This is a genomic window from Hyphomicrobium sp. (assembly GCF_051860585.1).
Lineage (GTDB): Bacteria > Pseudomonadota > Alphaproteobacteria > Rhizobiales > Hyphomicrobiaceae > Hyphomicrobium_C.
Genome location: NZ_JBHYDS010000001.1, coordinates 227,187 through 283,518 on the forward strand (window position 1 = coordinate 227,187; position 56,332 = coordinate 283,518).

General features: G+C 64.2%; 51 protein-coding genes, 1 tRNA gene and 1 other RNA gene (2 of these 53 only partly in view). 28 read left to right on the top strand and 25 right to left on the bottom strand.

What is annotated here, in order from left to right:
- The 8 genes from nuoK to ACTIFK_RS01050 form a co-directional block, all read right to left on the bottom strand.
- Positions 1 to 217, bottom strand: the 5' portion of a protein-coding gene (gene nuoK / locus ACTIFK_RS01015; RefSeq protein ID WP_439541174.1) for an NADH-quinone oxidoreductase subunit NuoK. 92 nt of this gene lie to the left of the window's left edge; only the first 217 of its 309 coding nucleotides appear in the window; the start codon lies at positions 215 to 217; its stop codon lies off the left edge, out of view.
- 23 nt (positions 218 to 240) lie between these two features.
- Positions 241 to 870, bottom strand: coding sequence for an NADH-quinone oxidoreductase subunit J (locus ACTIFK_RS01020; protein WP_439541175.1), 630 nt, complete (start codon positions 868 to 870; stop codon positions 241 to 243).
- A 144-nt stretch (positions 871 to 1,014) separates the two neighbouring features.
- A complete protein-coding gene (gene nuoI / locus ACTIFK_RS01025; RefSeq protein ID WP_439541176.1) occupies positions 1,015 to 1,503 on the bottom strand; it encodes an NADH-quinone oxidoreductase subunit NuoI in 489 nt (162 codons plus the stop codon).
- Positions 1,504 to 1,516: 13 nt separating this feature from the next.
- Positions 1,517 to 2,569, bottom strand: coding sequence for an NADH-quinone oxidoreductase subunit NuoH (gene nuoH / locus ACTIFK_RS01030; RefSeq protein WP_439541544.1), 1,053 nt, complete (start codon positions 2,567 to 2,569; stop codon positions 1,517 to 1,519).
- Between the two features lie 28 nt (positions 2,570 to 2,597).
- A complete protein-coding gene (gene nuoG / locus ACTIFK_RS01035) occupies positions 2,598 to 4,715 on the bottom strand; it encodes an NADH-quinone oxidoreductase subunit NuoG (protein WP_439541177.1) in 2,118 nt (705 codons plus the stop codon).
- A gap of 275 nt (positions 4,716 to 4,990) precedes the next feature.
- Positions 4,991 to 6,274: an NADH-quinone oxidoreductase subunit NuoF gene (gene nuoF, locus ACTIFK_RS01040; RefSeq protein ID WP_439541545.1), complete on the bottom strand. Its 1,284-nt coding sequence runs from the start codon at positions 6,272 to 6,274 to the stop codon at positions 4,991 to 4,993.
- Between the two features lie 9 nt (positions 6,275 to 6,283).
- On the bottom strand, positions 6,284 to 6,991 hold the full coding sequence (nuoE, locus tag ACTIFK_RS01045) for an NADH-quinone oxidoreductase subunit NuoE (RefSeq protein ID WP_439541178.1): 708 nt from the start codon (positions 6,989 to 6,991) through the stop codon (positions 6,284 to 6,286).
- Between the two features lie 253 nt (positions 6,992 to 7,244).
- Positions 7,245 to 7,589, bottom strand: a complete 345-nt coding sequence (locus ACTIFK_RS01050) for a hypothetical protein (protein ID WP_439541179.1) — start codon at positions 7,587 to 7,589, stop codon at positions 7,245 to 7,247.
- A gap of 202 nt (positions 7,590 to 7,791) precedes the next feature.
- Here ACTIFK_RS01050 and ffs point away from each other — a divergent pair.
- Together ffs and ACTIFK_RS01060 are read left to right on the top strand one after the other, a co-directional pair.
- An RNA gene (ffs, locus tag ACTIFK_RS01055) (signal recognition particle sRNA small type) lies at positions 7,792 to 7,891 on the top strand.
- 131 nt (positions 7,892 to 8,022) lie between these two features.
- Positions 8,023 to 9,912, top strand: coding sequence for a DNA polymerase III subunit gamma/tau (locus ACTIFK_RS01060; protein WP_439541180.1), 1,890 nt, complete (start codon positions 8,023 to 8,025; stop codon positions 9,910 to 9,912).
- A 207-nt stretch (positions 9,913 to 10,119) separates the two neighbouring features.
- Here ACTIFK_RS01060 and ACTIFK_RS01065 read toward each other — a convergent pair whose 3' ends face one another.
- Positions 10,120 to 10,560 (bottom strand): DUF7282 domain-containing protein, encoded by a 441-nt coding sequence (locus ACTIFK_RS01065; protein ID WP_439541181.1) that lies wholly within the window; start codon positions 10,558 to 10,560, stop codon positions 10,120 to 10,122.
- A gap of 370 nt (positions 10,561 to 10,930) precedes the next feature.
- Between ACTIFK_RS01065 and ACTIFK_RS01070 the strand changes: the two genes are divergently transcribed.
- From ACTIFK_RS01070 to ACTIFK_RS01115, 10 genes are all read left to right on the top strand, one after another.
- Positions 10,931 to 11,185, top strand: coding sequence for a hypothetical protein (locus tag ACTIFK_RS01070; RefSeq protein ID WP_439541182.1), 255 nt, complete (start codon positions 10,931 to 10,933; stop codon positions 11,183 to 11,185).
- 133 nt (positions 11,186 to 11,318) lie between these two features.
- Positions 11,319 to 11,684, top strand: coding sequence for a DUF1810 domain-containing protein (locus tag ACTIFK_RS01075; protein ID WP_439541183.1), 366 nt, complete (start codon positions 11,319 to 11,321; stop codon positions 11,682 to 11,684).
- Positions 11,685 to 11,730: 46 nt separating this feature from the next.
- Positions 11,731 to 12,051 carry a YbaB/EbfC family nucleoid-associated protein gene (locus ACTIFK_RS01080; RefSeq protein WP_439541184.1) on the top strand — a complete coding sequence of 107 codons (321 nt, stop codon included), beginning with the start codon at positions 11,731 to 11,733 and terminating at the stop codon, positions 12,049 to 12,051.
- A 208-nt stretch (positions 12,052 to 12,259) separates the two neighbouring features.
- A complete protein-coding gene (locus ACTIFK_RS01085) occupies positions 12,260 to 13,474 on the top strand; it encodes a saccharopine dehydrogenase family protein (RefSeq protein WP_439541185.1) in 1,215 nt (404 codons plus the stop codon).
- A gap of 134 nt (positions 13,475 to 13,608) precedes the next feature.
- Positions 13,609 to 14,949 (top strand): hypothetical protein, encoded by a 1,341-nt coding sequence (locus tag ACTIFK_RS01090; RefSeq protein ID WP_439541186.1) that lies wholly within the window; start codon positions 13,609 to 13,611, stop codon positions 14,947 to 14,949.
- Positions 14,950 to 15,202: 253 nt separating this feature from the next.
- Positions 15,203 to 15,577 (top strand): hypothetical protein, encoded by a 375-nt coding sequence (locus tag ACTIFK_RS01095; RefSeq protein ID WP_439541187.1) that lies wholly within the window; start codon positions 15,203 to 15,205, stop codon positions 15,575 to 15,577.
- A 74-nt stretch (positions 15,578 to 15,651) separates the two neighbouring features.
- A complete protein-coding gene (locus tag ACTIFK_RS01100) occupies positions 15,652 to 16,080 on the top strand; it encodes a hypothetical protein (RefSeq protein ID WP_439541188.1) in 429 nt (142 codons plus the stop codon).
- A 65-nt stretch (positions 16,081 to 16,145) separates the two neighbouring features.
- On the top strand, positions 16,146 to 17,294 hold the full coding sequence (locus ACTIFK_RS01105; protein ID WP_439541189.1) for a carboxynorspermidine decarboxylase: 1,149 nt from the start codon (positions 16,146 to 16,148) through the stop codon (positions 17,292 to 17,294).
- Between the two features lie 159 nt (positions 17,295 to 17,453).
- Positions 17,454 to 17,987, top strand: coding sequence for a hypothetical protein (locus ACTIFK_RS01110; RefSeq protein WP_439541190.1), 534 nt, complete (start codon positions 17,454 to 17,456; stop codon positions 17,985 to 17,987).
- Positions 17,988 to 18,246: 259 nt separating this feature from the next.
- Positions 18,247 to 20,820 carry a beta strand repeat-containing protein gene (locus ACTIFK_RS01115; protein WP_439541191.1) on the top strand — a complete coding sequence of 858 codons (2,574 nt, stop codon included), beginning with the start codon at positions 18,247 to 18,249 and terminating at the stop codon, positions 20,818 to 20,820.
- Between the two features lie 45 nt (positions 20,821 to 20,865).
- Here ACTIFK_RS01115 and ACTIFK_RS01120 read toward each other — a convergent pair whose 3' ends face one another.
- From ACTIFK_RS01120 to ACTIFK_RS01130, 3 genes are all read right to left on the bottom strand, one after another.
- Complete coding sequence (locus tag ACTIFK_RS01120) at positions 20,866 to 21,066, bottom strand: hypothetical protein (RefSeq protein ID WP_439541192.1); 201 nt, start codon at positions 21,064 to 21,066, stop codon at positions 20,866 to 20,868.
- Positions 21,067 to 21,340: 274 nt separating this feature from the next.
- Complete coding sequence (locus tag ACTIFK_RS01125; RefSeq protein WP_439541193.1) at positions 21,341 to 22,723, bottom strand: glutamate--cysteine ligase; 1,383 nt, start codon at positions 22,721 to 22,723, stop codon at positions 21,341 to 21,343.
- A gap of 164 nt (positions 22,724 to 22,887) precedes the next feature.
- Positions 22,888 to 23,277 carry a hypothetical protein gene (locus tag ACTIFK_RS01130; protein ID WP_439541194.1) on the bottom strand — a complete coding sequence of 130 codons (390 nt, stop codon included), beginning with the start codon at positions 23,275 to 23,277 and terminating at the stop codon, positions 22,888 to 22,890.
- 131 nt (positions 23,278 to 23,408) lie between these two features.
- On the opposite strand from ACTIFK_RS01130, the gene ACTIFK_RS01135 reads away from it, so the two are divergent.
- A complete protein-coding gene (locus ACTIFK_RS01135; RefSeq protein WP_439541195.1) occupies positions 23,409 to 23,735 on the top strand; it encodes a hypothetical protein in 327 nt (108 codons plus the stop codon).
- A 105-nt stretch (positions 23,736 to 23,840) separates the two neighbouring features.
- Here ACTIFK_RS01135 and ACTIFK_RS01140 read toward each other — a convergent pair whose 3' ends face one another.
- Positions 23,841 to 24,776, bottom strand: coding sequence for a bifunctional riboflavin kinase/FAD synthetase (locus tag ACTIFK_RS01140; RefSeq protein WP_439541196.1), 936 nt, complete (start codon positions 24,774 to 24,776; stop codon positions 23,841 to 23,843).
- Between the two features lie 48 nt (positions 24,777 to 24,824).
- Positions 24,825 to 25,259 carry a MaoC family dehydratase gene (locus tag ACTIFK_RS01145; protein ID WP_439541197.1) on the bottom strand — a complete coding sequence of 145 codons (435 nt, stop codon included), beginning with the start codon at positions 25,257 to 25,259 and terminating at the stop codon, positions 24,825 to 24,827.
- 214 nt (positions 25,260 to 25,473) lie between these two features.
- Between ACTIFK_RS01145 and ACTIFK_RS01150 the strand changes: the two genes are divergently transcribed.
- A complete protein-coding gene (locus tag ACTIFK_RS01150; protein WP_439541198.1) occupies positions 25,474 to 26,280 on the top strand; it encodes a DUF1013 domain-containing protein in 807 nt (268 codons plus the stop codon).
- A gap of 68 nt (positions 26,281 to 26,348) precedes the next feature.
- On the opposite strand, the gene ubiA is transcribed toward ACTIFK_RS01150, so the two are convergent.
- Entirely contained in the window at positions 26,349 to 27,326 is a 978-nt protein-coding gene (gene ubiA, locus ACTIFK_RS01155; protein ID WP_439541546.1) for a 4-hydroxybenzoate octaprenyltransferase, read from the bottom strand.
- Between the two features lie 65 nt (positions 27,327 to 27,391).
- The gene (locus ACTIFK_RS01160; RefSeq protein ID WP_439541199.1) at positions 27,392 to 29,062 is read right to left on the bottom strand and encodes an ankyrin repeat domain-containing protein; all 1,671 of its coding nucleotides are present in this window, start codon (positions 29,060 to 29,062) and stop codon (positions 27,392 to 27,394) included.
- 201 nt (positions 29,063 to 29,263) lie between these two features.
- On the opposite strand from ACTIFK_RS01160, the gene ACTIFK_RS01165 reads away from it, so the two are divergent.
- From ACTIFK_RS01165 to ACTIFK_RS01200, 8 genes are all read left to right on the top strand, one after another.
- Positions 29,264 to 30,004, top strand: coding sequence for a 16S rRNA (uracil(1498)-N(3))-methyltransferase (locus tag ACTIFK_RS01165; RefSeq protein WP_439541200.1), 741 nt, complete (start codon positions 29,264 to 29,266; stop codon positions 30,002 to 30,004).
- A gap of 16 nt (positions 30,005 to 30,020) precedes the next feature.
- On the top strand, positions 30,021 to 30,626 hold the full coding sequence (locus ACTIFK_RS01170; protein ID WP_439541201.1) for a glutathione S-transferase family protein: 606 nt from the start codon (positions 30,021 to 30,023) through the stop codon (positions 30,624 to 30,626).
- A 305-nt stretch (positions 30,627 to 30,931) separates the two neighbouring features.
- Positions 30,932 to 34,024: an isoleucine--tRNA ligase gene (gene ileS / locus ACTIFK_RS01175; RefSeq protein ID WP_439541202.1), complete on the top strand. Its 3,093-nt coding sequence runs from the start codon at positions 30,932 to 30,934 to the stop codon at positions 34,022 to 34,024.
- Positions 34,021 to 34,551, top strand: coding sequence for a signal peptidase II (lspA, locus tag ACTIFK_RS01180; protein ID WP_439541203.1), 531 nt, complete (start codon positions 34,021 to 34,023; stop codon positions 34,549 to 34,551). Before ileS ends, lspA begins: the two co-directional genes overlap by 4 nt.
- Positions 34,552 to 34,607: 56 nt before the next feature.
- Positions 34,608 to 35,078 carry a hypothetical protein gene (locus ACTIFK_RS01185; protein ID WP_439541204.1) on the top strand — a complete coding sequence of 157 codons (471 nt, stop codon included), beginning with the start codon at positions 34,608 to 34,610 and terminating at the stop codon, positions 35,076 to 35,078.
- Between the two features lie 208 nt (positions 35,079 to 35,286).
- Positions 35,287 to 36,681 (top strand): M16 family metallopeptidase, encoded by a 1,395-nt coding sequence (locus ACTIFK_RS01190; protein WP_439541205.1) that lies wholly within the window; start codon positions 35,287 to 35,289, stop codon positions 36,679 to 36,681.
- A gap of 86 nt (positions 36,682 to 36,767) precedes the next feature.
- A complete protein-coding gene (locus tag ACTIFK_RS01195; RefSeq protein WP_439541206.1) occupies positions 36,768 to 38,177 on the top strand; it encodes a M16 family metallopeptidase in 1,410 nt (469 codons plus the stop codon).
- 188 nt (positions 38,178 to 38,365) lie between these two features.
- Entirely contained in the window at positions 38,366 to 39,730 is a 1,365-nt protein-coding gene (locus ACTIFK_RS01200) for a glucose-6-phosphate isomerase (protein WP_439541207.1), read from the top strand.
- 34 nt (positions 39,731 to 39,764) lie between these two features.
- Here the strand turns inward: ACTIFK_RS01200 and ACTIFK_RS01205 are convergent, their stop codons facing one another.
- From ACTIFK_RS01205 to ACTIFK_RS01225, 5 genes are all read right to left on the bottom strand, one after another.
- On the bottom strand, positions 39,765 to 40,382 hold the full coding sequence (locus ACTIFK_RS01205) for a response regulator (protein WP_439541208.1): 618 nt from the start codon (positions 40,380 to 40,382) through the stop codon (positions 39,765 to 39,767).
- Positions 40,382 to 41,788: an ATP-binding protein gene (locus ACTIFK_RS01210; protein ID WP_439541209.1), complete on the bottom strand. Its 1,407-nt coding sequence runs from the start codon at positions 41,786 to 41,788 to the stop codon at positions 40,382 to 40,384. The genes ACTIFK_RS01205 and ACTIFK_RS01210 overlap by 1 nt, the downstream gene beginning before the upstream one ends.
- A gap of 247 nt (positions 41,789 to 42,035) precedes the next feature.
- Complete coding sequence (locus tag ACTIFK_RS01215) at positions 42,036 to 42,422, bottom strand: hypothetical protein (RefSeq protein ID WP_439541210.1); 387 nt, start codon at positions 42,420 to 42,422, stop codon at positions 42,036 to 42,038.
- A 134-nt stretch (positions 42,423 to 42,556) separates the two neighbouring features.
- Positions 42,557 to 43,576, bottom strand: coding sequence for an alpha/beta hydrolase family protein (locus tag ACTIFK_RS01220; protein ID WP_439541211.1), 1,020 nt, complete (start codon positions 43,574 to 43,576; stop codon positions 42,557 to 42,559).
- 205 nt (positions 43,577 to 43,781) lie between these two features.
- Positions 43,782 to 43,958 (bottom strand): hypothetical protein, encoded by a 177-nt coding sequence (locus ACTIFK_RS01225; protein WP_439541212.1) that lies wholly within the window; start codon positions 43,956 to 43,958, stop codon positions 43,782 to 43,784.
- A gap of 320 nt (positions 43,959 to 44,278) precedes the next feature.
- Between ACTIFK_RS01225 and ACTIFK_RS01230 the strand changes: the two genes are divergently transcribed.
- Both ACTIFK_RS01230 and ACTIFK_RS01235 read left to right on the top strand, forming a co-directional pair.
- Positions 44,279 to 44,644, top strand: coding sequence for a PRC-barrel domain-containing protein (locus ACTIFK_RS01230; protein WP_439541213.1), 366 nt, complete (start codon positions 44,279 to 44,281; stop codon positions 44,642 to 44,644).
- Positions 44,645 to 44,800: 156 nt separating this feature from the next.
- Positions 44,801 to 46,132, top strand: coding sequence for a PQQ-dependent sugar dehydrogenase (locus ACTIFK_RS01235; RefSeq protein ID WP_439541214.1), 1,332 nt, complete (start codon positions 44,801 to 44,803; stop codon positions 46,130 to 46,132).
- Positions 46,133 to 46,250: 118 nt separating this feature from the next.
- Here ACTIFK_RS01235 and ACTIFK_RS01240 read toward each other — a convergent pair whose 3' ends face one another.
- Positions 46,251 to 47,438: a hypothetical protein gene (locus ACTIFK_RS01240; RefSeq protein WP_439541215.1), complete on the bottom strand. Its 1,188-nt coding sequence runs from the start codon at positions 47,436 to 47,438 to the stop codon at positions 46,251 to 46,253.
- Positions 47,439 to 47,601: 163 nt separating this feature from the next.
- Positions 47,602 to 47,676, bottom strand: a tRNA-Gly gene (locus ACTIFK_RS01245).
- Positions 47,677 to 47,953: 277 nt separating this feature from the next.
- On the opposite strand from ACTIFK_RS01245, the gene ACTIFK_RS01250 reads away from it, so the two are divergent.
- Complete coding sequence (locus ACTIFK_RS01250) at positions 47,954 to 48,967, top strand: agmatine deiminase family protein (protein ID WP_439541216.1); 1,014 nt, start codon at positions 47,954 to 47,956, stop codon at positions 48,965 to 48,967.
- Positions 48,967 to 49,827 carry an N-carbamoylputrescine amidase gene (gene aguB / locus ACTIFK_RS01255; RefSeq protein WP_439541217.1) on the top strand — a complete coding sequence of 287 codons (861 nt, stop codon included), beginning with the start codon at positions 48,967 to 48,969 and terminating at the stop codon, positions 49,825 to 49,827. The genes ACTIFK_RS01250 and aguB overlap by 1 nt, the downstream gene beginning before the upstream one ends.
- 157 nt (positions 49,828 to 49,984) lie before the next feature.
- Here aguB and ACTIFK_RS01260 read toward each other — a convergent pair whose 3' ends face one another.
- Positions 49,985 to 51,049 (bottom strand): hypothetical protein, encoded by a 1,065-nt coding sequence (locus tag ACTIFK_RS01260; RefSeq protein WP_439541218.1) that lies wholly within the window; start codon positions 51,047 to 51,049, stop codon positions 49,985 to 49,987.
- A 443-nt stretch (positions 51,050 to 51,492) separates the two neighbouring features.
- Here ACTIFK_RS01260 and proB point away from each other — a divergent pair, with 443 nt between their 5' ends.
- Positions 51,493 to 52,650: a glutamate 5-kinase gene (gene proB, locus ACTIFK_RS01265; protein WP_439541219.1), complete on the top strand. Its 1,158-nt coding sequence runs from the start codon at positions 51,493 to 51,495 to the stop codon at positions 52,648 to 52,650.
- Between the two features lie 52 nt (positions 52,651 to 52,702).
- Complete coding sequence (locus ACTIFK_RS01270) at positions 52,703 to 53,992, top strand: glutamate-5-semialdehyde dehydrogenase (RefSeq protein ID WP_439541220.1); 1,290 nt, start codon at positions 52,703 to 52,705, stop codon at positions 53,990 to 53,992.
- Between the two features lie 165 nt (positions 53,993 to 54,157).
- Here ACTIFK_RS01270 and ACTIFK_RS01275 read toward each other — a convergent pair whose 3' ends face one another.
- Positions 54,158 to 56,332: the 3' portion of a hypothetical protein gene (locus tag ACTIFK_RS01275; protein ID WP_439541221.1), read on the bottom strand. Its footprint extends 78 nt past the window's final position; only the last 2,175 of its 2,253 coding nucleotides appear in the window; the start codon falls outside the window, past its right edge; its stop codon occupies positions 54,158 to 54,160.

The following is a 56,332-nucleotide window of genomic DNA, read 5'->3' on the forward strand; positions in this document are numbered from 1 at the left end:
CCGCCGCGACGGTCAGGATGAACAGCGAAAAGACCTGGCCGACGAGGTCGCCGTGGAAATGCGAGAAGGCGACGAAGTTGATGTTGACGGCCAGCAGCATCATCTCGACCGACATCAAGATGATGATCACGTTCTTGCGGTTCAGGAAGATGCCGAACATGCCGAGCGTGAACAAACACGCGGCGACCGTCAGATAATGTCCGAGCCCGATTTCCATAGCTGGCTTGCCCTCTCCGGCTCTTATCGCTTGGGCGCGTCGGGAATGACGCTGCCGCCGGACGTCACCTTGACCATTCGCACCGCCGTCGCCGGCCCGCGCGCGACCTGGTCCGCAATCGACTGGCGCTTGACGCCGGTCTTGTGGCGCAGCGTCAGCACGATGGCGCCGATCATGGCGACGAGAAGCACGAGGCCAGCGCCCTGAAAGAAGTAGACGTATTTCGTATAGAGGATCTGGCCGAGGGCCTCGGTGTTGCTGGCACCTTGCGGAATGGGCGTGCCCGCGACCGCGTTCGTGGGCGGCGCAATCGCGCGGGCCCAGAACAGCGCCAACAGCTCAGCCAGCACCACGCCGCCGACGATCAGCCCCACGGGCGCGTTCTTGATGAAGCCGGCCCGCAGCTCGGCGAAATCGACGTCGAGCATCATGACGACGAACAGGAACAGCACCGCGACCGCGCCGACGTAGACGATGATCAGCAGCATGGCCAGGAACTCGGCGCCGAGAAGGATGAACAGGCCGGCCGCGTTGAAGAACGTGAGGATGAGGAACAGCACGGCGTGAACCGGGTTCCTGGCGACGATCACCATCGCGCCCGACGCGAGCGCCAGGGTTGCGAAGAGATAGAAGAAGATCGCAGTCAGTCCCATTTCCCCTCCAAGTCCCCTCCCCCGTTTGCTACGGGACGAGGGCTAGGGTGAGGGGCAGCCGCTTGTGCTGCGGCGTGCTGCTGCCCCTCACCCAAACCCTCTCCCCATCGCAAGTGCAGCGCGATGGGGAGAGGGAGTAATTGATCACCGATACGGCGCGTCGAGCGCGAGGTTCTTCGCAATCTCGCGTTCCCAGCGGTCGCCGTTCGCGAGCAGGCGCTCCTTGCTGTAGTAGAGTTCCTCGCGCGTCTCGGTCGCAAATTCGAAGTTCGGGCCCTCGACAATGGCGTCGACCGGGCAGGCCTCCTGGCAGAGGCCGCAATAGATGCATTTCACCATGTCGATGTCGTAGCGCGTCGTGCGGCGGGTGCCGTCATTGCGGCGCGGACCGGCCTCGATGGTGATGGCCTGCGCGGGGCAGATCGCCTCGCACAGCTTGCAGGCGATGCAGCGCTCCTCGCCGTTCGGATAGCGGCGCAAGGCGTGCTCGCCGCGGAAGCGGGGCGACAGCGGGCCCTTCTCGAACGGATAGTTCAACGTCTTCTTCGGCGCGAAGAAATAGCGCATGGCGAGGAAGAACGCCGAAACGAACTCCACCAGAAACAGCGATTTCAGCCCCTGGGCTGCCCGCATGGCCAAACGTCTCCTATGCCGATCTCAAGAGCTGCAGAATGCCGGCGACGACAACGACCATCGCCAGCGACAGCGGGAGGAAAACCTTCCAGCCGAGACGCATGAGCTGGTCGTAGCGATAGCGCGGCACCATGGCTTTGGCCATGGCGAACATGAAGAACATGAACACCACTTTGGCCGCGAACCAGAAGATGCCGGGAACCGCGTTCAGCGGCCAGATATCGACCGGCGGCAGCCAGCCGCCGAGAAACAGGATGGTGGCCATCGCGCACATGGTGGTGATGGCCACGTATTCGCCGAGCATAAACAGGAGGTAGGGCGTGGACGAATACTCGACCATGAAGCCCGCGACCAGCTCGCTTTCCGCTTCGACCAGATCGAACGGCGGACGGTTGGTCTCGGCCAGCGACGAGATGAAGAACATGACGAACATCGGCAGCAGCGGCAGCCAATACCAATCGAGCGCCGAAGCCGGCAGGCCGAGCCAGGCGCCGACGCCCGACGTCTGCGCCATGACGATGGCGGAGAGATTGAGCGAGCCCACGATCAGCAGCACGGTGATGATGACGAAGCCGAGCGAGACCTCATAGGAGATCATCTGCGCGGCCGAGCGCAGCGCGCCCATGAACGGGTACTTCGAGTTGGACGCCCAGCCGCCCATGATGACGCCGTAGACGCCGAGCGAGGAAATGGCGAGCAGGTAGAGCATGCCGACGTCGAGGTCGGCGATGACCCACGTGCCCCAGCCGTCCTTGCTCATCGGGATGACGGCCCAGGCGGCCAGCGCGCAGGTGGCGGTCGCAAGCGGGGCCAGCAGGAAGACGGCCTTGTCTGCACCGGCCGGAATGATCGGTTCTTTAAATACGAATTTCAGCAGGTCGGCGAAGGATTGGAACAGGCCGAACGGCCCGACGACGTTCGGTCCGCGGCGCTGCTGCACGGCCGCCCACACCTTGCGGTCCATGAGCAGCAGAAACGCGACGCAGAGCAGCAGGCCTACGATGACCAGGAGGGACGCGCCCACGGCCGTCACCAGCCAGAGCCCGTAGTCCCAGAACATCGTCATCGTTTCGGTCGACATGCGCCGCTCGCTCCTATTCGGCCGCGGACAGGCCGGCCTTGGCCTTGCCTGCCGCCGCCTTCAGCGCGCTCATCTCGGCCATGACGGCGGAGGCGCGCGCAATCGGGTTCGTGAGATAGAAGTCCTTCACGGACGAACGGAAGGCCTCGTCCTTGACGGCGCCCTTGCCGCCCGCGAGCACAGCAATCACGTCGCCCGGCGCGGGCGTGACGCGATCCAGCGCGGCAAGCTGGGGCGCCTGCTTGTACATCGCCGCACGCAAGGCCGGCAGGCTGTCATAGGGCAGCGTCTGGCCGACGAGCGGAGAGAGCGCGCGAATGATGGTCCAGTCCTCGCGCGCCTCGCCCGGCGGGAACGCGGCGCGGGCCGTCATCTGGGCGCGGCCTTCGGTGTTGACGTAGGTCGCGCTCTTTTCCGGGTAGGCCGCGGCCGGGAAGATCACGTCGGCCCGATGCGCGCCGGCATCGCCGTGGCTGCCCTGGTAGACGACGAAGGCCTTGCCGAGGCGGGCCGTATCGATGTCGTCGGAGCCGAGCAGGAACAGCACGTCCAGCTCGCCATTTTCAGCCGACGAGACGATGTTCGCGACGCCGGCGGTGGCGGGCTTCTTCGGCACGAAGCCGAGGTCGAGACCGGCGACGCGCGACGCCGCCGTCTGCAACACGTTGAACGACTGCAAGGACGCGTCTTTTCCGGCGGAGGCGGTGTTGGCGATTCGGGCAGCCGCAGCGAGGACGGCGCGTCCGTCGGCGCGGGCCAAGGCCGCTGCGCCGACGATGACGAGGGGAGCCTTGGCGGCTGCAAGCTTTTCGGCGAAGGGGTGCTTGCCGTCGGCCAGCTCGCGCAGTGTCTGGCCGCCCGCTCCGAGATAGTCGTAGGGATAGCCGATGTCGGCCTGCTCGCCGATCACGCCGACGGTGAGCCCGCCTTGGCGCCAGCGCTTGCGGATGCGCACGTTGAGGACGGCCGCTTCGATGCGCGGGTTGGTGCCGATCAGCAGGATAGCGTCGGCGCGCTCGATGCCCTCAATGGTGGCGTTGAACAGATAGCTGGCGCGGCCGAGGCCGGGATCGATCTTGGCGCCGTCGTCGCGGCAGTCGACGTTGGTTGCGCCGAGACGGGCGAAGAGATCCTTGAGCGCGAACATCTCCTCGGCGCCCGCCAGCGGGCCGGCGATCGCGGCCATGCGTTCGGGCGTGGTGGCGCTGATGCGGTCCGCCACGGCGGCGAGCGCTTCCGGCCACGTCGCGGGGACGAGGCGTCCGTCCTTGCGGACGTAGGGCTGATCGAGGCGTTGCGTGCGCAGGCCGTCGGCGACGTGGCGCGTCTTGTCGGAGATCCACTCCTCGTTCACGGCGTCGTTGTTGCGCGGCAGGATCCGCATGACCTCGCGGCCGCGGCAGTCGATGCGAATGGCGGAGCCGACCGCGTCCATGACGTCGACGCTCTCGGTCTTGCGCAGCTCCCACGGGCGCGCGTTGTGCGCCCACGGGCGATGCGTGAGCGCGCCGACCGGGCAGAGGTCGTTTACGTTGGCGCTCATCTCGGAGAGGATGCCGCGCTCGAGGTAGGTCGTGATTTCCATGTCCTCGCCGCGGCCGATGGCGCCGAGTTCCTCGACGCCGGCGATCTCGGTCATGAAGCGGACGCACCGCGTGCAGTGGATGCAGCGGTTCATGGACGTCTTGATGAGGGGGCCGAGGTATTTGTCCTCGACGGCGCGCTTGTTCTCGGCATAGCGCGAGCCGCCCGCGCCGTAGCCCATCGCCTGATCCTGCAGGTCGCACTCGCCGCCCTGGTCGCAGATCGGGCAATCGAGCGGGTGGTTGATGAGCAGGAATTCCATCACGCCTTCGCGCGCCTTCTTCACGGTGGCGCTGCGGGTCGAGATGACCTTCGGGGAATTGTCGCGGTTGGGCGGCAGGTCGTTGACGCCCATGGCGCAGGAGGCGACCGGCTTCGGGCTGCCCTGCACCTCGACGAGGCACATGCGGCAGTTGCCGGCGATCGACAGGCGCTCGTGATAGCAGAAGCGCGGGATCTCGGCGCCGGCCAGCTCGCACGCCTGCAACAGCGTGATGCCGTCCTCGACCTCGATCTCCTTGCCGTCGATGATGAGTTGCTTCGGCATGACTTAGGGCCCGCTGATTCGCCTCTCCCCTTGGGGAGAGGCCGGCGCTTGCGCCGGGTGAGGGGGGATGCTCGCTGCACGCCGGTTGAGAGCCCCCTCACCCCGACCCTCTCCCCAAGGGGAGAGGGGGAAGGGGGCTGCGGTGACGCCATGCGTCGCGTGGACGTCAAGGATCCAGCCGTTGAGGCGTGACGTGGGTCCCGGCCGTCCAAGCGGAGCTTGGCTTCGCCAAGACGCTCGGCATGACGTCAACGGGGTCGCCATCGTGCAGCCAATCATTGAGCGGCCTCCCTGTGGGCTGCCTTATACGAGTCGATGCGGGCTTCGATCTCCGGACGGAAGTGGCGGATGAGGCCCTGCACCGGCCAAGCGGCCGCGTCACCCAGCGCGCAGATGGTGTGCCCTTCGATCTGCTTCGAGACGTCGAACAGCTTGTCGATCTCGCTCTTTTCCGCTTCGCCGCGCGCCATGCGTTCGAGCACGCGCCACATCCAGCCGGTGCCTTCGCGGCAGGGCGTGCACTGGCCGCAGCTCTCGTGCTTGTAGAAATAGGCGATGCGGGCGATGGCCTTGACGACGTCGGCCGACTTGTCGAGCACGATGACCGCGGCCGTGCCCATGCCGGACTTCAACTTGGTCAGGCTGTCGAAGTCCATGGTCAGCGTTTCACACAGGTCGGCCGGAATGAGCGGCATGGACGAGCCGCCGGGAATGACCGCCATCAGGTTGTTCCAGCCGCCGCGCACGCCGCCGCAATGCTCGTCGATGAGCTGGCGCAACGGAATGCCCATCTCCTCCTCGACGACGCAGGGACGGTTCACGTGGCCGGAAATCTGGAACAGCTTGGTGCCGGTGTTGTTCGGCAGGCCGAGGGCTGCGAACCAGTGTCCGCCGCGGCGCAGAATGTCGCCCACGACGGCGATGCTCTCGACGTTATTGATCGTGGTCGGCGCACCGTAGAGGCCGACGTTGGCGGGAAACGGCGGCTTCAAGCGCGGCTGGCCCTTGCGGCCCTCCAGGCTTTCGAGCAGCGCGGTTTCCTCGCCGCAGATGTAGGCGCCGGCGCCGTGCGCCAGATAGAGATCGAAATCCCAGCCGTGAATGTTGTTCTTGCCGATCAGCTTGGCGGCATAGGCTTCGTCGATGGCGCGCTGGAGGCGTTCGCGCTCGCGGATGAACTCGCCGCGGATATAGATGTAACTCGTGTGCGCGCGCATGGCGAAGCCCGCGAGCAGCGCGCCTTCGATCAACAGGTGGGGATCATTGCGCATGATCTCCCGGTCCTTGCAGGAACCCGGCTCGCTCTCGTCGGCGTTGATGACCAGATACGAGGGGCGCGCGTCGGCCTTCGGCATGAAGCTCCACTTGAGCCCCGTGGGAAAGCCCGCGCCGCCACGCCCGCGCAGGCCCGACGTCTTGACCTCGTGGATGATCCAGTCGTGGCCCTTGTCGATGAAGAACTTGGTGCCGTCCCAGGAGCCGCGATTGCGCGCACCCTTGAGCCCCGAGTCGTGGAGCCCGTAGATGTTGCGGAAGATGCGATCCTTGTCCTCGAGCAGCATTGCGATCTAACCCTTGGATTTGTCGGGCGAGGCCGGCGCGTCTGCCGATGCGCCTTCCTGCAGCTCGGGAAAACGCGCCCGCCACGAGCCGACCGTCGATCCGTCGTAGAGCTTGGGGTCAACGAGACTGGTCAGCGGGCCTTCGGGCGACGAGGTTTTGCGGCCGATCTGCGAGCCGACTTTCGGCGCCGAGCCGCGCGCGATCGCGCCCAGGATTTTGTCGAACGATTCCGGCGTCAGGTCTTCGTAGGTGTCCTTGAAAATCTGGACCATCGGCGCGTTTGCGCAGCAGCCCAGGCACTCCACCTCTTCCCAGGAAAACTGTCCGTCGTCCGAGAGCGTGTGCGGATGCTCGGAGATGCGCCGCTTGCACACGTCGATCAGCCCCTCAGCGCCGCGGAGCTGGCACGGCGTCGTGCCGCAGACCTGCACGTGGGCTTTCGTGCCGACGGGGGAAAGCTGGAACATCGTGTAGAACGTCGCGACCTCATAGGCGCGGATATAGGCAACGCCGAGCATGTCAGCAACGTAGCGCAGCGCCGGCTCGGACAGCCAGTTGTTCGCCTGTTCCTGCGCGCGCCAGAGTAACGGAATGAGGGCGGAGGCTTGCTTGCCAGGTGGGTACTTGGCGATCGTCTCGTTGGCCCACGCGAGGTTTTCCGGCGTGAACGAGAAATCGTGAGGCTGATCGGGATGAAGGCGGCGGACGGCCATGCTGGCTCCCCAGTGCGGATCACCCGCGGGATGGAGGCCGCACGGGCCGCTGCAGGGTCTCGATGACCTCTGGCTTCACGGCCTCTGCGTGCGCTCACCCCCGCAGCAGTGTTAACCGTTCCAGTACGTCTATCGCAGCGCGAAAGCAAGGGCGCACGCATGTGCAGCCCCGCCCCAACCATATGATTTCGGATGCAGACTTTGGTCGCGGCCGCCGCGAAAGGCGAGCCCTGTCGTCAGGGATGACGCGCGGTCAGCTGAGCGGGATGCTGAGCCAGCCCGTGATCAGCAGCACGGTGGCGACCGGAGCGAGGAACAGCGAGATCTGCGAGCCAACGCGCAGGAAGCCAGTCCAGAAAATCGCGAGGAGGATGCCGAACAGGACGATCACCCAGCCGCCCGCTTCCGGACCCCGGGCAACGGCGAACCAGACCGACACGGCGATAGCGATCAGTCCGAGGAGGACCGGAATGGCGGGAAAATCCATCTGCAGGGCGCCCATCGGCCACTGATGGCGCACCGCGAAAATGCTGTAGGTCGCGAGCGACAGTCCCCAGCCCAGGGCCGCGACCGCCAACAGAAAAAGGTTGTCCATCATTGTCCTACGCGCCCCCAAATTTTGCAGGGAATTCTGCCAGTTTCCCGGGCCCTTCGCCACAGTCAGTTGAGAAGCCGGTTAAGGACGGCGGCGCCGGCCATGGCGGCTTGCGGTCTCGCTCCACGCCGGCCTGCGTCGAACTGAGGGCCTTGAGCGGCCCGCAAGAGGCTTGCCTCGCCCGCGGGTAGACTCCATATTCGGCTTCGAGGCTGGCGGCGGACGAGACCATCGCCAACCGGGTCAGGTCCGGAAGGAAGCAGCCCTAACGACAGGTGCACGGGTCGTTCGTCAGCCTCTCTTTATTTGCTCGCGCCCGCGAGGCGGGCTCCGCAAGGGGCGGCGCCGTCCATGCGAAGCATGGCTTCGCCATGACCGCCGGGTCGCCTTGCTCCCGGGCCCTGCGGGCCAATCGGTCGAGCGTTTGGGCGGGTGAATGGCTAAAAAGCAATCGGATAAAGATGTGACGACGGGTGTTGGCGGCGCTGGTGCGCCGGCCAAGCCTTATGTCGTGCTGGCGCGCAAATACCGGCCGCAGACATTCGACGACCTGATCGGCCAGGAAACGATGGTGCAGACGTTGCGCAACGCGTTCGCGTCCGGGCGCATCGCGCATGGCTTCATGTTGACCGGCGTGCGCGGCGTCGGCAAGACCACGACCGCCCGCATCCTGGCGCGCGCGCTCAACTACGAGACCGACACGATCCACCAGCCCACGATCGATATGCCGGTGCTTGGCCGCAACTGCCGCGAGATCATGGAAAGCCGGCACCCCGACGTGATCGAGATGGACGCGGCCTCGAACACCGGCGTCGACAACATCCGCGAGATCATCGAGAGCGCGCGCTACCGGCCGCTTTCTGCCCGCACCAAGGTGTTCATCATCGACGAAGTGCACATGCTCTCGAAGGGCGCGTTCAACGCGCTCCTCAAGACGCTCGAAGAACCGCCGGGACACGTGAAGTTCATTTTCGCGACGACCGAGGTCCGCAAGGTGCCCGTGACGGTGCTGTCGCGCTGCCAGCGCTTCGACCTCAGGCGCGTCGACGTTCCGCGTCTCGCGCAGCACCTCAAAAACATCGTCGCCAACGAGGGCGCTTCGGCCGACGACGACGCGTTGACGCTCATTTCGCGCGCGGCGGAGGGCTCGGTGCGCGACGCGCTTTCGATCCTCGATCAGGCGATCTCAACGTCTTTCGGCGCGGATCGCACTCTTGGCACGGATGGCCGTGGCGGCAGCGCGGTCACAGCCGCCGACGTGCGGGCCATGCTCGGGCTTGCCGACCGCGGACGCATTTTCGATCTGCTCGAGCAGCTTGTCGCGGGCGACATCGGGCCCGCGCTGCAAGCGCTCGACCGCCTGCACCATGATGGCGCGGATGCAGCGCAAGTTCTTGCCGATCTTGCCGAGGCGACGCACATCACCGCGCGCATCAAAGCCGTTGGCGCCGACGCCGCGGGCGAAGGGCTCGCTCTCGACGAAAAGCGCCGTGCGGGTGGTTTGGGGGATCGCCTCTCGATGGCGCTGCTGGCGCGCCTCTGGCAGATGCTGCTCAAGGGTCTCGAAGAGGCCGGCAAGGCGCCGAATCCATTGTCGGCAGCCGAGATGGTGCTGATCCGGATCGCACACACGTCGGACCTGCCGCCGCCGGACGAGATCATTCGCGCACTCGGCGGCGCGCCGATTGCCCGGAGGTCCGGCGACCGGCCTTCGGCTCCCGACCGCAACGGCGCGGGTGCACATGCCTCGTCCGATGCTGCACCGGTCGCGCGCCGCGCCGGCACTGACGCGACCTCAGACGACGACGCCGCCAACGAAGTCGACTCGGAGAACCCCGGAGATTTCGACTTTCCCTCCGACGGCGGGATCGAAGATGAGGCGGATGACGACAGCGCGCCCGCCGTGAAGGCGTCTGGCACGTCGCTCCGGCCGCTGTTGCGATTTGCGGACGTCGTCGCGCTTGCCGGTGACCGGCGCGACGTGAAGCTGCGTATCGCGCTCGAAGAGCAGGTCAGCCTGGTACGCTACGACGGGACGGCCGGCGCTATCGACTTGTTCCTGCTGCCGGGCGCGAACGCCGACGTCGCCAACGATCTGCGCGAAAAGCTCAACAAGTGGACGGGCCGCCGCTGGATCGTGGCGCTGTCGAAGGTGCCCGGCGAGCGGCCCATCGGAGAAGTCCGGCGCGAGCGCGAGGCCCGCGATCTCGCCACGCTCAAGCAGCACCCGGCCGTGGCCGCCGTGCTGGAGGCCTTCCCCGACGCCGAAGTGACTCCGGTGCGCCCCGTGCAGCGCGACCGGGATGACGACAGCAAGACGGGGTGAGATTGGGCAGCAGGCAGCAGGCAGCAGGCAGCAGGCAGCAGGCAGCAGGCAGCAGGCAGTAGGCAGTAGGCAGTAGGCAGTAGGCAGTAGGCAGTAGGCAGTAGGCAGTAGGCAGTATCAAAACGGCATTTGGCCGCGGTGAGCGCAACAACGGCCGCCCGATTTTCACGGGCGGCCGCTTTATTTTGAGCTTTTCGTCCCTATTCGTCAAAGTACGCTGAAGCGATTTTCGAGCGGCTTTCCATCCGGCCAGAATGCCGTGTCCTTGCCTTTATCCAGCTTTTTGTCTCCGTCCACGTCCTGATAAAGCGATCCCCACAGTATCATTCCGCTCGTGAGTTCTTTTCCGAGGTCGACGCTGACATTGCGGTGATCGCCGGCGGGAAGCGGAGCGTAGCCGAGCACGTCGCCCTTCGCCTTGCCTTCGGCGTCGCTGCCGTACACCGCGACGTAACCGTCTGTCGGCAGGTAAACGTAGCTGAAGCTGACGGCCTTGCTCCCGCTGCGCTGATCAAAAACGATTACCGACGGATCGGTGAGCGCCTCTCCCGCAGCCTGGGCCTTTGGCGCTTGCGGTGCCGCAAACGCATTCATGACGAACAGCGGTGCGCACAGAAGGGCGGCTGCGCCAAGACCAGAGCGATACATTTTCATAAGCGTTCCTCATCACATTTCTCGCCGAAACCATTTCGGCGTTCCTGCGAATTCAACGCGCGCGGCGACAGTTCGCTCCTTCACATCGGATAACGTCTATTTCAGCCAAATTGATTTTTCGGCCGGCGTAATTTGCGTTATTGCCGCCCCTTATGGAAACAGGCTTACGTGGTTTTGCGTGGTTTCAAATGTCGGATGCGATCACCAAGCGCATGCGGCGATCGCATCCGCCTGCCATGCTGCACCCATCCGGGAATTGCTCCCGATTTTCGACGGGAGCGCCTCGTCCCCTCCCCGTCCAACATTAGCAATGTTATAGCATGATGATTGTCATCGTCCCTGAGGGGGCACGAGGGAGACACGCATGCGTTGCTTTTCACTTTCGATCGCCGTGCTGACGGTCATGGCCGGATCCGCCTTCGCTGCTTCCGAAGGCAAGTTCTCGAAAGCCACCGTTGACGGCATCACCAAGTCGCTGACGGCCGAAGGCTGCAAGCTCGGTGAAATCTCGTCCGGCGACGGGTTCTATGCCGTTTCGAAAGCCGAGTGCGCCGACGGCACGTACACCATCACCGTCGATACCAATTTCAAGATCACCGACAAAAAGAAGAAAGAGTAGCTCCGCGCACCTTCTCCCGCACCAGGATGCGATTGGAACACTTGGCCGGGCGAAAGCCCGGCTCTTTTTTTGCCTCGGGGCATTTCGCGACGCGTCGCGTGCTCCCACGTATGATCGTGAGGAGGCTGGCGCCATGGACGATCCCTTCAACCTGCAACGCTTCGTGGACGCGCAGTCGCTCGTCTACGGGACCGTGCTGCGTGAGCTGCGCGCCGGGCGCAAGACCACCCACTGGATCTGGTTCATCTTTCCGCAAGAGAAGGGCCTTGGCCGCAGCGCCATGTCGGAGCGTTATGCGATCTCGTCCCTCGACGAGGCGCGCGCCTACCTCGCCCACCCGATCCTTGGCGGCCGTCTCAAGGAATGCGCCGGACTGGTGTGCTCCCGCCGCGACGTGACGCTGGGCGACATCCTGGGTGAACTCGACGCCAAGAAGTTCAGATCCTCGATGGCGCTTTTCGAGCGCGCCGGGGGCGATTTGGCACGATGCGGCACCTGAGAAAATGGCCTAGACTCCGGGACATAGATACCCGGTAGGAGGACCGATGAAAGACCTGATGGGCATGATGAAGCAAGTCCAGGACATGCAGGCGCGCATGCAGCGCATGCAGGAGGAGCTTGGTGCGCTCGAAGTCACCGGCTCGTCCGGCGGCGGCCTGGTCTCGGTCACGCTCACCGGCAAGGGCGACATGAAACGCGTCCGCATCGATCCGTCGCTGCTCAAGCCCGAAGAGGCGGAGATCATCGAGGATCTCATTGTCGCCGCGTCGAGTGATGCCAAAAGCAAGGTCGAGGCGCAGCTCCAGGAAAAGATGAGCGAAGTGACCGGCGGTCTTCCGCTGCCACCCGGCATGAAGCTTTTTTGACAGCAAGACCACCCCCGTCGCGGCCGCCGCGAAATTTATTTCACTCCAAGGCGCCGCAAAGCGCTGCGAGCCGTTGAAAAGCGCGGGGTTCTGGCCTATCTGCGGGCGCTTGCTCATAGTGCTGTGCACGCGAGCTGTTCTTTCGACCGTGATCGCGTCCGGTCCCAGTGAAGTGCGACGCGCCAATCATTGTTAAGGGAGCTTCTCCTTGGACAGCGTTCTCATTATCGGAGCCGGCGCGGCCGGTTCGGTCACGGCGCAGAAGTGCGCCATGAATCGCGACGTTTTCAAAAAGGTTCATCTGGCGTCCCGGCGCCTCGAGAGCTGCGAGAAAGTCGCCAAGCTCTGCGTCACGCCGATCGAGATCTCGCAGGTCGACGCGGACATCGTCGACGAGGTCGTCGCGCTGCTCGATCGCGTCAAGCCGGATCTCCTGATCAACATGGCGCTCCCCTACCAGGATCTGCCGATCATGGATGCCTGCCTCAAGGCCGGCGTGCATTACATGGATACGGCCAACTACGAGCCGCGCGACGTGGCGAAGTTCGAGTACTCGTGGCAGTGGGCCTACCAGGACAAGTATGCCTCGAAGGGCATCATGGGCGTGCTCGGCTGCGGCTTCGATCCGGGCGTGTCGAACATCTTCTGCGCCTATGCGCAGGAGCACCTGTTCGACACCATCGACACGATTGACATTATCGACTGCAACGACGGCAGCCACGGCAAGTCGTTCGCCACCAACTTCAATCCGGAGATCAATCTCCGCGAGGTGACGCAGCGCGGCAAGTACTGGAAGAACGGGGCGTGGATCGACATCGATCCGCTGACGATCTCGTGCATGATCGACTACCCGGAAGTGGGTCCGCGCAAGAGCTACCTCATCTATCACGAGGAGGAGGAGAGCCTCGTCCAGAACATCAAGGGTCTGAAGCAGATCCGCTTCTGGATGACGTTCTCGGACAACTACATCAAGCATCTCGACGTGCTGCAGAGCGTGGGCATGACGCGGATCGATCCCGTCATGTACAAGGGCCATCCCGTGATCCCGATGGAGTTCCTGAAGGAGCTGCTGCCGCCGCCGTCGTCGCTGGGCGAGAACTACACCGGCCGCACATCGATCGGCTGCATCATCGACGGCACGAAGGACGGCAAGCGCAAGACGGTGCTGATCTATAACGTTTGCGATCACGCCCAGTGCTACAAGGAGACCAAGGCGCAGGCCGTGTCCTACACGACCGGCGTGCCGCCTGTCGTCGGCGCGATCCAGATGTTCCAGGGCGCGTGGACCGGCAAGGGCGTGTTCAACGTCGAGCAGCTTCCCTCGAAGCCGTTCCTCGACGAGCTCGCCAAGCAGGGCCTGCCCTGGCACGTCCTCGACATGACGCCCGCCGACCAGGCGGAGCTGTTCGCGGTCCGGACGTAAGCTCTCTTATCAATCACGGAAAAATGGGTGGCTTGGGCCGCCCATTTTTTTGTTCCCATACGGCCGTTTCCCTTGAGATAACTGTCGCGTTGGCGGGTATGCGGATCGATGCGCAGTCCCCGGGGGAGCAGTCGATGCAAGACAGAACCGAGCAGAGCTTTGCGGACCTGCCCAGCAGCGTTGCGCGCGGCCCCGTCATCGTCACGGTGCACGGCACGAACGATGCGCACGCCGACGACGAGGGCGAGCGCTGGTGGCAGCGCGGGTCCAGGTTCACGGAACGCTTGATCTATGACCTCGCGCAGCGCGGCGTTAGCGGCGTCGAAATCGTGCCGCTGCACTGGAGCGGGCAGAACTCGGACTTCGATCGCCTGCGCGGCGCGGCCGAGCTGGCGCGCTCGTTGCGCAAGCTCGATGCGGCCGGCCGGCCGCACGCGATTATCGCACACAGCCACGGCGGCAACGTCACCGTTGAAGGGCTGACGCGCGCACGGCGATCGACGCATCGCGGCGGCATCATTTCGTTCGGCACACCGTTCTTCGCGCGCCGTCTCAAAACCGTGCCGATGCTGATCGCGCTGTTCCAGGCCCTGCTCGGGCTCGTCATTCCGCCGATCATGGTCTGGTATCTGGCCGAGATCCTGCCGTCGGACAGGACCAAGAAGATCGAAGCTGTGGTGGTCTTCGGCGGCCTGCTGGCGCTCGGGCTGTGGAGCCTCGCTGCGGGGTTGCGCAAGCTCGCGCGTCGCCGTCTCGCCACGCGGCTGCTTGCAGCGTCGCTCGCGCCCTCGCAATGGCTCGTGGTGCACAGCCCCCGCGACGAAGCCATGCAGTTGCTCGAGCGGGCGGCGCAGATTTCGCCGCAGTACGTCAAGACGGCCTCGGCCATGCGGTCGCTGACGGCCTTCGCGTCTCTGGCAGGCGTCGTGGGCACTGCGCTGTTCTTCATGTGGACCGGCTCCTATTTCCTCGATCCGATCCTGACGAAGGTGCGGGCCGGAGAGTTCGGGCTCGGCACGGCTGCGGACTTCACGTTCCTGCTGCTCGTGCCGGTCGTGTACGGCGCGGTATTCTTCGCCATCTGGCTCATCGCGCGCGCGGGCGGGGCGTTCCTCTACGCCAAGTTCCTCACGTCGGCGATCCACGGCGGCGTGATCGGCGCGGCATTCGGAGGCGACGGGCCGTACAAGCTCGTCGGCGTGACGCGGCTGCCGCCCTATCTCGTTCAGGCCCGCGAAGAGCGCATCGAGGCGATTGATCTCGGCGGGATCAACGACGCGGCATTGTTCGACGCCGCGCAGGGCCTCTATAACAGCGTTGTCGCCAACGATGCGCCGGATGGCGGCATCCCCAATCCGGATGTGATGTGGAAGCGGTTGAGCGACGCGCTCTATCACAACGCGTACATGCGCGACGATGGCGTCATCGCGACGGTTGCCGACCACATCTCCGCAACGCTGAAGCCGGCGCGCTAGAGCATTTGTTTTATCGTGCTTCTTATCGGAAAACCGGTGCCCACTTTTCCGGAACCACTCTTAAGCCCTATTCAGATGGCTTCGGGCGTTGTTCGGGGCGCCCTCGCCACTCGCCCGGCGCGAAAAAATGTCTCGCCTTGGAATAAAAAAAGGCCGGTGTCGGACCAATTGTGGCGTTGCGCGTCCCCAGTGGAGTCACAAATTTTGCTGAACGTTGATCGTGTGATTCGAATCTCAGACAGCGGGGACCCCCATGGCTCAACTTTCCCAGAAGCTCGCGGAGATGCATCGACGTCTGGCGGAAAACGCGCAGGAGGAGCAGGCGCTCGTGCGCGCGCTCAACGCCGCGCTCAACCACGTCGATGAAAAGCTCCTTTCCGAAATCCGCCAGGTGACGGCTCAGCATGAAGTGCGGCGCGCCGTGATCATGAACGAGTTGCAGGGGCTAGCGTCGCGGCTGTGCGCGTTCCCGGCGCAGAACGCGGAGCCCGTGGCGGCGATCGTCGACCAGAACTACGCCTCCGATCCCGGCCGCTCGACGCACGCGCCGGGGAACTGGCGGATTGCGGCGCAGAACATCGAGGACGATCTCGACTTCTATACGGACACTCCCGCGGCCAGCCATTAGCAAAAGTCGCTTGACGGACGACCCCGCGCAGATCAGACCTCGCCGCGCGCGAGGCTGCGATGCCGGGGGATAGCATGTCCGAAGCCGAGATCCTGTCGATCCGAAACGAGCTGACCGGACTGGTCCTCACCGTGGTGTCCGTCAGCTTCGGAATGATCTCGGCCTACATCGTCGGATTGTGGCTGTTCCTCAAGGACTGCCCGTTGCTCCTCCGGTGCACCGCGTTCGCGCTTCTCTCCTGCGGGCTGGCTTTCATGGGCGGCGTGACGGCTGGCCTCAACGCCCTGCTGCTCGGCACAGAGCGCGCATGGGGCGGGATCTCAAAGCCCGCCACGGGCATTGCCAGCTTCGGCGCCGAGCGGCCGGACTACCTGCTCGGCCTCTCGCTCTACGACCTCTCGGCCGCGATTGGCGGCCTGGCATTCCTGACGATCTATCTCGCGCTGTTCTTCCTCACCTTCGCGGCGAAGCGCTGGAAGTCTTCACATTGCGATGCCATATAGCGCGCTCCGCCCCTCTTCGCCGGCTCGGGCGGGGCCTCCCGCTCAATTTTGGAACGCAAGCGACCATGATCCCGCAGATTCCCGACAACATCCGGACGCCCGCCTATGTGCTCGACGTGGCGGCGCTCAAGCGGAATCTGGCGACGGCCACGCGCGTGCGCCAGGAAGCCGGCGTCAAGATCCTGCTCGCAACCAAGGCGTGGGCCATGCCGGCCGCGTTTCCGCTGATGCGCGACGTGCTGGACGGCACGACCGCGTCCGGCGAATACGAGGCGCGCATGGGCCGCGAGGAGTTCGGCCGCGAGGTTCACGTTTACGCGCCGGCCTACGGGCCCGGCGAAATCGAGCGCCTGACGGGCATCGCGGATCACATCTATGCCAACTCTCCAGAGCAGATGGAGAAGGTCGTGAGCATCGTGCGTGCCTCCGGCCGCAGCGGGCTGGCCGTCGGCGCGCGCATCAATCCCGGATATTCGAACGCGACCGTCGGTGGCGCGCTCTACGATCCCTGCGCCCCGTGCTCGCGGTTCGGCACGACCGTCGAGGACATCGACCAGCTGCCGTGGGACGACATCGATATCTTTCACGTGCACACGCTGTGCGAATCCCTGGCCGACGGATCGGTCGGCCTGATCGAGCATGTCGCGCGCTCGTTCGAGCCGTATCTGCGCCGGGTCAAGGCCGTGAACTTCGGCGGCGGCCATTACATGAACAAGCCCGGTTACGATGTCGGCAAGCTGATCGCGGCGCTCAAGGCGTTCCGGGCCGAGTTCGGCGTCGAGGTCTATCTCGAGCCGGGCGCGGGGCTGGTCGTCGACACGGGATATCTCGTCTCGACGGTCATCGGCCTGCACTTCAACGAGCGCGAGATCGCGATCCTGGACGCGTCCGCCTCGACGCATATGCCGGACGTGCTCGAAGTGCCGTATACGCCGGCCATTCTCGGCGCCGAAAAGCCCGGCGTGCTCGCGCACTCCTACATTCTCGGCGGTAAAACCTGCATGACCGGCGACGTGATCGGCGAGTATTCGTTCAACGCGCCGCTGGTGCCCGGTTCGCGCGTGATCTTCAGCGACATGATGCAATACTCGTTCGTGAAGAACACCACGTTCAACGGCACGCCGCTGCCGGATCTCGCGATGCTGCACGAGGATGGCCGCTACGAGGTGGTGCGCACGTTCGGATATGAAGAGTTCCGGCGTCGGCTCGGTTAGCACTTCGTCGGGCGATCAACATCTCGCCGTCGCTCTTCGCAGGCCATCGACCGGATACTTAATGTGCCCGTTAAACTCGACCTTAGATTCATCGGTCGATCGCCGATCGCTGTGTTAGCTAGCTGGACGTGTTCGAGCAGCTGGGTGGGGCAATCGTCGATGATTTTGCGTCAGTGTCTGGCGATGGTTACAGCGTTAATCAGTCTCAGCGGCGACGCGCTTGCTCAGACTGGCCCGAAAGCAACTCTCGCGACGACAGAGGGTGTCAGTACTACGGCTACCGAACTCCCCGACGATTTCAAGATCAACATGATGATCCGATCGACGGTGATTGCCATCAACCAAGCCAACAAAACCGCGAATTATTCCGTACTCAGAGGCCTTGGCTCGCCGCGCTTTCAAGACGCGAACAGCGCGGAAAAGCTCGCGAGCATTTTCGCCGCCCTGCGCAAAAGCAAGTTTGACCTTTCGCCAGTCCTTTTCTTTACGCCAACGATGCAGCAAGTCCCGGCGCTCCAGAATAACGAACTGCGCCTCAACGGCTTCTTCGACACCGTCCCACAGCGCGTGCACTTCGATTTCCTGTTCGAGAGCGTCGAGGGCGAGTGGATGATTTATGCGCTCAACATTGGCACGCAGCCTTCTCCTGCGGTTTCAGCGCCTGCGCCGGAAGCTCCGATCAAGCGCGACTGATCGGCAATCTGCTCAGGGGCTACGTAAACTTCCGTATAAGTTTACTCTGCATACGCTCGACTTGTTGCCGTTCAACATCGGAGCAACGACCATCGTTGGTTAACTGAGCCGTTTGCTGTTGTTCTGCACCAACGAAAATGCGCTTGTGAATGTAGCTTCTGGAAGAATTTCGGATCCGCTGAGTCCGAGCGGCGTGCCTCACGATCCCGTTCGTCGCGTCCTCCGCAAGCTGCGTAAGCGTATGTGGAGTTGCGTACCGATGGAACAGATCCCGAAGCCCGGCGCCATTGCGCCTCGCCATACAACGCGTTTGCGGTCAGCGGTCAGCGTGTTCGCGATGAGTATCGTCGCCGCCGGGCCGGTATCAGCGGCCGGGTCCAATACCGGCGCAGGAGCGGCGACACCGGCAACGCCGGCGGCGTTGATCACCAGCACACCTCAGCTCTCCAACGTCGGAGATGGAGGGTGCGCATGGCAATATACAAAAGCCATCAACGATCTTGGTAAGCAGGCCTTGATCGCCAACGACGTCGGCCTTGCAGCAAACGCAGTCGGCGCCGCCGCCAGCGTCACCGGTCTCATCGCCTCCGAGGTTGCAGCCTCCGCACAAGCGGCTTCGTTTGGTGTGCTAGCAGGTGGCCTTGTGGCGGCTGCGGCAGGAGACCCCTTTCTTGCGGCAGCGCCGGGTCTTTTGGTCTCCGCTGGAGCTGCAACCGCCCTAACAATTTCATCAGGCGTTGATGCCGTCGCGCTTGCTGCCGCTATTGTCGGGGCCGGATCCACCGTCGGAGGCGTTGCCTCGCAGATCGCGGCTCAGGTCTTCAGTCATGAGCAGTCCGACCTGAACGCTTACGTGACGGAAACCTTGCCGCTGTGCGACACCACATTCACAGGCACCGTTACGGTGACGGACGGCGGCGTGAACGTATCCGGCGTTTCCATTTTCAATGATGATGTCGGCGTGGACGGAGACGTCAATGCCAGCGGGAACGTGACCGCCAGCCAGGTGAAGACGACGCAGGGCATGTCCGCCTTTGGCGGCGCGATCACGATCGGCGACGCGAGCGGCACGACCTACTCCAGCGGTATCACTTTGGGAGGTGGCGCGCTGTCGGGTGCAGGTACTGGCGGTGCCGAAGCCTTCACCGGCCACCGGGACGCAGTCGCCGTCGGCAACGGCTCCGTCGCGTCTAACGCGAACGATACCGCGCTTGGCACGAACGCGAAGGCAACAGGCGGCGGCGCAACGGCGCTCGGAGCGAACTCGGACGCATCCGGTCTGAATTCGATCGCGGTAGGAGCGTCAAGCGCGGGCGGCGAGAACGACATTGCGATCGGCAAGGACAATTCGACCGGAATTGGCGGGAACAACAGCGTCCTTGGCAACGGAATCGCAATTCTCAACGGTGGCGCGAATAACACCGTTTTGGGAAGCGGCCACCAGGTGGACGGCGATAACAACTTCGTTGCTGGCGATCCCAATACGGTGACCGGAAACGACAACCAAGTTTCAGGCAACGACAATACCGTGACCGGCGACCGCAATCAGGTGGCGGGCAATACCAACACCGCAACTGGTTCTGAGAACCAAGTGGCCGGCAACGACAACACCGCTGACGGGAGTGCAAACTTTGTTGGTGGCAACGCCTCGACCGCGACCGGCAATCGCAACATCGTTGTCGGCAACGCAGCGTCGGCGAGCGGCAACAGCCTGGTCGCAATCGGCGACCAAGCGTCCGCGACCGGCGCTGGCGTTGTGGCGATAGGCCCGGGCGCTGTCGTCGACGGTACTCTTTCGACCGCGACCGGCGCAGGCGCCTCGGCATTGCAGACTTTCGGCTCGACTGCGACCGGCGCACTTTCAAACTCGGATTTCAGCTCATTCGCGACTGCGGCCGGATTCGGCTCCGACGCCAGCACCAGCTTTGGCTCAACATCGACCGGGGCTTTCGCGACCGTCACGGGTACGTCTTTTGCGACAGCTAACGGGTTCGGCGCGACGGTTGCCACAGGCACGATCGGTGGAACCGCCAGTGGCGCATTTGCAGAGGCGCACGCAAACAACGCTTCTGCTTACGGCATCGGCTCGGACGCGCGTGCCGTCAACTCGACGGCGATCGGCGCCAACGCCGATTCGTCGGGGGTCAGCGCAACGGCGGTGGGCTGGAGTTCGGATGCGCGGGGCGCGGGCTCCATCGCGATCGGAGATTCTTCGGCGACCCAAATCAACGCTGTCGCCGTGGGAACCGGCGCTGGCGCGTTTGGCGCGAATTCCTCGGCCATCGGACAGGGCTCGCGCGCGTTGGCCGACAACAGCAATGCAGTTGGTACGGGCTCAGTCGTCAATGCCGGACACACCAACTCCACGGCCCTCGGTACGGGCGCAAGCACGACTTATGACAATCAGGTCATGCTTGGATCGGCTTCGCAGACCTACACAGCTCCCGGCATAACGTCCCAACAGAGTGTCGACCGCCAGTCAGGACCGTTGCAGCTCGCAACGACAGACGCCGCGGGCAACCTCGCGACCGACCACGGGACAACATTCGAGGCCATTGCCCGGCTGCAGGCCGGCGTGTCGCTCGCGCTCGCCGCGGAGGCGCCTTCGCTCACCCAGTCGGAGAACTTCGGTATGCGTGTGGGTTGGGGCAATTTCAACGGCGACGGCAATGCGGTGGCGTGGAGCGCGATCGGCGTCATGTGCCGCAACTGCGTCTCGTTTGGAGACCGGATCGCCGTTGACGCGTCGGTCGGTGCTGGCTGGTCGGAGTACAAGACCTATAGCGCCGGCAACATCATCGGCGGTCGCGCTGGCGTACAGTGGACCTGGTGATCCGAGACGCTTGAACAAGCCGGGGGAAGATCCCCGGCCTACTTCTTAACGCTGCGCGCGGCAGCCCTGCAGGCAGCGGGTGACCTGCGCGCCGCAGGTGGGGCTGTCCTTGGTGGCGCGGCGGCACGAGTTTTCCTGCGCGTAGCACCGCTGAGCGCAGTCGTTCGCGACCGAGACTTCGGGAAGCGCGGACGAAGCTGCCGCCACGCACAAGGCGGCGATGGCTAGGCTTAGTGTCCGGCTCACGACGTCAGTCTCCTTCTCGTTTCGCTGCTTGCTGTCCGCATGACGTTGGCCGCAATCCTACCAGCGATCACGCAAGAAGCAGAGGCCATCATCCAATGCGAAAGATGGTTTACGCTGCGTACGATGAACGTTACCTGAACCGGCGGTCAAGCACCGGGCGCGTTTGAGGTTTTAGCTCCAAGTCGCACATTCGAGCCGTGGCCTACGGAGGGGTAATCGCGCGGGCGGTCCGGTTCGTTCCGTGCTGGCGTGTCCGCACGCCTCTCCCGGTCCGCTAAAATGCGAATTCTTCGAACACATGATCGATGCAGCCGCGCCAGGGGCCTTCGAAACGCTCGAGAAGCTCGTCGGCCACCGTCCGCCCGGAGCCGACGAGGCGTTCGAGCGGGGCCAGGTAGATGGTCTCGTCCTGGCTCTTGGCGTTGATCTCGCGGCGGTTGCGCAGGCCGAGCCGGGAAATGCGCAACGCCTCCAGAGAGAGTTGCTGGACGTTCGTATCGCGGAACGGCGCCGCCAGCGCGGTGCGCGGCACCGCCTCGCGCAGCGCCTGCCGTTCTTCGGCCGTCCACGTCTTGACGAGGTCCCACGCGGCATCGAGCGCGACGTCGTCGTAGAGCAGGCCGACCCAAAATGCCGAAAGCGCGCAGATGCGCGTCCAACGTCCGCCATCCGCGCCGCGCATTTCGAGAAAGCGCTTCAGGCGCACCTCCGGGAACAGCGTCGTCAGGTGATCCGACCAGTCGTCAATGGTCGGCAGCTCGCCCGGCATCGCGGCCAGCTTGCCCTGCATGAAGTCGCGGAACGAAGCGCCGGCGACATCGATGTAACGGCCGCCGCGGTAGACGAAGTACATCGGAACATCGAGGGCGTAGTCGACATAGCGCTCATAGCCCATGCCGTCCTCGAAGACGAAGGGCAGCATGCCGGTGCGGCGCGGATCCGTTTCGCGCCAGACCTCGCTGCGCAGCGATTTCATGCCGTTGACGCGGCCTTCCGTGAACGGCGATGACGCAAACATCGCTGTTGCGATGGGCTGTAGCGCAAGGCTGACACGCAGCTTCTTGACCATGTCCGCCTCGTCCGCGAAGTCGAGGTTCACCTGGATGGTCGCGGTGCGGTACATCATGTCGAGGCCGCGCTTGCCGACTTGCGGCATGTAGCGCGTCATGACCTTGTAGCGCTCCTTGGGCATGCGCGGGACTTCGTCCAGCGTCCACTTGGGCGAAAAGCCGACGCCGAGAAACCCGATGCCGAGGTCTTCGCCGACATCGAGCACTTCGCGCAGATGACCCTGCGTTTCGTCCGCGGTCTCGTGCAGCGTTCTGACGGGCGCGCCGGACAGCTCGAACTGGCCGCCGGGCTCGAGGCTGATCGTGCCGCCCGGATCGCCGTCCGGGCGCTTCAGCGCGATGATGTTGTCGCCTTCGAGGATCGGCTCCCAATCGTAACGGAGGATCATGTGCTCCATGAGCGCGCGGATGCCGCGCGGTCCCGCGTAGGGCACCGGCTCAAGGGTCTCGGTGTAGAAGACGAACTTCTCGTGCTCGGTGCCGATGCGCCAGGCGTCCCTCGGCTTCTCTCCGGCCGCAATCCAGCCGACAAGGTCGGCGCGATTGCGCGCGAGCGGGCTCTTGGCCCCGTCCTGGCGGGTCGACATGCGTGGGCCTCTGGTCGTGCCACAAGTTTGTTTGGGCGGGCATTGCTCGGCAGGAGTTATGGCGAGAGGCGGACGCCTTCACAAGGGGTTGACCGGCCCCACCATGGCTGACGCCTGCTGGGCCGTCGCTGCCCGGCCACTCCGGCCGCGCGTAGGGTCTCAAGTCAGCGCAGACGCGGCCGGGGAAGGCAAGCGGCAACACGGGAGAGATCGTCCGGTATGGTTTCCGAGGCCACGCAGGCCTCCAGCCGCCGGATCATGACCGGTCCATAGTTCCCGCGCAGACAATCGACGAACGAGAGGACGCCGGCCGCCGAGCACTGCTCGACCTCGCCCATAATGACGTCCGGGGTGTTCGGATCGGGCTTGCGAGGGCGGGAAAGATCGATGTTCGGCTCGATGACGATGGCCGGCCGGTCGCGATGGCGCTGATCGCGTCCGGGGCATCCGGACGCTCGGCGACCGCCGGGACCGCCGCGAAGCCCAGCATCGAGGCGCAGGTGAGAAATGTCAGGAGCGTTCTGACTTGCATAGTCATCGTTGCAGCACCGCATGCGCGGGCCGGCCGTTCGGTATCAGGGCCGAACAGGCTCCGCGCCAGCTTGCGATGATAGGGAGGGAACGTAAACGAATCGCTCCGCGCCGGAGAAAGGTCCGGGCGGCGGTCGTGGATGGAGCAACGCCTATGAAGAACGAGGCAATGATAGCGGGCGGCATCATCGTCGCCGGGATCGCCGCCGCCGCCTTCACGCTCGACGGCGAGACGGTCCCTAACAAGAAGCAGCCCGGCGGATCGGCCGCCTGCACCTATCACGCCGGTCCGATGGACTTCGATCTCATCAACGACGGCTCGGATGCCGGGCAGCGCATCCTGCGGTCCATTCTCGCCCTGGACCGGGCGTGTGAATACGTGACGCTCGCCTATCCGGACGGGTCGCGGGAGATCATGAAGCTCGGCAAGGCCGGCCGGAAGCCCGGCGAAAAAGCACCGGGAAGCATTCCGACGTTCTAGAGTCTTTCCGGTTTTTGGTTGAATCGCGGAAAGACTCTAGCCCTTTATTTTATCGTGCTTCTTATCGGAAAACCGGTTCCCACTTTTCCGGAAGCACTCTAGCGCTCACTTAAGGCTGTCTGCCGAGAGGATCTCGCGCGCCCTGGCGCAGTCCTCATCCATCTGGCGCACCAGATCTTCCGAGGTCGCGAACTTGCGGTCGTCCCGGACCTTGTCGATGAAGCTGACTTCGATTTCGCGGCCGTAGATATCCGCGTCGAAATCGAACAGGAACACCTCCAGCACCGGATGGCCGTCGTCGAATGTCGGCCGGGTGCCGAGGTAGGCCGCGCCTTCCAGGTGGCGGCCCTCCAGCGCAACGCGCACCGCGAAAATCCCGTGCCCCAGCGCCGTGCCTTTGGGAAGCGCGATGTTGGCCGTTGGATAGCCCATGTCCGTGCCGCGCATGGCGCCGCCGACGACCGGGCCGCGCACGCTCCACGGTCGGCCCAGCGCCTCGGCCGCGCCGCGGACGTCGCCTTCGGCAAGCCTGAGGCGGACGGCCGTCGAGGAAAAGGGTTCGCCGCGGTCGGAAACCGGCTCGACGACCGTGACGCCGAAGCCGTGCGCCGCGCCGGCTTGCTTGAGTGTTTCGACCGAGCCGGCGCGGTTCTTTCCGAAGAAAAAGTGATAGCCGACAACGACGTGCGAGACGGCCAGGGCGCGAACGAGAATGTCCTCGACGAAGCGCCCGGCATCGAGGTTCGCGAGCGCCGCATCGAAGGGGAGCACGACGGCCATGTCCAGCCCCAGCGCATCGAACAACGCGAGCTTGGACTCGAGCGGCGTCAGCTCGAAATGAGGGGCGTCCGGCTTGAAGAACTGGCGCGGATGCGGCTCGAACAACAGAACGCCTGCGGCACGGGACAGGCGTCGCCCGGCTTCGACGGCCTTCCCGATCAGCACCTGATGGCCGCGATGGACGCCGTCGAAATTTCCCAGCGCGAGTGACGCGCCCATGGCCTCAGGCGGGACCGCTCGGTAGCCGTGGACGATGCGCATGTTGCTCCCTTCGGCGCTCGTTTTCGGCAGGCCGCCGCGGCGCGTTGCTCAGGCGGCCGGACGGGATGGGATCATGAGCTGGGCTTCGCCGGTGAGGACCGGCTTGCCGTTGACGGCGCAGACGGTCTCGAAGCGCGCGCGCTTCTTCTCTGGGACCAGTTCGACCAGCTTGACCGTGGTCACCACCGTGTCGCCGATCTTGACCGGCGCCCTGAAGGCCAGGGTCTGCGAAATGTAGATCGCACCCGGGCCGGGCAGCTTCATGCCGAAGACGGCTGAAATGTAGGCCGCAGACAGCATGCCGTGGGCGATGCGCTCCTTAAACATGGTCGTGGCGGCATAGTCGGCGTCGAGGTGGACGGGGTTGCGGTCGCCCGAGACATCCGCAAACAACTGGATGTCCTTTTCGCTCACCGTATTCGAAACCGAGGCTTCCTGGCCGACCGAGAGGTCTTCGAAATAGATGATGCTGGGGGCTGTCATGAAGCGCTCTCTCCTGCCGGGGCTCGTTCCGTGGCCATGGTCTAGCGGCGTCGCCGCCCGCGCGCAACTCGGCGCGCCTCCGCCGGGCCGGCGGGCGCCAACCGACAGGTGTTGCGCTCAAGCCGCAATTTGCGGTATAAGATGCAATCCCCCAATTCCATTCAACGAAATGGTTTTCGCGGTTCGCCCCGTGAAAGCCCGGAGAAGAGCCGCTATGAGCGACCGTAAGCCCCTGATGCCAAAGGCCACTGCCGTTTGGCTGGTCGAAAATACCTCGCTGTCCTTCGAGCAGATCGCCGAGTTTTGCGGCCTCCATGTCCTCGAAGTCAAAGGCATCGCCGACGGAGACGTGGCGCAGGGTATCAAGGGCCACGATCCCGTGACGTCGAGCCAGCTTACGCGCGACGAAATCGAGATCGCGGAGAAGGACCCGTCGCATTCGCTCCGCATCGCCGAGCCCAAGGTCATCATGCCGGAAGCGATCTCCAAGCGCGGACCGCGCTACACGCCGGTTTCGCGCCGCCACGACCGTCCGAACGCGGTGCTCTGGCTGCTGCGCAACCACCCGGAACTGAAGACCAGCCAGCTCATGCGCCTGGTCGGCACGACGAAGCCGACGATCGCGCAGATCAAGGACCGGACGCACTGGAACTCTCCGAACCTCGTGCCGCAGGATCCGGTGACGCTCGGGCTCTGCTCGCAGACCGATCTCGACAACGAAGTGAAGCGCGCCGCGCGCCGCATGGACCGCGAGCGCCGCGAGGCCAACAAGGAAGCCATCAAGGCCGGCACGCTGCTGCCGACCGAAGAGACGACGGCGCCTGCCGACTACGATAACGACGACGACGATGGCGACGGCGCTTTCCGTCCGACGGCCGAGATCATGCAGCCGAGAGAGGCACCCGAGGCGCGCGAAGAAACGCCCGCCGAGGAAGAAGCCCGCATGTTCGCCAAGCTGAAAGAGATGAAGGGCGCGCAGGACGAGGAAGCCGCCGAAGAAGAAGCCACCGACAAGCGCTAACGCGGCTGCGGAGGCCGTTTCCGATCACCGGGCTCGACTACTTACTGGGCTGATGCCGAGGGCGTGGGTCAGCTGAGGCCGGCCCACCACGACAGCAGCGTGTCCGTGACGAGCGCGAGGAAGATCGCGGCGCCCACGTCGCGGTTGGCGCGGAAGCGGCGCAGGCAGTTGCCGGCGTCGTTCGTATCCAAAGTCGAGACCTGCCACGCCATCTGCAGCCCGACGAGGGCGACGCCGAAAAAGAACACGAGATGCGTGCCGGCGAGGAAGCCGGCCGCAATCCAAAGCAGCAGCGCGGCGACGTAGAAGCTTCCGATCCAGAACGGCGTGTCCTCCCCGAACGTCAGCGCGGTGGACTTCAGGCCCAGCATCAGGTCGTCCTCGGTGTCCTGGTGGGCGTAGATCGTGTCGTAGCCGATCGTCCACAGCACCGAGCCGGCGTAGAGCAGGATCGGCGGCCAGCCGAGCGAGCCTTTGACGGCCGCCCAGCCCATCAGCGCGCCCCAGTTGAAGGCGAGGCCGAGAACCGCCTGCGGCCAGTAGGTGAACCGTTTCATGTACGGGTAGATGGCAACCAGCGCGAGCGACGCGATGCCGAGCAGAATCGTGAAGAGGTTGAACCAGATCAGCACGAGGAAGCCGATCAAAGACAGCGCCACGACGAACAGCAGCGCCGCCTCCGGCGAGACTTGCCCGGATGGAATGGGCCGGCTGGCCGTCCGCTGAACACGCGCGTCGAACTCGCGATCCACGTAATCGTTGTAGGCGCAGCCTGCCCCGCGCATCACCACCGCCCCGACCGCGAACAACAGCAGCATCCACATGTCGGGATACGGCTGGCCGTTCGAAACGGCGGCAAGCGTCAGAGACCACCAGCACGGAAACAGCAGCAGCCAGGTGCCGATGGGGCGATCCATGCGGGCCAGGCGCAGGTAGGGCCGCCAGGAAGCCGGGGCCAGGCGATCCACCCAGTTGCCTGCCTCGGCATCGGCGACCGCCTTTCCGCCGTCATTGGGCTCCTGGCCCGGGCTGGCCGCGCTTGCCATCATTGCGTCGTGGTCCTCGCTCTCGATTGCGCCGGACGTTAGCCGCCACGGCGTTCCACGGCAACTCATGGTCCGGAGTTGGGGTCCGGAGTTGAGGCCGGAGACGGAGGCGGCGCGAGCAGGATCTCGGTCACCTCGTCGGAGAAGCGCCGGCGGACGCCGCCCGTCACGACCGCATCCGTGCCTTGCGGATCCGGCTCGCTGCCCGGCACGCCGTGGGCGCGCAAGGCTACGGCGCATGCCGCCCAATCGCCTCCTTCAACCGGCTCGTTGCACGACGCCCACGAGAGCGATCCAAGGACGTTGTCGCCGAACCCATGCTCCTCCGTCCATTGCGCGCCGTGCTCCAGCAGGAAGCGGGCGAGAGACGCGTCGCCGCGGAACACCGCGTGGTTCAGCGCCGAGGCCTTCCAATCGCCGCCGCGCGCATCGATCGGCCAACCGAGTTCGACCATTGTCCGCACGGCGTCCGCCGCACCCTGGGCGGCAAGTTCGGGCAGCAGCCGAAGCTCCGGCTCGGCAAGGGCGGCGATCAAGCCGGTGTGCCCGGCGAGGAGGTCGCGCGCCGCCGCCGCGTCGCCGCGAGCACTTGCGGCGATGAAGGCGTCCTTGGCCGAGAGGGCCGTTTCCTTTCCGCTGGCGGCGCGAAGCCTGCGGGCGACCTCGGGCAGGCCGAACTTGAGGGCCAGCAGCTCGGCGCTCTCTCCGCGCGGCGTGCAGGCCAACGGATCTGCCCCTGCCGCAAGGAGCGCCTCGATGTGCGCGGGCGATCTCCTGCGCCGTATGGCCCACAGCAGCGGAGTACCCCAATCTGATGCCGGCGGTCCCGACGGCGGCTCGTTCGCGTCGCCCCCATGGGCCAAAAGGAGACGCAACGGAGTCACGTCGTCGAGGTCGAGGGCGCGATAGAGCGCGTTCGAACCGGTGACGCGCGCGCCAGCCTCCAGCAGAAGCGACGTGCAGGCCGGATTTTCGAGCGCGTGATAGAGCGACTCGCCATCATTCGGATTGGCGCCGTGTTCGAGGAGCAGTTTCGTCAGGGCGGGATCGTGGTTCTGTCCCGCGGCACCATAAAGCGCCGATAGCATATTGCGCTCGTCGGCCGTATCGGGCGATGCCGCCCATCTATTGGCGACGCTCTGGTTCGGATCGGCGCCAGCTTCGAGGAGCAGGCGTGCCGACGCATGCAGGCGGTCGCGATAAGCGGGCAGGCGCCCGAGACTCGAATGCGTGACGGCAACCAGCGGCGGCAGCGTCAGTGGGCCACCTGCGTGTTTGACCCAGGCCGGATCGCGCGCCGTCTCGCGCCTCAGTGTGGCTTCGTCGCCGACGGCGCAGGCGAGGTACGGATCGGCGTTCGCAAGCTCCGGCTGCTCGCCGATCACGCGTGCGGCGACGTGAGGCTGGGCGCGGTTCGTCCCGCCGACGATGTCTCCGGCATAGAGGAGCCGCCATAGGTTTAGGATCGTCTCCACCGGATCGGCGGCCGTTGCATTGCGAGCCTCGACGAAGCTTTTCAGATCCGGCCATGACGGGAAGCCGTATTCGCGCGCGATGCAGGATTGCGCGTCGCGCAGGCGCAGCGCGTTGTCCGCGAGACTTCCGGCGGCGGCCGCAGGAAGGAACTGCCGAAATCGCGCGATCGCCTTGGTGTCGCCGTTCCGGACCTGGGCGAGCAGGTCTTTCGCCTGCTTTTTCAACTGGCCGAGATTCGGCCGTGCGGGAAGCCGCTTCATCATAACCTCCGTGCATGAAGCGCCGACGATCCGCAAAACGGCTGCACAAAGGTTGAAGACTGAACGTGTGCCGAAGCAAGTGGGCTCTGCCCTTCCCGCGGATCCGGGTGCGGCTTGCTACCGCGACAGGAATGCTAGGTGAAGAGCCAAATTCCGTCAACGCATGTTGGATCGCGATGCCCTTTCGGATATGGAAGCGGCATGGCGATCCATGATTTCACTTCGCAGCGTCTGTTTGTCGATGCCCCGCTGGCCGGCGGCTCGCGGGTGACGTGCTCGCCCGAACAGGCAAGCTATCTGCGTACCGTGCTGCGCCTTGGCGACGGGGCCGACATCCTGATCTTCAACGGCCGTGACGGCGAATGGCGCGCACGCCTCGAGGCAGCCGGGAAGCGCGGCGCGGCGCTGGAAGCGCTGGAGCAGACCCGCGCGCAGACGGGCGGCCCGGATGTCGATTACATCTTCGCGCCGCTCAAACGTTCGCGTCTCGACTACATGGTGCAAAAAGCCACCGAGCTTGGCGTCGCGCGTCTCGTGCCCGTCATCACGCGACATACGATTGCCGAACGCGTCAATCTCGACCGCATGCGCGCCAACGTGGTCGAGGCTGCGGAACAGTGCGGCGTGCTCCGCGTTCCTGCGGTCGCCGAGCCGCTCAAGCTGACCGCCTTGCTGGCGCAGTGGGATCCGGACCGGCGCTTGATCTTTTGCGATGAAGGCGCCGCGCACGCGAGCCCGCTGGCCGCGCTCGCGGATCTCAAGCCCGGGCCGATGGCGGTGCTGATCGGGCCCGAAGGCGGATTTTCGCCCGATGAGCGGGAGATGATCCTCGCACGGCCCGAATCCATCGCGCTTTCGCTCGGGCCGCGCATCATGCGGGCTGACACGGCCGCGGTGGCGGCGCTCGCGCTCGTCAACGCCGCACTTGGCGATTGGCGCTAAGCTGAAAGGACAACGGATGCTGACGCTCTATCACAACCCGCAGTCGCGCTCGACGGTGGTGCATTACATGCTGCATGAGCTCGGCGAGCCGTTCGAGATCGTGCCGATCGACCTCAAGGCGGGCGAGCACAAGACGCCCGAATTCCTCAAGATCAACCCGATGGGGAAGATCCCGGTGCTGCGCGACGGCGACACCATCGTCACCGAGAACCCGGCGATCCTCACCTACCTCGCGGACAAGTATCCGAGCGCAGGCCTCGCGCCCGCCATCGATGCGCCGGAGCGCGGCGCTTATCTCCGCTGGCTGTTCTTTTACGGCAGCTGCTTCGAGCCCGCCTGCGCCGACATGTTCATGAAACGCGAGTCGCCGGCCTCGACCGTCGGATGGGGCAAGCCCGCCGACGTCCTCGATACGCTCACCGGTGGGCTCAAGCCGGGCCCGTGGCTGCTCGGCGAGCGCTTCTCGGCCGCGGACGTGATGGTGGGCTCCGGGGTCGCCTATATGCTGGGGTTCAAGGTCATTCCCGAACGGCCGGAATACCTCGACTATGTGGCGCGCCTGGAGGCCCGTCCGGCGCATAAAGCTGCCGTGGCGGCGGATGCGGCACGACTTTCTGGCTGATCCAGGCCGATTGATCCTGCCCGGACGATCCTGGGCAAATGCACGCAGGCAGGGTTGGGCGTCCCGGCCGTTGCGCCCTCCTCTTTGCGTCTTGGCGCTCGGGTTGCTAGAACCCGCCTCTAGAGTCGTCCCGCGCTTCCATGCGATCACGGAACGACCCTAGATCTCTATTTGTCGTGCTTCTTATCGGAAAACCGCTGCACACTTTTCCGGAAGCACCTCTACTTTGTTTGTCGTGCTTCTTATCGGAAAACCGCTGCACACTTTTCCGGAAGCACTCTTCGAACGCACGAGAAAGACGGGCAATGGCTAAGGATACTGGCGTGGCGGGAGATGCGGCGGCGACCGGGACGGGCGCGCGCGATTGGAGCGACACGCTCAACCTGCCGAAGACCGACTTTCCGATGAAGGCGGGACTTCCGCAGCTCGAGCCGAAGCTGCTCGAGCGGTGGAAGAGCCGCGACCTTTATCGCGAACTGCGCGAGGCCTCCAAGGGGCGGCCGAAGTTCGTGCTGCACGACGGTCCTCCCTACGCCAACGGCAACATCCACATCGGGCATGCGCTCAACAAGATCCTCAAGGATCTCGTCGTCAAGAGCCAGCAGATGCTGGGCTTCGATTCCAACTACGTGCCCGGCTGGGATTGCCACGGCCTTCCGATCGAATGGAAGATCGAGGAGCAGTACCGCGCCAACGGAAAGGAAAAGCCGAACTTCTCCGATGCTGACGCGATCAATGCGTTCCGCGACGAGTGCCGGGCGTTTGCTGCCAAGTGGGTGGACGTGCAGCGCGAGGAGTTTCAGCGGCTCGGCGTGATCGGCGACTGGGGCCATCCTTACCTGACGATGAGCTATCCGGCGGAAGCGACCATCGCGCGCGAGCTGATGAAGTTCGCGGCCAACGGGCTTCTCTATCGGGGCTCGAAGCCCGTGATGTGGAGCGTGGTCGAGAAGACGGCGCTGGCGGAAGCGGAAGTCGAGTACCACGACTACACGAGCGATGCGGTGTGGGTGAAGTTTCCGGTCTCTGCCGGCATCAAAGCTCAGATGTTCACGCCGGGGAACGAAATTCAGGCATCCACAACGTTCCCCAGCGAGTTGGCAGGTGCCAACGTGGTGATCTGGACGACAACACCTTGGACACTGCCTGGCAACCGCGCGATCAGCTTTTCGTCGAAGATCGATTACGGTCTCTACGAGGTCACGGCCGCACCGGAAGGCAACTGGGCGAAGGTTGGCGACAAATACATCCTCGCCGACAAGCTCGCCGAAGGCGTGATGAAGTCGTCGAAGGTCGACGCTTACGAGCGCCGGTGCAGCGTCAATGCCAACGATCTCAAAGGGCTCGTGAGCACGCATCCCCTCGCCGTGCTCGGCTATGACTTCGACGTCCCGCTCCTCGACGGCGATCACGTCACCGACGACACCGGCACAGGCTTCGTGCACACGGCGCCGGGGCACGGCGCGGACGACTACATCATCTGGATCGCGAACCAGAAGGCGCTGCGCGACCGCGGCATCGATACCACCATCCCGTTCACGGTCGATGCGGACGGCGTGCTGACGAAGGAAGCGCCCGGCTTCACCGGCAAGCGCGTGCTGAAGGAAAATGGGGACAAGGGCGACGCCAACGATGCCGTGATCAAGGCGCTCAGCGACGCCGGCAACATCATCGCGCGCGGCCGCCTGAAGCATCAGTATCCGCACTCGTGGCGCTCGAAGAAGCCGATCATCTTCCGCAACACCCCGCAGTGGTTCATTGCGATGGACAAGTCCCTTTCGCCGCTGACGACCGTTGAAGGCGACATCGTGCCTGCGCCGCTGCGTACGCTGCGCCAGATCGCACTCGACGAGATCCGCGCCACCGAGTGGGTGCCGGAGACGGGCGAGAACCGTATCAACGGCATGATCGCCAACCGGCCAGACTGGGTCGTCTCGCGGCAGCGCGCGTGGGGCGTGCCGATCTCCGTGTTCGTCGCGAAGTCCGACCACGGAACCTTCAAGGAAGGCGACATCCTGCGGGACGAGGCCGTCAACGCCGCCATTGCCGACGCGTTCGCGAACGCAGGCGCTGACGCGTGGTTTGCGGCCGGCGCGGCCGAGCGCTTCCTCAAGCCCAAGTACGATCCTGCGAACTGGGAGCAGGTGCGCGACGTGCTCGACGTGTGGTTCGATTCCGGATCGACACACGCGTTCACCTTCGAGGATCCGGCGCAGTTCCCCGGTCTCGCCGGAATCCAACGTATCCGTGACGGCGGTGCGGACCGCGTCATGTATCTCGAAGGCTCGGACCAGCATCGCGGCTGGTTCCATTCCTCGCTGCTCGAGAGCTGCGGCACGCGCGGGCGCGCGCCCTACGACGTGGTACTGACGCACGGCTTCATCCTCGACGAAAAGGGGGATGAGAAGATGAGCAAGTCGAAGGGCAACGTACTCAGCCCGCAGGACGTGATGAAGACGTCCGGCGCGGACATCCTGCGCTTCTGGGTCGCCTCGGCCGACACGACGAACGATATCCGCTTCGGGCCCGCCATCGTGCAGTCCGCCGCCGAGTCCTATCGCAAGCTGCGCAACTCGTTGCGCTGGATGCTGGGCGCGCTGCACTACTTCTCGCCGGACCTGCAGGTGCCGAAGGCGGAACTGCCGGAACTCGAACGGCTGATGCTGCATCGGCTTGCGGAACTCGATGCGGAGGTGCGCGCCGCATATGCCGCCTACGACTATCGCGGCGTCGTGGCGGCGCTGCTGCCGTTCATGAACACGGATCTTTCCGCGTTCTATTTCGACATCCGCAAAGACACGCTCTACTGCGAAGCGCATTCGAGCCTGAAGCGCCGGGGCGCGCTGACGGTCATCGACCAGATCTTCGGCTGCGTGACGTCGTGGCTCGCGCCCATCCTCTCCTTCACGGCCGAGGAAGCGTGGGGCCATCGCTACGGCGAAGAAAAGAGCGTGCATCTCGAGACCTTCCCCGAGGTGCCGGCCGCGTGGCGGGACGAAGCGCTCGCCGAAAAGTGGGCGCGCGTGCGCGATGTGCGCCGGGTGGTGACAGGTGCGCTCGAAATCGAGCGGGCTGCGAAGCGGATCGGCTCGAGCCTGGAAGCAGCACCTGACGTGTTCATTACGGATGCGGCGACGCTGGACGCCATCGAAGGTCTCGATCTCGCCGAGATCGCCATCACGAGCGGCGCAACCGTCATCACGGCCCCCGCGCCCGAGGATGCCTTCACGCTGCCTGACGTGCCGGGTGTCGGCGTCACTGTACGCCGCGCCGAAGGGCGCAAGTGCGCGCGGTCGTGGCGGGTGACCCAGGATGTCGGATCGGACCCGGATTATCCGGATCTCTCGGCCCGCGACGCGGCCGCCGTGCGCGAGCGCGACGCCATGGTGTCCGCATGAGCGCCGCGACGGGGCGGCTCGCGCGTTGGTTCTGGGGGCCGCACGCCGCGCTCGCGCTCAAGATCGCCGTGGCGGTGTTCGTGGTCGACCAGGCCAACAAGTGGTGGACGATTTACGTCTACGATCTGCCGTCGAAGGGGCGCGTGCAGGTGCTCCCGTTCTTCGATCTGTTCTTCATGAAGAATACCGGCATCAGCTATTCGATGCTCGACCAGTCCGGCCAGGGCTGGCAAAATGTTCTCGCTTTGTTTGCGGTGGTGGCCTCCGTGGCCCTGTGGGTCTGGCTCTCCGTGGCCGGAACGGGCCGCCTGATGGCCGTCGCGCTCGGCCTGATCATCGGCGGGGCCATCGGCAACGGGCTTGACCGGCTGCTGATCGGGGGGGTTGCGGACTTCTTCTCGCTGCACGCGTTTGGTTACTACTGGTATGTCTTCAACATCGCAGATGTGGCCATTGTTGCCGGTGTTGCGGCCCTCCTGTATGACTCGGTCACGGGGAGTCGCAATGACGCCGCAAACCCGATGTAGCCCGGGTATGTAAGGCGCGGGACTCAATCGGTAAAAAATAAGGGCTTGCGATCGACATGGCCAAGAGCTTGACCAGCCGCCGGCTTCGCGCACGTATCGCGTTGCTCGTCGCCGTTCCGTTCGCGGTGTCGCTGGCCGGTTGCTCCGGTGACGATGTCGAACTCAACGGCAAGATTTTCGATGCCGTGGGCCTCAACAGCGGCAGCGCCAAGTCGGCCGAACCCAAGCTGGCCGCACGCGCGCCGCTCGTCATGCCTCCGAATCCCGAGCGTGTGCCGGAGCCGGGCGTGCCGCCCGAGGTTGCCGCCAGCGAAGTCGCAACGCTGCAAGACCCCGACAAGGTGGCGAAGACCTCGCGCGTCGAACTCGAGCGCCAGCAGGCGGAATACTGCAAGGTCCACTATGAGCAGGCGAAAGCGCGCGGCGACAACGACGCCGACCAGGCCTCTGGTCCGCTGGGTCCGTGCCGCGGCTCGGTGCTGTCGGCGATCAAGACCTGGACCGACTCCGGCGAGAGCGAAGAGTAGCTCGCGCTCCCGCCCGCCACTTCCTATTTCCTGATTTATTCGAATGACTTGCCGCGCTTGAGCGGCTGCCAAATCACATCGACATGAACGCGTTGTCATTTGACAACATCGGCCTGAATGACGAGATCTGCTGCAGTCGCTTAGCCTGATCTTGCCGTCGGCGCCGGATGATCAGATTGACCCGCGATCTCTCGCCACCGAGGATCATATGATGAAGACTCCGGGCGTTTTGCGCCTTCTTACGTGGACCCTCACCCTCATGCTCGCCATTTCCCCGTCCCAAGCGCAGCCCCGCACGAGCGAGTTCAAGCTCGCCAACGGTCTCCAGGTCGTGGTGATCCCCGATCACCGCGCGCCGGTCGTCACGCACATGATCTGGTACAAGGTCGGTGGCGCGGACGAGCCCAAGGGCGTCTCCGGCATCGCGCATTTCCTCGAGCATCTGATGTTCAAGTCGACGGAGAAGATTCCGATCGGCGAGTTCTCGAAGATCGTCGCGCGTCTCGGCGGGCAGGACAACGCGTTCACCGGCCACGACGTGACGAGCTATTTCCAGCGCATCGCCAAGGAGCGCCTGGAGACGGTGATGGAGATGGAGGCGGACCGCATGGTCAACCTGCGCCTCACCGAGAAGGAAGTGCTGACGGAGCGTGACGTCATCCTCGAAGAGCGCCGCAGCCGTATCGAGAACAATCCGGCCGCGATCATGGACGAGCAGATGAACGCTGCGCTCTACCTGTCGCATCCGTACGGTATTCCCGTCATCGGCTGGGAACACGAGATGGCAAAGCTGTCTCAGCACGACGCCCTGACGTTCTACAAGCACTTCTACGCTCCCAACAACGCGGTGCTGGTGGTGGCTGGCGACGTAACGGCCGAGGAAGTGCGCACGCTCGCCGAGAAGACCTACGGCGCAGTGCCGGCCAATCCGGCGGTCGACACGGCGCGCAATCGTCCGTCCGATCCGCCGCAGCGTGCGGCGCGGCGCGTCGAGTATTCCGATCCCCGCGCCGGCAAGGCGTCGTTCCATCGCGACTACGTCGTGCCGAGCTACATGACCGCCAAGCCGGGTGAAGCCGAAGCGCTCGATCTCCTGATGAAAATCGCCGCAGACGGCGCAACCAGCCGCCTCTACAAGCGCCTCGTCGTGGAAGAGAAGATCGCCTCGTCCGCAGGCGGCAGCTACCAGGGCTCGGGCCTCGACTACGGCACGATCAGCCTCTACGCGATCGCGGACAATGCAGCGAACCTTCCCAAGGTCGAAGCCTCGATCGACAAGGTGCTCGGCGAGTTGCGCGACCATGGCGTGACGGAGGCCGAACTCAAACGGGCGCGGTCCAGCTACATCGCCGATTATATCTACGAAAACGACGACCAAGCCTCGCTCGCGCGCCGCTACGGTTGGGGTCTCTCGGTCGGGCGCACGGTGGCGCAGATCGAGGGCTGGCCCGACGCGCTGTCGAAGGTCACGGTCGACGACATCAAGCGTGCCGCTGCAGCCTATCTCGATGTGCGCCGCTCGGTGACCGGCTATCTGACGCCCTCGGCGGACAACGACGCCGCGCGGGCTGCCGAGCAGCCGGCCCCGAAAAGCCGTTCCTGATGCCTTTGTCGGTCTAGCCGGTTCGGCGCGCGCCCTCCTCGCTTCGACGCGCCCGAACCGGAAACCCTCGTCGCAAGGACCATTTTATGGATAAGCTCCGCTCAATCTGTAAGGATCAGCTCCGCTTCGCCTGTAGGGATCAGCTCCGCTTCATCGTGCGCGTTGCCCGCTCCAACGCCGCGATCTTCACGGTTTTTGCGCTCGTCCTCTGTCTTTCCTTCACCAGGCCCGCACACGCGATGAAAATCCAAGAAATCAAAAGTCCCGGCGGCATCGAAGCCTGGCTCGTGGAAGCCCACGAAAATCCGCTGCTCGCTCTCAAGTTCTCCTTCGAGGGCGGCAATGCGCAGGACCCGGCCGGCAAGGACGGCGTGGCGAACTTCCTGACCGCCATGCTCGATGAAGGCGCCGGCGATCTCACGTCATCCGACTTTCAGGAGCAGATGGAAAGCCTCGCCATGCGCATGTCCTATGAGGACAGCCGCGACGCGTTCTATGGAAACTTCGAGACGCTGACGCAAAACCGCGACGAGGCCGTCAAGCTTCTGAAGCTCGCGATCACGAAGCCGCGCTTCGACGCAGACGCCGTGGAGCGCATTCGCAGCCAGCTGCTCGCCAATCTCGTCTATGCCGACCGCAGCCCCGACAAGGTCGCCGCCAAGGAATGGTTTGCGACCGCCTTCGCCGGGCATGTCTATGCACGTCCCTCGCAGGGCACGGAGGCCACAGTCGGCGCGATCAACAGCGCGGATCTGGAGTCGTTCCGCAAGCGCACGTTCGCGCGCAGCAATCTCAAGGTCGTGGCCGTCGGCGACATTTCGCCGGAGCAGCTCGGCAAGCTGCTCGACGACGTGTTCGGCGACCTTCCGGCAAACCCGGAACTCGTAGCCGTGCCGATGACGAAGCCGGTCGCGGGTGTCGAGAAGCGGATCGACATGGATGTGCCCCAGTCGGTGGCCGTGTTCGGGCTGCCCGCCATGGCGCGCAAAGACCCGGACTTCATGGCGGCATTCGTCGTCAACCATCTCGTCGGCGGCGGCGGCTTCGCCTCGCGGCTGATGGAAGAGGTGCGCGAGCGCCGCGGCCTCGCCTACTCGGTCTACAGCTATCTGCAGCCGTTCAAGCACACGTCCATTCTGATGGGCAGCGTGGCGACTCGGGCGGACGCCATCGGGCAGTCGCTCGACGTGATCCGCGCGGAGCTGAAGCAGGTCGCGGACGAAGGCCCGAAGCCCGAAGAGTTCGAGAACGCGAAGAAGTATCTCATCGGCTCGTATGCGCTGCGCTTCGATACCAACGCCAAGATCGCGAGCCAGCTGCTGGGCCTGCTCGAAGACGATTTCGGACCGGACTACATCGAGAACCGCAACAAGATGGTCGAAGCGATCACGCTGGAGGACGCCAAGCGCGTCGCCAAGCGTCTTCTCGCGCCGGAAAACCTGATCATCACGATCGTCGGCCAGCCGGCCACCGCGACGGCCGACAAGAAGGGCTGACGGCGCATAGGCGCCGGGCGGCTTTGACGCTGCCGTGGCGCGTCCGTTCGTGGGCCATTCCGCCGGTGGCTGCGCGCGCTTGACGCCTCGCCTGAAAACTTGGCGTCTCGCCTGAAACCGGCTAATCCCTCCGGAAACCAAACGCCCGTCTCGCCGGTTATTGGGACGCCCCGCCAGCCCGGAACGCCATGACCCAATCCCCTTCGCCTGCCTCGCCGTCCTCCGCGCCTTATCGCCAATCGATCGCCGGATGCCTGTCCGGCGCCATCGGCGCGCACGGGCTTAGCGAAAGCGAGCTAGGCCGCTGGCTTGAGAAGAGCGCGCCTGCGCTGCACGATCTCAAGGCGGACTACGCAAGCGGGCGGCTGCCGCTTTTGAAGATCGCGGAAGAGACCGCCGACATCGACGAAGCGGACGCCGCGTTGACGCGCCTGCTCGAAGGGGCGAACGCGATCGTGTTCTTCGGCACGGGCGGATCCGGACTTGGCGGCCAGACGCTGGCGCAGCTCGGCGGCTGGAACCTGCCCGGCGTCTCGTGCTGCTCGGACGCGCGCCGCCCCCGGCCGCGGACGCGTTTCTACGACAACCTCGACCCGCTGACGCTTTCGGCCGGGCTCGGCCGGCTCGATCTGGCGAAGACACGCTTCGTCGTGACGTCGAAATCCGGCGGCACGACGGAAACGCTGACGCAGCTTTTGGCGACGCTCTCGGCCGTGAAAGACGCCGGACTGGAAAGCCAGATTCCGAAGATGTTTCTCGGCATCACGGAGCCGGACGCGCCGGGCAAGACGAACGGCCTGCGCGCGCTGCTGGCGAGCCTCGGCATTCCAATGCTCGCGCATCACACCGGCATCGGCGGGCGCTTCTCATGCCTCACCAACGTCGGCCTGATGCCGGCGATGGCGCGCGGGCTCGACGTGCGCAAGATCCGCGCGGGCGCGCGCGAGGTCATCGACAGCCTCGTCTCGTCCTCGTTCCCGGCCGCCTTCGCGCCCGCCATCGGCGCGGCCACGGCCGTGGGGCTTTCCAAGGAGCGCGGCATTCGCACGCTCGTGATGATGCCGTACAACGACCGCTTGGGGCGCTTTTCGGAGTGGTACGTCCAGCTTTGGGCCGAGAGCCTAGGCAAGGGCGGCGAAGGCACGACGCCCGTCCCGGCGCTCGGGCCGCTGGACCAGCACAGCCAGCTGCAGCTTTTCATGGACGGTCCGCGCGAGATCGCCGTGACGCTCGTGCGGGTGGCGAGCGCCGGCGAAGGCCCGGTGCTCGACGCCGAGATGGCCAACATCGCCGGTCAAGGCTTTCTGGGCGGCAAGACGATCGGAGATGTCGTCGATGCCCAGGCTCACGCCATCGCCGAAGCGTTGACGCAGGCGGGCCGCCCGGTCCGCACGTTCGATCTCGCGACGCTGGACGAGCGGACGATGGGCGCGCTGCTCATGCACTTCATGATCGAGACGATCCTGGCCGGACGGCTGCTGGAGCTCGATCCGTTCGACCAGCCCGCCGTCGAACTCGCCAAGACGCTCACCCGCGAGCGGCTGGCGCGCTAGACATCCTCACTGTCGTCAGCTCGATCGACGCGGCTCAGTTGCGGCGATTTTCAATCGAGAAGCGGATCAGGTCCGACGTTCTCGGCAGGTCGAGCTTTTCCTTGATGCGGCCGCACGAGTTGGCGACCGTCTTGTAGGCGATGCCGATGGCGTCGGCGATGCCCTGCAGGCTCTTGCCCTCGCCCAGCATGCGCAGGATCTCGATCTCCCGATTGGTCAGGTTGCGCATGGGATCCTCGGCGCGCACGGCGCTTATGGCCAGTTCGCCCGCCAGCGTGCTGTCGAGGTAGCGTTCGCCCTGGAAGACGCGCAACACACCCGTCGTGAGCTCGTCGGCGCCGGCGCTCTTGCAGACGTAGCCGTAGGCACCGGCTTGCAGCGCCCGGTTGGCGTAGATCGCCTCGGCATGCATGGAGAACATCAGAACGCGCACGCCGCTATTCTCGATGCGGAGGCGACGCAACAGCTCGAGCCCGCTCGCTCCTTCGAGGTTGATGTCGAGGACAACGACGTCCGGGTGCTGATTGCGCGCGCACGCGAGCGCCTCATGTGAGGTCGCCGCTTCGTAGACGACGGCGTTCGGCAATGTCGACAGCAGGCGTTGGACGCCCTGACGCACCACAGCATGATCATCGACAATCAGAATTTTCATCAACCCACCTCTGGATCCGCGGATCCATCGAACGCCGCGTATGTTTCCCCGATCGGCAAGCGTACGTCCACCGTAACGCCTGCCGGACTTGCACTATTCTTAATTTCGACCGTTCCGCCCAGCGCAGCGACGCGCTCGCGCATGGCAATGAGGCCAAAGCCGCCGGCAGAGCTGCCCGGCGTCAAGCCGCCGCCGTCGTCCCTGACCACGACCCTGACGTCACCCTCCGGTTCGCGGGTGACGGAGACATCGATCCTCGTCGGGCGCGCATGCTTGAAGGCGTTGCTGATGGCTTCCCGCACGATGCCGTGAATGACGGCATCCTCCTTCTGTCCGCCGCCGGGATAGGTCACGTCGACGTTGAACGTGACATTCGGATCGCGAAGCTGCCAGGAGCCGATCAGCGTTTCGATTGCGTTGGCGAGCCCGAACTCCATATCGACCGAGGGGCGAAGCCGACCCAGGATGGATCTGACGTGCTTGTTGATGTGGGCGACGGCATCGCGGATGGCGTCCGCGCGTTCGGCTACCACATTCTGGTCGGGCATCTGAGACATCTGCCGGATCGTCGACGCGTCGACTTCGACCGAAAACAGGAACGGGCTCACCTCATCGTGGAGATCACGCGCGAGATCGGCGCGTTCTTCTTCCTGAACGGTGGCGAGTTGGTCGTTCAGCTTCTGGTTGGCCGTCTCCATTTGACCGAGGCGGTTCGCCATTTCGTTGAAGCCGGTGCACAACCGTACCAGCTCCGTCGGCCCATTTTCGGCTACACGCACGCCGTAGTCGCCACCGCCAAGCCGCTCGAACGCAGCCGACAGCGTGGGAAGGGGTTCGAGCGCGCGTCCGACCGTGACGTAGACCAGCGTCGCGACGAGAGCGCAGAAGACGGAAAGAATGGCGAGACGCAGGAGAAAATCTTCCCAGACCTCGGCCACTTCGCTGCGCTGATCCGCCGTCAACTCCAGCATGCCGAAGCGTGCGAGGTCGCCTGGCAGATCGACACGCACCACCTCGGGTACGCGCGCCATGAGCGCATAGAACCAGTTCGGCAATTCTTCAACGGGCGCAACGAAACTCGAAATGCGCTCGCCAGCCGGTTCGGGCTCGACGAACGTCACCTTAACGTGGCGATTGCCGTCGAACACGCGGACGAGGCGCACAAGCTGCAAGCGCGGGTCGTCGTCATGGGCGATTTCCTGAATGACCTTACGGACGGTCTTTTCAGCGATGACGAGGGCCGAGCCGACTTCCGTTTCGACCTTGGTCGCGGATTGCCAATAGGTGAGCAACAGAATGAAAACGAGCGTAACGGCGAGCACGCTCGAGATGTTGCGAATGAGGGTGGCGCTCAGAGACTCGGATTCACGCGGCCCGAACGAGCTTAGGCCCAATCGTGCGATCATCGCCCGGCCTCCAATACTGGTGACTGAGCGGGGTCCGGGACAGGCTGGATTCTCGCGAACGCGGGTCGCATGGACGGCTTTCAATGTAACAAGGTTACATCCCGTATGTTATAAATTGACGCAGGGCGCAAGTCCCTCGGCACCTGCGAAGTTGTCCCGGACGCCTTGCATGGGCAAAAAGCCCCCAGCGCAATAGATGCGCCAGGGGCTCTCAGCGACTCTTGTGAGGTATGGAAACCTCGGACGGTTAAGGCGCCGACTCTTCGGTCGGAACGCGGGCGTTCGGGTTCGCGCCAGCGGCCGGATCGGACGGATTGATGTTGCTCGGGGCCGGCTGCTGATTTTCGTTCGTGTTCGGATCGCCGGGAAGGCCCGCGGGGGATTCTGCGCCCGATTCACCAGTGCTCAGGCCATCGCTCGACGACGAACTGCCAGTCCCCGGAGGAGATGTCGGCACACGCGCTGCCGGGTTCGAACCTGCTGCCGGATCGGCCGGGTTCACGTTACTCGGCGCCATCTGCTGATTTTCATTTGTCGTGGGATCCGACGGGTTGCCGGCCGGCGACTGAGCCAGAGCCGACGTTGCGCCAGCGGCGACTGCAAGCGCTGCAATGAGAGATGTTACCTTGATCATCGCGTTTCCTTTTTTGTTGGAGTTCAATCCTCCCTCGCTCAAGGAAACGCGGGGTCCACGGCACGGTTCCGGCGGCCCGTCAGCTTGACGCACCTAGACCGTGGCGAGACCCGCGATGTGAGGATCAGCTTGCGTTATCGGCCCGCCGGAAGCGCACCGGTCTCAATAGCCGAATTGCCCGGGGCCGCAGCCGGCACAGTCGCCGCGATCACTTTTGCGTCGGGTGCCGTGAGGAAGCGATCGGCGATCGAGCCCCAAGCATCCCAACCTGCACGATCGTTGGCGATGTCGTGGCCGTCTGTGCCGTACGGCGGGAGAATGTCGAGTTCCGCCTCGGCGCCGCCGGTCCGCCAGGCCTCCGCCATTTCGGAAGCGAGCTTCGGTCCGAAATAACTGTCGTTCTCAGAATAGAGCCACAGCGTCGGGATGCGCGCGGTCGAGCCATATTGGCCAGCAGCCTCAACCAAGCGGTCCTTGCCGCAAATCGCCTGAGGTTGACCGCCCGCATGCCCACCGCGCCCGCCGGCCATGTTGACGATGGCGCGCACTTGCGACGGATTACGGGCCGCAAGGGCCAACGATGCCCAACCGCCCGTCGAAATTCCGACAACGACCGTGGCATGGGGCGCAATATCCGGCTCCCGGGTCATGTAGTCGATGACCGCCTCAATGTCGTCGGCAGCAATTTCTCCCGAGCGGGCGTGATCGGGATTGGTGCAGGTGCCGACCGATTCTTCCAACTCGCCGCCCGTGGCTCCATGACCACGACGTTGCGGAACGACCACCACGTAGCCCCGGTCAACGAACCACTTCGAAAGCCAATAATAGACGGGCATGGCAACAGACAGGCGCGTCGCGCTCGACGTGCCATGATTGATCACGACCAAGGGACGCTGCGTGTTTTGCTCAGTCCCGGTATTTTCGTGGCCGTCATCGTCTTGAGGACGGAAGACCGTCGCCCGCAGGCTGCGCGCCGGATCGCCGCTCGGCAAAATCCAGAATTGCTCACGCATGCGCGGGCCTTCAGGGCCGAACGACCCGTATTGCTGGCTGTCTTTCCCGTCTTTCGCGAGTGCGGCCGGCGCAAGCGCGCCCATGGCCACCAAGCCCAGAAAAATCCAGCGGGCGCGGAGCGCCCAGATGCTGTTCGCCATAAGTCTCGAACCCCCGGCGGCGTTGACGGGTAGCACCTGCCAAGCGCACGGGGCAAAGTTATGGCACGACTCAACGAGCCGGCAAGGACGTCAGAGATACAGTTGACGAAATACGAAGGGCGCAACCCCGGGTGAAACGCACCCACCAGCCTCACTTCCGAGCCCACTTCCGGCCCATCGGAGCTGCGCGAGTCGATGCGAAGTTTTAGTTTTCGCTCGAAGAATTCTCATGCCGTCGCAATTGCGCGGCTTGCTCGGCGAGTTGCAGCTTCGCGAGGCCAAGGGCGATTGGATCGGGAAGGGTCTGCTCCGTCACAGCGTAGTCGCGTCTCAGCCGCGCACCGACCACCTTCAATAGATCCTCCTCAAACTCTCGTTCCATTCGCTCCGTCTCCTGCCGACGTTCGGCCTCGCGCATCACTGCGGAGGTGCCCGGAACGAGAAGCTTTTACGCTCGTCCCGCGCGCTCATTTCCCACGCCAGATCGCACTACGCAGTCCCGTCCGTTACTCGCTAAGCGGAAAACCCCCTCACTGCATGGGTGTGTAACAATGCGTCGGTGACCTGGTTCCATGAAAAATTGCGGCAGTGCGAAGACTGTGACGATCGGGAAACAAAAAGGGAGATGAAGGGTTTAACGGCAAAGCCCCCGTCAGCCCGCCAGACGGGCTGCGGGCGCGCGAAACCAAGGAGGAATTCGACATGGGCCGAGCAACCGCACATCCCGATCACCGGCTGATTTCCAGCGAGGACGTGCATGGCACCGACGTCATCGGCGCAGCGGAGGACGTGATCGGCGAGATCGATCATCTTCTCATCGAGAAAATGTCCGGCCGCGTGGCCTACGCCGTCATGAGCTTTGGCGGCATCCTGGGACTGGCGCACAGCCACTATCCGATCCCCTGGACCGCGCTCAAATACGACGCCAAGGCGGGCGGCTATCGCACCGGCATCACCGTCGAGCAGCTCCGCAACGCGCCGGAGTTCAGCGACGACTCGTGGACCGACCGCGCGTGGGAGGTTCGCACGCACGAACATTACGATGCTCCCGCCTACTGGGGACGCTGACGCCGCCGCTGATATGCGCGCGATGTCATTTCGCGGCCGCGCCACGTTGGGCCGCAACGACTTGTCCCACCGGAACTTTGGCCCTTCGCGGCGCGTCCTTCTATCAGACACCTCTGATTGCTGATCACGCGGTCGTTTCGCCAGGAGGCTTTCGTGATGCCGTCATTCTATTTCCCCCTCTCCGTGCTCGCCCTATTGCTGCTGGCTGGCTGCAGCGAGGAACAAGCCCTGCAGCCGAGCGCGACCACCGGCCCGCAACCGACGCTGGCCGAGCCGAAGCCTCAGCTCATTCCGACGATCCAGATCGCGCCTGCCAAAGGCTGGCCGGAGGGCGGCAAGCCGAAGGCGGCGGACGGGCTTGCGGTTACGGCGTTCGCGGGCAGCCTCGATCATCCGCGCTGGCTCTATGTGCTGCCGAACGGCGACGTGCTCGTTGCCGAGACCAACCGGTCTGAAGGCGGCAAAGGCGGCATTATGGGCTGGATCATGGGCCTCGTCATGACGCGCGCCGGTGCGGGCGTGCCGAGCGCCAACCGGCTCACGCTGCTGCGCGACGCGGACGGCGATGGCGTGGCCGAGACCCGCAAAGTCTTCCTGAAGGATCTCAATGCGCCCTTCGGAATGGCGCTGATCGGCGGCGATTTCTACGTCGCCAACACCGACGCGCTGATGCGCTTTCCCTACAAGGATGGCGATACGGAGATTGCCGCTGCGGGCGTCAGGATAGCGGACTTGCCGGGCCTGCCGATCAATCACCACTGGACCAAGAACATCATCGCCACGCCGGACAGCACGAAGATGATGGTCACGGTCGGCTCGAACAGCAACATCGCTGAATCCGGGATGGATCACGAGGACCGCCGCGCCGCCATTCTCGAGATCGATCTCAAGACCGGTAAATCGCGCGTGTTCGCATCGGGCCTGCGCAATCCAAACGGAATGGCCTGGGAGCCGCAGACCGGTGCGCTCTGGACCGTCGTCAACGAACGCGACGAACTCGGACCCGATCTCGTTCCTGATTACCTGACGTCCGTGAAGGACGGCGGGTTCTACGGCTGGCCTTATAGTTATTTCGGAAGCAACGTCGACGAGCGCGTGACGCCGCAGAATGCCGAGCTCGTTGCGAAGGCCATCGTGCCCGACTATGGGCTGGGCGCACATACGGCCTCACTTGGACTGACGTTCTCGTCCGGCGCGCTCCTGCCGGAGCGGATGCGCTCTGGGGCCTTCATCGGCCAGCACGGCTCGTGGAACCGCAATCCGCCAAGCGGCTACAAAGTGATCTTCGTGCCGTTCCAGAACGGCACGCCCTCAGGAGAGCCGATCGACGTTCTGACCGGCTTCCTGAACAAGGACGGCGACGCACAGGGCCGCCCTGTGGGCGTGGTGATCGACAAAAAGGGCGGGCTGCTGGTGGCGGACGACGTCGGAAATGTCATCTGGCGCGTGACGGGCGAGGCCGCGGCGGCGAGCGCTGTGGCGCGTTAGCTCGCGAGCCCCGTCCCGCACTAGTCATGAAGGATCTCCCGGGCAGCAAGTAGGCCCGAGGCTCGTCCGCTATGCGATCAGCGCAACCGCGAGTTTTCCGCTTCGCGGTTGCTGACGCCTATTCGAACTCAGTGAACAATAACTTCATTTGTCCATACTGAGTTTTGACGCTATTTATGCATTCGACATATTCGCCGTTCGATTTTTTCAATGAATTTGAATAAGTTTGAAGCAATGCCCAATATGTGGCCGCAACATCTCTCGAGCTAAAATGTTTGCTTAGCTCCACTCGCAAATCTGCGCATCTCGTTGCGATGTCTGCACCTTTATAGCCTTCACCGCCCAGCCACGCACCCAAGAAATTGCGCAAACTTGAATCAGCCGACGTTGTTTTCAGCGCGTCGACCAACGGTCTCTTCCCAATACTTGCCAACGTCAAAATATTCGTGGCATCGGGGAAAACGAATTCGCCCTTATCTGGATCGAATTTGAAGCGTGAAGGCACTGTTTTGAAGTGAACACGAACTTGCATTTGCGGCTCAGCGTTACCGGACGCCATTAAGTCATACCGTACGATATTCGGTGGAGCGTTCGCGTCGCCAGCCTTCAGGAACGCCATCAAAACAGAATCCGATGCCCTGTTTACGAGTTTCTTTTTCTCCGCCCCGAAAAGTTGAGTATCGAGTAGCCCGGATAAGTTCAGGACGGCGGGGGTTGCGAAACTCAAGGCTGATTGCAGGGCAGGCAAGCCACGCACTTCATTCACTAATTCTGCAGCCGCGCCAAACAGCTTTGGCGTAAAGCTGTCGTCTTCGGCGTAATATGTCGCCAATTCAACTTTGAGTGTGTTGTTGCTCGACTCGATAAGGACTTCCTCTGGAAAAACTCTGCCGGACCATTGGGTCGCACTCTCCTGCAAGACTTCGCGAGTCGCATTTTCGTAGCCGAACACTCCGCCAAGAATTGGGGTACTGGTTGTCACACTCGAAATATTATAGGAAGCAATAATTTGGCGACCCAACACCTCTTCGCCTTTTTTTACCTCAACAGTTACAACGTAATTTCCTCTGCGGGTGGAAGCGCCAAATCTGGATCGCGCAATCTCTCCCCATAACCTCTTTGTGTTTGCTATTGAGTTCGCGCGATCGACTTTAAATTCTATAACACCATAAACCGCACGGAACCCCACCGGGGCGCCCGGGGTGCTAAGATTAGCTTTCGTAACTTCATATCCATGTGCTGCACTCGTGCTGGCAGCCGCCATAAGAAATGCGCACGCAGCGAGCCTTATTTTTATAAATGACATTTAACCAACTCCCCTTGGCTGCAAACTTTCAAGGTGCGCGGCATGGCATGCCGCACGGTTAAAATGGCACAACATCTGTGTGCGTACAAATCGTACTGAAGCGCGCACGGCCCTTTTCCCTGTAAAAGGTCGCGCTAGCGGATATGTCGAAGTTTGGAAAAATTGGAGCGGGCGAAGGGAATCGAACCCTCGACATTCAGCTTGGGAAGCTGACGTTCTACCTCTGAACTACGCCCGCAAAACGCGTTGACCCGCGACACACATCGATTCGTGAAACCCAGCGTCATCAACACGTTATACTGATGCGGGACCGTTGGCCCGGCGCATCGCCTCGCTGACTTGTAGAGGGTTTGCCGCCCCTTGTGAAGCGCGCGGGCCGCAGGCTCGCGCCCGGGCCGAAAGGCCGCCTGTCATTGGGCCTAAACGGCTTGCACAGACAGCCCCTTGCAGGCATCACGGGCTCTCCCATTTATGAGCCTCGCAACGTGTGCGGCGACTTGCAGGATTCCGAGCCGATGACCGACATCAAACCTCCCGTTGTTCCCGCCGAATGGGCCCCGCAAGCCGCCATCTGGACGGCCTGGCCGGCCGACGCCGGCGAATGGAACGGCGACCTCGAAGCCCCGCGCAAGGACGTCGCGGCGCTGGTGCTTGCGCTGGCGGAAAGCAATCAGGTGCGCGTGCTCGTCAACGGCGAGGAGGCGGCGACATCGGCCCTTGCGGCAGTCGGGCAGGCGGCCGAGCTCGTGTCGGCCAAGTACGGCGATATCTGGCTGCGCGACACCGGGCCGATCTTCGCGCACGTCGGCAACGACCGCGTGGCGCTGCGCTTCAAGACCAACAGCTGGGGCGGTAAGTACGATCTGCCGGACGACCTCACCGTGGGTGATACGGTGGCGGAAATGGCCGGCACGCCGATCCGGCGCTACGATTTCGTGCTCGAAGGCGGCGCGGTGGATCACGACGGCCAGGGCACCGTGCTCGCCACCAAGCAGACGCTGCTCAATCCGAACCGCAACGGCTGGACGGCCGAGCAGGCGGAAGCGGCGCTGCGCGACGCATTCGGCACCAAGAAGCTGATCTGGGTGGACGAAGGCCTGATCGGCGACCACACCGACGGCCACATCGACAACATCGCGCGCTTCGTCGCGCCGGGCCGCGTCGTGTGCCAGGCGCCGTCGGGCGTGGACGATCCGAACGCGAGCATTCTCGACGCCATCGCCGCGCGCCTCAGGGAAGAGACCGACAGCACCGGGCGCAAGCTCGAGGTGATCACCATTCCGGGCGCGGGGTTGTACAAGAACACCGCTGGCGAAGTGTCGCCTGCCTCGCACATGAACTTCATCATCGCCAACGGCGTGGTGGTGGTGCCCGTGTACGGCACGCCGACGCAGGATGCCGCGCTCTTGGCGCTGCAGGACGTGTTTCCCGACCGCAAGGTCGTGGGTGTCTCGTCTCGCGGGCTGCTCGGTGCCGGAGAAGCCGGCGGCGGCTCCTTCCATTGCATCACTCAGCAGGAACCCCTTTAATGGCCCCACGCAGCATCACGGTCGCGGCGATCCAGACGAGCTACGGGCACGACCTCGCGGCCAACATCGCGAAAACGAGTTCGTTCGTGCGCGAAGCGGCGCGCGGCGGGGCGGATGTCGTGCTGCCGTCCGAACTGTTCCAGGGCATCTACTTCTGCACGCGGCAGGATCCCAAGTGGTTCGAGACGGCGTTTCCGGTCGACGAACATCCGTGCGTACTCGCGCTTCGAAAGCTTGCGGGCGAGCTGGGCGTCGTCATTCCGATCTCCTTTTTTGAGAAGGACGGGCCGCGCTATTACAACAGCGTCGCCATCGCGGATGCCGACGGGGCGCTGCTCGGCGTTTATCGCAAGAGCCACATTCCGGACGGGCCAGGCTATCAGGAGAAATACTACTTCCGGCCGGGCGACACGGGCTTCAAGACCTGGAAGACCAAGCGCGGACACATCGGCGTCGGCATCTGCTGGGACCAGTGGTACCCGGAAACGGCGCGCGCGATGGCTGTCGAGGGCGCGGAAGTTCTGTTCTATCCGACGGCCATCGGGTCCGAGCCCTACGACACCGCGCTCGACACGCATCTGCAGTGGCAGCGCGCGATGCAGGGGCATGCGGTTTCGAACGCGGTTCCGATCGTCGCGGCAAACCGCATCGGCCTCGAGGACAACGAGGGCGTGCGGCAGAAATTCTACGGGCATTCGTTCATCGCCGACCATCGCGGCGAACTGGTCGAGCGCTTCGGCGCGGCCGACGAAGGCATTCTGACCCACACGTTCGACTTGGGGCTGATCGAAAGCTATCGCGCCGACTGGGGTTTCTTCCGCGACCGCCGGACGGACCTCTACGCCAAGAGCATCATCTAGGCGGGCAGCTTGTCTTCGGGCATTGGTCGCCGGAGCTTTGCGGTCGGGCGAACCGACTGATGGCCGTCAGTCAGCTCGCCCTCCTTGTCTCTGGGTTCACTCCCCTCCCGGCATCCCTGCGCAAGGATATCGGGCGGCCGTCATCGTGTTCTTGTCGTTACGGTGCTGCGACGGCCGGTGCTTCGGTCGCGCCGTTGATGTGAGCGGCGACTTCCGGCGCCACCACCACGTCAGCCTCGTCTGCCTTCGCGTCGGCTTCAGCGCCGGCCTCGACCGGAGCCTCTTCCGCTGCGGCTTCGGCAGCAACTTCGGCAGGCGCTTCCTCGGCAGCAGGTGCTGCTTCGGCGGCGACCTCCTCCGCTGCGGCTTCGGCAGCAACCTCGACAGGCGCTTCCTCGGCAGCAGGTGCTGCTTCGGCGGCGACCTCTTCCGGTGCGGCTTCGGCAGCAACCTCGGCAGGTGCTTCCTCTGCAGCAGGCGCTGCTTCAGCCGCTACCTCTTCCGCTGCGGCTTCGGCAGCAACCTCGGCAGGTGCTTCCTCTGCAGCAGGCGCTGCTTCGACGGCGGCCTCTTCCGGTGCGGCTTCAGCTACGGCTTCGGCGGGAGCGTCGGCAGCGGCAGGCGCCGCCTCAGACGTGGCCTCAGCTGCAGCTTCCGCAGCCGGGGCCTCCTCGGAGACTTCCGAAGCTGCTTCTACAGCCGCGGGTGCTTCCGCTCCTTCGCCGTCACCAGCCGGTGCCGCAACCACTTCTTCGGCAGCCGGTTCCTCGGCGGCCGCTTCCGCGACTGGAGCTTCCTCGGCAGGTGCTTCGGCGGCAGGTTCAGGCTCCGCTTCGGCAGCCACTTCAGCAGCCGGTTCCTCGGCGGCGGCTTCAACCGCAGGGGCTTCCTCGGCAGCTTCCTCGGCTGGCGCCTCTTCGGCTGATGCCTCGGCGACAGCCTCGGGCTCCGCTTCGGCAACCGCTTCTTCGGCGGCTGCTTCGGCGGACTGCTCCTCGGCTTCCGCGGCCGGGAATGGCTCGGTCAGGGCCGTTCCGCAAGCTGCGATGGCGTCGGCGGATGCTTCCGGCTGCTTGGCCTCCGCCACGACGGCGGCAGGAGCGACGGGTGCACCCTCGATGAACTCACTCATATCTCTTGCAAGCTGAACGATCGAGTCGGCCTTGCAGCCGAGCTCCATCGCCATCCGCAAGCAGGCAAAGCGCTGCTCTTGGAGGTTCATGAGAACTCCATGTTTTGGGGTTTGCTATGGGCGTGGCGTTGCTTGGTGCGATGCAAACAACGCGCTCATCATACTGCTTCGTTTAACTTGGCGCTATACTTACGCGACTGATAAACCACAATATTTCCAAGTAAAATTGCGCCACGAACTGAACTCGTCAATTCAGGCGCAGCGCGATCGGGTTAATTCGTTTGAGTGAATCATTTTGTGAAGGCCGGACTCATTTGGAGCCCGGTTTGCGGGGTTAAAATCGCGCCGGACTAGGTAGTACCACGTGGCCCAAGGCCACTCGCGGCAGCCGGCCGGGCGCCCCCGCGCGTCCGTGTGCGGGTGCAGCGAGGCAAAGTAAACCGCGCCAAAGGGTATCTCGCCTCGCAGGCTGAGCGCATGCTAGAGAGCGCGACATCAGTCCAGACCTTGGCCCCTCCGCACAGCACATCCTCATGTCTCACCCCGCTGCCACCGCCGAAGCCTCCCGCGCCCGTCCCGAGTGGAGAAACGCGCGCCGGATCGTCGTGAAGATCGGCTCGGCGCTGCTGGCCGACCGCGACACGGGTACGCTCAAGTCCGAATGGCTGGCCTCGCTGGTCGCCGACGTGGCGGAGCTCATCCGCGAGGGGCGCGACGTGGTGCTGGTGTCATCCGGCTCGATTGCGCTCGGGCGGCACAAGCTCGGCCTGCCGAAAGGTCCGCTCGCGCTCGAGCAATCGCAGGCGGCGGCGGCGGTGGGACAGATCAGCCTCGCCCACGCCTACCAGGAGCTGGCCGCCAAGAGCGGGCTCACGGTCGCGCAGATCCTGCTCACGCTCGGCGACACGGAAGAGCGGCGGCGCTATCTCAATGCGCGCCACACCATCGAGACGCTGCTGGGGCTCAAGGCCATCCCGGTCGTCAACGAGAACGACACGGTGGCTACGGCCGAGATCAAGTACGGCGACAACGACCGGCTGTCGGCGCGCGTGGCGGGCATGGTGTCGGCCGACTGCCTGGTGCTGCTGTCCGACGTCGACGGGCTCTATACGGCGCCGCCGAACGACGACCCCAACGCGCGCCACATCCCGCTGGTGACCGAGATCACCGGCGAGATCGAGGCCATGGCGGGCGACGCCGGCACGGAGCTTTCAAAGGGCGGCATGAAGACGAAAGTGCAGGCCGGGCGGATCGCGCTCGGGGCCGGCACCAACATGGTGATCACGACGGGCAAGGTGCTGCATCCGCTGCGCGCCATTTCCGAAGGCTGCAAGGTGACGTGGTTCCTGGCCAAGCAGGATCCGGTGACGGCGCGCAAGCGCTGGATCGCCGGGCAGCTCGAGGCGCGCGGCACGCTCCACATCGACGCGGGCGCGGAAAAGGCGCTCGACGCCGGCAAGAGCCTGCTCGCGGCGGGTGTGCGCCGGGTGGAGGGCAATTTCGAGCGCGGCGATGCGGTCGTGATCCGCGCTCCGGACGGCCGCGAGCTCGGGCGGGGATTGTCGTCCTACGCGCACGGCGATGCGGCGCTCATCCTCGGCCATAAATCATCCGAGATCGCCGAAATCCTGGGCTTCGAGGGCGGGCCAGAGCTGATCCACCGCAACGATATGGCGCTGCACCGCAAATAGCCGCAAACAGCGCCATTGACCTCAGCCCTCAGCGATCCGAAGTATACCAGCCATGCAGAAAGCAACAGACATCGACGGCGGCGATACGGGTGCGCTCATGCGCGCGATTGGCGCGAGCGCGCGGACGGCGGCTCATGCGCTGGCGCTGGCGCCGCGCGCGGCCAAGGACGCCGCGCTGTTGAACGCCGCCCAGGCGCTGCGCCGCGACCGGCAGAAGATTCTCGATGCCAACGCGAAGGATGTCGCCGCGGCGCGCGCCGCTGGACGGCCCGAGTCGTTCGTCGACCGGCTGGTGCTCAACGACAAGCGCGTCGAAGCCATCGCCGCCGGTCTCGAAGAGGTTGCCGCGCTGGCCGACCCCGTCGGCGCGGTGCTGGCTGAGTGGACGCGTCCTAACGGTCTCAAGTTTCAGCGCGTGCGCGTGCCGATCGGCGTGATCGGCATCATCTACGAAAGCCGGCCCAACGTGACGGCGGACGCGGGCGCGCTGAGCCTCAAGTCCGGCAACGCCGCCATCCTGCGCGGCGGCTCGGAGAGCCATCACTCCAGCCTCGCCATTCACGCGTGCCTCGCGGAAGGCATCGCGGCCGCCGGATTGCCTGCCGAGGCGATCCAGTATGTCGGGACGACGGACCGCGACGCCGTGGGACACATGCTCGGCGGGCTCGACGGAGCCATTGACGTCATCGTGCCGCGCGGCGGCAAAGGCCTCGTGCAGCGCGTGCAGGACGAAGCCCGCGTGCCCGTGTTCGCGCATCTCGAAGGCATCTGCCATACGTACGTGGACGCGAAGGCCGACCTCGCCATGGCCCGCGACGTAGTCGTCAACGCCAAGATGCGGCGCACCGGCGTATGCGGGGCGACGGAATGCCTGCTGATCGACCGCAATGCTCCGGCCTCCACCCTGCCGGCGCTGATCGAGGCTCTGATCGAAAACGGCGCGGAAGTGCGCGGCGATGCGGCAGCGCAGGCGGCGGACGCGCGCGTCAAGGCTGCGGCGGCGGACGACTACGGCCATGAGTTCCTCGATGCGATCATCGCCGTGAAGACCGTGGACGGTGTCGGCGAGGCGATGGCGCACATCGCGCGCTACGGCTCGCAACATACGGACGCGATCATCACGGCGGACGAAGACGTGGCGCAGCGGTTCCTGACCGAGGTGGACAGCGCCATCGTGCTCTGGAACGCCTCGACGCAATTCGCGGACGGCGGCGAGTTCGGCTTCGGCGCGGAGATCGGCATCGCGACCGGAAAGCTGCATGCGCGCGGACCGGTCGGCGTTGAACAACTGACGAGCTTCAAGTACGTCGTGCGCGGCACGGGGCAGATAAGGCCGGTTTAGAACCCGTCACGCATCCTGCCGCGAATTGACTTGAACCTGCTGTGGGCCATTAGCCGACATGTAGTCGTGGTACTGACTTCCGCCGCGATCGCTCGTGACAACTCGTCGGTGACCCTGCACGTCCGACAGGCCTCCCACCAGGGTTTAACATCTTCAGGCTAGCGTCTAGCGTCGTTTGAAAACAGGCGGGGCGATTTCTTCGAGGCTCCTTCTCTCAAGCGCCATGTCGAGAATGTCGGACTTGCCGCCGCGGGACATGCAGGCACTGATCCGTAACGTCTTCTCGGCCCGGCTCGAGCCTAGATAGATATTCGAGATGAAGCGACGCCTCACCCCATCGCCAGAGTCGGTCGGTGCCTCGGACGCGTCGACATGGATCAGAAAAACGGTGTCGAATTGCAGTCCCGCAACATACTCCGGCATGCTGAACACAAAGCGCTTACCGGCATGACGAAGCTCGGAGGATGGCTCTCGACTGGTTATCGGCATGCCCGCAAATTGGCCGCTGGCCGCAGCGAGATACTTGTCAAACTGATCCTCGCTGGCGCACAGCACAGCGACCCGGCGGCCACCCCCATCAATCGAGCGCGCAAGCTTCTGCGCTTCAGTAAAGATGCTTTTGAACAGACTGGGCTCGTCCGGAAAAACCGTCAGCTCTGGGACATCTCCATTTCCAAGCTCAGCCTTGCCGGAGTAGGCGTCCCACTCGCCGGGGATGTCGATTGCAGGGAAGGTCGCGTCAAGGTCAGCGAGGAACTCGGCGATCTGCGGGGTGTAGCGGAAAACGCGCTCAAGCTTGACAAGATCGGACCCCTGCAATCCGGTCGAGGCTGCGAACAGGTTCTGATCTCCATCGCCATAGCGTGCGAAAGTGTCCCTCGGGCTCTGTTTAAGATCATAAGCCATGAAGATGGGAGGCCGTCGGGGCCGTCCATCCTCCTCGACGGCACGCTTAATGAGCTTGTGCAGCGTCTGGCGCTCCACCGAAGTGAAGAGATGCAGCTCGTCAACGAAAAGGACGTCATAGCCATCTCGGCCGCGTATCCGATCCCAACGATTGGAGTCAAGGAACGAGTTGAAGTCGCCGATCATCTGATCAACGCTCAACGTACTCATATCACCGAGCTGTTTGCGGTAGCGCCGATGAATCTCGAGGATAAGCCGACGGTCCAGCTCGGTCGGAAGCTGCATAAGCCACAATGGGCGCACCGCCGCCCCTTTTGCGTATCGCTCTCCCTTCTCCTCCCCCGAACGAACACCTTCAGCGTCGAGGACGCTGGCAAATTCGTTCATTACCTCGCCCACGAGCCGTTTGTCCTGCCCTGATACCGCAGCGCTCCACCTCTGCTTGATGTCAGGCGATATGTCTTGGAATTGCGCGCAGGCGATACTCGAGCCCGCGATCTCTTTCAGGACCGCTTCGATCAATTCTGATTGTAGCCGCCTGCCCTCGCGCCCATCCAGCGATAGAGGCACAAGCTGGTCCAGCTCAAAATTCAGATGCCTATGCGCGAGGTCGTAGAGGGTTCTGACCTCCAGCTTCACCTGCTTGCCCGCCGCATAGAAAAGGCCAGTTGTGTCGAGGCTCTCGCCTATTGAATTGACGAGATCCACCGAGGCGGAGCTGTGGGTCAGGAATCCAAACTTTACAGGGTGGTCACCAGACTCGGCCGCGATCGCGTCGCGCAGGAACTTCACGACAAGCGAGAGGGTTTTGCCGGTACCCGCCGAGCCGCGGAGCCGAACAGGGCCGTCATGAGGCTTGTCCACGAAACTGCGCTGTTCCGTGGTAAGCTTTGAGGTGTACCACTGATTGAGGGTCGCTCCCTGCACAAAGCCTTGTGGAAGGCGCTGGCTTAATACGATTCCTGCTCGTGTTTCATATGGTGTCGGCTCGCATGTCGCGAGGACGGCGTCGGACAATCTCGCTTTGGCTGCATCGTAGATATCGAGGTGCAGATTGAGGCGTCTGAAGTCGACCGTGTCGTCGAGCAGGGAGAATACGAAAAGATCCTTGGATCCTCTAGGCCTTGTTTCAAAGTGCATCCTCGCTCGCCAACCGTAGTTGCGCGAGGTTGCTTGGATCGAGAAAATGCTGCCCTCTTGATGCTTCCTCCAGTTGGTGGGGATGCTCACGCTGTCGGTATAGATGAATCGACCTGCCGTGATGATCCTCTCCAGTGTCGCGGTGCGTGAGGCGCTGTCCGCGAGAATGCCGTCAGCTTCGAGGTTGATGACAACGACCGGGGCATCGTCGTTTTCGAGTTCCGGCTCGAGCAGATAGACGATATCGTCCACGACGACGCGCTTGATGCTCTTTTCGTGTTCGGGAAGGCCGAA

Coding starts and splice junctions, on each gene's coding strand:
- lspA (WP_439541203.1), top strand. CDS start 34,021: ATGAGCGCCGCGACGGGGCGGCTCGCGCGTTGGTTCTGGGGGCCGCAC.
- ACTIFK_RS01080 (WP_439541184.1), top strand. CDS start 11,731: ATGAAAGACCTGATGGGCATGATGAAGCAAGTCCAGGACATGCAGGCG.
- ACTIFK_RS01115 (WP_439541191.1), top strand. CDS start 18,247: ATGGAACAGATCCCGAAGCCCGGCGCCATTGCGCCTCGCCATACAACG.
- ACTIFK_RS01205 (WP_439541208.1), bottom strand. CDS start 40,382: ATGAAAATTCTGATTGTCGATGATCATGCTGTGGTGCGTCAGGGCGTC.
- ACTIFK_RS01050 (WP_439541179.1), bottom strand. CDS start 7,589: ATGATGGACAACCTTTTTCTGTTGGCGGTCGCGGCCCTGGGCTGGGGA.
- ACTIFK_RS01110 (WP_439541190.1), top strand. CDS start 17,454: ATGATTTTGCGTCAGTGTCTGGCGATGGTTACAGCGTTAATCAGTCTC.
- ACTIFK_RS01240 (WP_439541215.1), bottom strand. CDS start 47,438: ATGTCATTTATAAAAATAAGGCTCGCTGCGTGCGCATTTCTTATGGCG.
- ACTIFK_RS01160 (WP_439541199.1), bottom strand. CDS start 29,062: ATGAAGCGGCTTCCCGCACGGCCGAATCTCGGCCAGTTGAAAAAGCAG.
- ACTIFK_RS01170 (WP_439541201.1), top strand. CDS start 30,021: ATGCTGACGCTCTATCACAACCCGCAGTCGCGCTCGACGGTGGTGCAT.
- ACTIFK_RS01150 (WP_439541198.1), top strand. CDS start 25,474: ATGAGCGACCGTAAGCCCCTGATGCCAAAGGCCACTGCCGTTTGGCTG.
- ACTIFK_RS01250 (WP_439541216.1), top strand. CDS start 47,954: ATGACCGACATCAAACCTCCCGTTGTTCCCGCCGAATGGGCCCCGCAA.
- ACTIFK_RS01125 (WP_439541193.1), bottom strand. CDS start 22,723: ATGTCGACCCGCCAGGACGGGGCCAAGAGCCCGCTCGCGCGCAATCGC.
- ACTIFK_RS01020 (WP_439541175.1), bottom strand. CDS start 870: ATGGGACTGACTGCGATCTTCTTCTATCTCTTCGCAACCCTGGCGCTC.
- ACTIFK_RS01220 (WP_439541211.1), bottom strand. CDS start 43,576: ATGGCGAACAGCATCTGGGCGCTCCGCGCCCGCTGGATTTTTCTGGGC.
- nuoE (WP_439541178.1), bottom strand. CDS start 6,991: ATGGCCGTCCGCCGCCTTCATCCCGATCAGCCTCACGATTTCTCGTTC.
- ACTIFK_RS01185 (WP_439541204.1), top strand. CDS start 34,608: ATGGCCAAGAGCTTGACCAGCCGCCGGCTTCGCGCACGTATCGCGTTG.
- ACTIFK_RS01165 (WP_439541200.1), top strand. CDS start 29,264: ATGGCGATCCATGATTTCACTTCGCAGCGTCTGTTTGTCGATGCCCCG.
- ACTIFK_RS01070 (WP_439541182.1), top strand. CDS start 10,931: ATGCGTTGCTTTTCACTTTCGATCGCCGTGCTGACGGTCATGGCCGGA.
- proB (WP_439541219.1), top strand. CDS start 51,493: ATGTCTCACCCCGCTGCCACCGCCGAAGCCTCCCGCGCCCGTCCCGAG.
- ubiA (WP_439541546.1), bottom strand. CDS start 27,326: ATGGCAAGCGCGGCCAGCCCGGGCCAGGAGCCCAATGACGGCGGAAAG.
- ACTIFK_RS01105 (WP_439541189.1), top strand. CDS start 16,146: ATGATCCCGCAGATTCCCGACAACATCCGGACGCCCGCCTATGTGCTC.
- ACTIFK_RS01075 (WP_439541183.1), top strand. CDS start 11,319: ATGGACGATCCCTTCAACCTGCAACGCTTCGTGGACGCGCAGTCGCTC.
- nuoH (WP_439541544.1), bottom strand. CDS start 2,569: ATGACGATGTTCTGGGACTACGGGCTCTGGCTGGTGACGGCCGTGGGC.
- ACTIFK_RS01225 (WP_439541212.1), bottom strand. CDS start 43,958: ATGGAACGAGAGTTTGAGGAGGATCTATTGAAGGTGGTCGGTGCGCGG.
- ACTIFK_RS01095 (WP_439541187.1), top strand. CDS start 15,203: ATGGCTCAACTTTCCCAGAAGCTCGCGGAGATGCATCGACGTCTGGCG.
- ileS (WP_439541202.1), top strand. CDS start 30,932: ATGGCTAAGGATACTGGCGTGGCGGGAGATGCGGCGGCGACCGGGACG.
- ACTIFK_RS01100 (WP_439541188.1), top strand. CDS start 15,652: ATGTCCGAAGCCGAGATCCTGTCGATCCGAAACGAGCTGACCGGACTG.
- ACTIFK_RS01130 (WP_439541194.1), bottom strand. CDS start 23,277: ATGCGGTGCTGCAACGATGACTATGCAAGTCAGAACGCTCCTGACATT.
- nuoI (WP_439541176.1), bottom strand. CDS start 1,503: ATGCGGGCAGCCCAGGGGCTGAAATCGCTGTTTCTGGTGGAGTTCGTT.
- ACTIFK_RS01215 (WP_439541210.1), bottom strand. CDS start 42,422: ATGATCAAGGTAACATCTCTCATTGCAGCGCTTGCAGTCGCCGCTGGC.
- ACTIFK_RS01260 (WP_439541218.1), bottom strand. CDS start 51,049: ATGAACCTCCAAGAGCAGCGCTTTGCCTGCTTGCGGATGGCGATGGAG.
- ACTIFK_RS01230 (WP_439541213.1), top strand. CDS start 44,279: ATGGGCCGAGCAACCGCACATCCCGATCACCGGCTGATTTCCAGCGAG.
- ACTIFK_RS01235 (WP_439541214.1), top strand. CDS start 44,801: ATGCCGTCATTCTATTTCCCCCTCTCCGTGCTCGCCCTATTGCTGCTG.
- ACTIFK_RS01210 (WP_439541209.1), bottom strand. CDS start 41,788: ATGATCGCACGATTGGGCCTAAGCTCGTTCGGGCCGCGTGAATCCGAG.
- ACTIFK_RS01065 (WP_439541181.1), bottom strand. CDS start 10,560: ATGTATCGCTCTGGTCTTGGCGCAGCCGCCCTTCTGTGCGCACCGCTG.
- ACTIFK_RS01135 (WP_439541195.1), top strand. CDS start 23,409: ATGAAGAACGAGGCAATGATAGCGGGCGGCATCATCGTCGCCGGGATC.
- ACTIFK_RS01195 (WP_439541206.1), top strand. CDS start 36,768: ATGGATAAGCTCCGCTCAATCTGTAAGGATCAGCTCCGCTTCGCCTGT.
- nuoG (WP_439541177.1), bottom strand. CDS start 4,715: ATGCCGAAGCAACTCATCATCGACGGCAAGGAGATCGAGGTCGAGGAC.
- ACTIFK_RS01140 (WP_439541196.1), bottom strand. CDS start 24,776: ATGCGCATCGTCCACGGCTACCGAGCGGTCCCGCCTGAGGCCATGGGC.
- ACTIFK_RS01200 (WP_439541207.1), top strand. CDS start 38,366: ATGACCCAATCCCCTTCGCCTGCCTCGCCGTCCTCCGCGCCTTATCGC.
- ACTIFK_RS01270 (WP_439541220.1), top strand. CDS start 52,703: ATGCAGAAAGCAACAGACATCGACGGCGGCGATACGGGTGCGCTCATG.
- ACTIFK_RS01190 (WP_439541205.1), top strand. CDS start 35,287: ATGATGAAGACTCCGGGCGTTTTGCGCCTTCTTACGTGGACCCTCACC.
- ACTIFK_RS01090 (WP_439541186.1), top strand. CDS start 13,609: ATGCAAGACAGAACCGAGCAGAGCTTTGCGGACCTGCCCAGCAGCGTT.
- ACTIFK_RS01145 (WP_439541197.1), bottom strand. CDS start 25,259: ATGACAGCCCCCAGCATCATCTATTTCGAAGACCTCTCGGTCGGCCAG.
- ACTIFK_RS01060 (WP_439541180.1), top strand. CDS start 8,023: ATGGCTAAAAAGCAATCGGATAAAGATGTGACGACGGGTGTTGGCGGC.
- aguB (WP_439541217.1), top strand. CDS start 48,967: ATGGCCCCACGCAGCATCACGGTCGCGGCGATCCAGACGAGCTACGGG.